Here is a 54,887-nt window from a genome sequence, read left to right on the forward strand (position 1 = left end):
TCTTCCACAATCTCTCGATTATACTATTGAACAATTTGTAAATCAAAATCCAGACCATGCGAACCTTATCATGACTGCTTTTGTACAAAGCTTGGAAAAAGAATACTTTTCTAATTTTTTTAAAAAAGAGCAGCGTACATCTCTTGATCTTTCCCAGGTAAAAAAGATCATTGAACAGCGTTTAGGGCAAAGTAGTTTCGAAGCGAATATGATCGTGAAAAAGATCGTTGAGGCCGAAGAATATTCTACTACTGGTCAGTATGACGGCCTATCTCTTATGACAAAAATTAGTGTTGCCGAATCTGCTACGAGCGTTGATGAGATGATCAAAGTTCTAAACGAGCTAGGAAAACAAGTCGATGAAAGGGTTCTTCCTATGGCCCTTGAAAGTCTCTATAAAGGTAAACTCGATCAACGCTTAATTCATGAAATTGAAAAAAGAAAAGATAGAGCGATCGATGGTCTTTGCCATCTTATTAAGAGTGAATTAGAGATTATTACCGAAGATGAATTTAACGGTCATAAGATGGGTCTCAAAATATCTGAGGAAACAGGGGATTCAACTGTCGTTGAACAATCTAAAATTAGTTATGTTAAAAATTATCAAAATATTGAAAAGCTAATTGATATTACAAGGAGAATTGGTTTAGATGAATCGACTCATTGTAAAAATGATAAAAAGGCCATCTTTGAGTTAGTGAGAGATTTCGGCATCTTTTTTGACGATGATCTTTCGAAATTATTTCAAAATGGTTGGAAGAAAGTCGATACTGCGCCAATGAATTTTGGTGGCTGTGAAGCAGATGATATTAGATATCTTGTGAATAAATATTATAATCGGGCAAAGAAAAATGGCGTTGTTTACAATTTTGGAGAGGGGAACTCTGATTGTCAGGTTCTCATTGAAGTGCGACCAACACCCCTTCGAAAGTTAGTTTATTTGACGATAAAAACAAAATCCAGTGTTTCAACGACACAAGGAAGCCTAAAAGAGGTTCTTTCTTCGATTAAATGAGAGAGAAAAGGCCTTTTTTTTTAGCACTTTTTTAGTATATAGTAGCTAAAAGTTTGGAGAGATCATGTTAGAAGAAATATATAGTAATATTATTGAAAGAGCTGAAGCATTCAAAGGCTCTGATAAATTTGAGACGTTAATCAGAAAATCAATTACCATTGCCGTACTATCTGATCATGATCCTAAGCCACATATCAAAAATGTTTCTTTCAAATTAAAAGAACTTTTAGAAGGTCTTACAACTCTTACGAATTCTAAAGGAAAGGGCGTCGCCCTAAAGATTGGTACAGAAACATTTCTTATTATTGCAGAAGAACTACAATTTGAGTTTGACGAGAGCGAAGCTTTCCTGATGTTCCATCTTAGAAAACTTGGAAAATTTAGAAAAAGAGAAGCTGACTTATTGAGTGAGTTAACGGGTCTTTGGAAAGAATATCCTGAATATGAAATGGCCAAAATAGACTTCTCTCGTTCGCTAAAAGATCTTATGCGCGCTAAATTTATTCATTACAGAAGAGGGAATATCTTATTAAATCCTTCTTTTGTTATTCGTTATCGTGAGAGCTAAGAATAGTATTGTTGTCTTTTCAAAGCGAAGTACACAAGGACTCAAACAATCGGCTCAATACCTTTTTGAGTATCTAAGTTTAGAGTTTGATGTAAATCTAGTTTTTGAAGATCAGTTGCAGTCTGTTGAACTTTATCAAATCGATAGTGATGCCGTTGTCATTGTCCATGATTTTGTTTCATTTCCAATTGAAAAATATAAATCTCATTTTAAAAATTCCTTTTACTATTTTGTCCCAGGTAAACTGCACCTAGATCATTATGCTTTTTATTCCCATTATGATGGAATTCTTTGCCCTTATCGCGATATTATTCTTCCTGAGTGGGAGGTTGATACCAAAGTTATACGTTGGTGCTATGACTTAGAGAGATTACATAAAAAAGTACAGGACACTCATTTAGAAGAATATAAAAAAAGAAGAGATGAGCTTCTCTTTGTAGGGCGCATTTTTTCAGATAAACTGAGCTATCAATTTCTAGAGGAGTTTGTCGAGCGAGGGCACCGAATTGTTATCGTAGGTGATTTCTTAATTGAACAGACTAAAGAAGATATACTTCTCAAAGAGCTTATTCTCGATCATACAAATATTTTCTACCGTGAAAGTGCTCCCCACGAAAATATCTTAAAATTGATGGGAGAATTTAAGGCCACTATCTTACCATCAAATATTGATATTTTCTCTTTGGCATCTCTTGAGAGTATCTACTGCGGTAATATTCCAATATTCTTACAGCGAAAGCACTTAAGTTATATATGGAAAGTTGAGGAGAGTCTTTCTTGTCCTGACGTGATTTCACTTATCGATTGTTATGAAGACTTTTTAGCAAAAGATGATCTAGAGAAATTGGAATTACGAAATCGTCATCTCACTCAAGTTCAAATGAAGATGAGTGAGATAAGTTCATTAGAGATTATTCACTCTTTATTTTAGTTCTTCCATAATTTCACTCAATAATTTTAAAGAATAGATCTTTTTATCAACATCAAAAATAGATGTCACAACCATTAATTCATCTGGATGATAACGAGTTAGAAATGTGGAGAGTTTTTCTTTTACAGTTTTTTTTGATCCAATGAATGAGAAATAGAGCATATGATTGGCCATTTGCTTTTCTGCTTCATTCCAGTATTCATCCATATTCTCAATTGGTGGTTGAAACTTTCTTTTCACACCTCTTCTTAGGTTTACAAAAGATTGTTTCTGACTTGTTGAGAGATATTGTGCCTGTTCATCGGTATCAGCAATAATGATATTCACGCCCAGCATAACATAGGGCCTTACTTGTTGCTTTGAAGGTCTAAAGTCACTTCGGTAAAAGTTGAGAGCATCGGCGATTGCATCTGGAGCAAAGTGGGAGGCAAAGGCGTAAGGCAGACCGAAGTGTGCTGCTAGTTGAGCACCGAAAGTACTTGATCCTAAAATCCATAGAGGAATATCTTGACCCATTCCCGGTGTTGCAACAATGGGATCTTCAAAACTTTCCTTTGAAAAGTAGCGTTGAAGTTCTTGAACATCGCTAGGAAAATTCTGTGAATTCTTTTGATCAGTGCGAAGGGCCTGAACTGTTTTTTGATCCGTTCCTGGAGCTCTACCAAGACCAAGATCAATTCTTCCTGGATAAAGTGCTTCTAGTGTTCCAAATTGCTCTGCGATGACGAGAGGCGAGTGGTTTGGCAGCATTATCCCACCGGCACCAATTCTGATCTTTTCAGTATTGGCCGCCAAATGAGAGATGACTACTGAAGTCGCAGCACTGGCGATGGCCGGCATATTATGGTGTTCTGCCGCCCATATTCTTTTAAACCCAAAATGTTCGACAGCTTTAGCTACTTTTACAGCGCTATCAAAAGCTTCTTTTAAACTTTGATCTTCATTAACAAAGATAAGATCGAGAAGTGATAAATTTGCCATGAACCTTCCTTTTAAAGCGTTGGATAGTCGGTATAACCGATGTGATCAGGGCCATAAAAAGTATCATAAACCGGTTCATTGAGAGCGGCATTCTTTTCAAATCTTGAAACGAGATCAGGGTTGGCTATAAAGGGAACACCAAAGGAAATAGCATCAGCAATTCCTTCTTCAATGGCCTTCTCTCCACTTTCTTTTGTGAACTTTTCATTGGCAATAAAAGTTCCCTTGAAAAGCTTTTTCATTTTAGGAGCAATGCTATCTTCTTGTAGTGACTCTCTGGTAAATATAAATGCGACATTCTTTTTATCAAGCTCTTTAGTAACGTAGCGAAAGAGTTCAAGTGGGTTTGAGTCTCCCATATCGTGGCTATCGCATCTAGGTGCTAAGTGGACTCCAACGCGATTACTCGTCCAAACATCAATAAGTTCGTCAGCAATTTCCATGAGAAACCTTGCTCTATTTTCAATAGAACCACCATAGATATCATCTCTTTTATTTGTTGAGTCTTGTAGAAATTGATCAATAAGATAGCCATTGGCCGCATGAATTTCGACACCATCAAAACCAGCTTCTTTAGCATTAATGGCCGCTTGACGATAGTCTTGAACAATCTGCTTAACTTCTTCGGTCGATAGAGCACGGGGAGTTTGATAATTTGTTAATGGTCGAACGAGTGAGACATGCCCTTTGGGAGCAATCGCACTTGGAGCCACGGGAAGCTCGCCATCTAAGAACATTGAGTGAGAAATTCTCCCTACGTGCCATAATTGAAGATAGATCTTTGATCCTCTCTCTTGCACGGCCTTTGTTATTTTCTTCCAACCAGCGATTTGTTCTTTTGACCAAATTCCTGGTGTGTTGGCATAGCCTACGGCACTTGGAGTAATTGCTGTCGCTTCAGTGATAATAAGTCCTGCCCCAGCTCTTTGTGTATAGTATTCCAGCATAAGGTCATTGGGAGTCCTGTTTTCAAAGGCCCTTGCACGAGTAAGTGGTGCCATGACAATTCTATTTTTAAGTTCACTATTTCCTATTTTTATGGGTGTAAGTAAATTACTCATTTATCAATCCTTTGTTTGATATATTTCAAACAATAAGACCCTGCTTGAAAAAAATCAAGTAATTTGTTAGAATTTTATCTAACAATGAACAAATGCAAAGAAATTCCACTAGATAAGATTTTTAAGTCTCTGGGTGACCCCATACGAATGGGAGTCATTAAACAGCTCATCCAACATGAAGATGGCGAGCTTTCTTGCGGCCAATTTGATTATTGTGTGAATAAGGCTACATTTTCTCATCACATTAAAATACTTCTTGAATCACATATCTTGTGTGAAAGGACAGAAGGGGTTAAGAAATTTCTCTTTCTTAATCCAAATATTAAAAAGCTCTATCCTGGCTTGATTGAAACAATAAAAACAAGTTTATAAAAAAGGCCCAATGATATGGGCCTTAGTTTTTTAAGGGAGATATGCACCGCCACAAACTGGCATATATGTTCCTGTGATGTGTCCTGATTCTTTCTTAGCTAAAAATTGAATCGTATTAGCGATGTCCTCGGGAGTTGCAATTTCTTTTGTTGGAGTCATCTCTTTAATAAAATCTTTGAACTCTTCTGGCGAATTTTTTGTCGCATCAGTAAGAACGAGTCCTGGAGCAACGATATTAGATGTCACACCGTAAGGTCCAAGCTCTTGGGCCAAGTATTTGCTAAATGAATCGAGTGCTCCTTTGGCCGACCCGTGAGCAATAAAAGTTGGTGCTGGACTTTCTGAAAGTGTACTAGAAATAAAGATTAATCTTCCATACTTATTTCTTTTCATACTGGCCGCTGCATATTTTGCTGTCACGTATGAGGCGAACATTTCATTGTTTAACTTCTCTTGAAACTCTTCCCAGCTTTGCTCTAAAAATGGCTTAGGAGTAAAGTTCATATTGGCGTTTGAAACAAGAATATCAACGCTTCCATACTCTTGTTCAATTTTTTGAAACATTGCTGCTATGGCCTTTTCATCGCGAACATCGGCCTGAATAGGGAAAGCTTCTCCACCAGCAGTTCTAATTTCTTTAGCAAGCGCACTCGCAACGTCTTCACTTCTTAAATAATTAATAAAAACACGGTGCCCATCTTTAGCTAGTGCTTTCGCTGTTGCTGCGCCGATACCTCTTGCTCCACCTGTAACTAAAGCATTGAATTTTTTCACATATCCTCCAAATTAAGGCCTGGTAATTGCCTCATAAGCTGTACTGGGTTAGGATTGTAAAACCTAAAGTAAGGTTGAGGTCAAGAGGGTCTATGAAAATTGAAAAAGAATATTTATCGGTTGGAGAAATTGCAAAGAGAAGTGGTTTGGCCATTTCGGCAATCCATTTCTATGAGTCAAAAGGACTTCTTCGCTCATATCGAAATAGTGGGAATCAAAGGCGCTTTCATCGAAGAGAGTTGCGAATTCTAAGCTATATAAAAGTCGCTCAAAAGATTGGTCTTACATTAGGCGAGATAAAAGAGGCCTTTAAAAATATAGAAAACAAAGAGCACCTCAGTGCTAGTGATTGGAAGAAACTTGGCCGCAGTTGGGAGAGAGTCTTAAAAAAGAGAGTTGAGCTAATCGAAAATATGCGCTCTCAACTAAGTCTTTGTATTGGCTGTGGTTGTCTTTCGCTTAAAGATTGCCCTCTTCGAAATCCTGAAGATCGACTGGCAAAAGAGGGTGGTGGAGCTCGTCTACTTCTTCCTGAAGAAGAGTATTAATAATTCATTTTTATTTTTTCAATTTCTCGAAGGTAAGTGTTTTCAATTTTTTGGGCATTAATTGGCCCTTGAATAACTTTATGTATTTTAAGCGTTGAAAGTACAGTCTGGCACTCTAAAAGAAATTCTCCTTCTTTTGGAGTTGCACCCTTGAGAGTTAAGACTTGTATAAAATCATTTGTAAGAGATTGTTCACGTTTAAAGTTTGCATCTCTTAGAAAGTGAATGATCTCACTTGAGTCGGCCTCTATCGCTCTAAAATAGAAGTCTTGCCAAGTATGAACTAGAATTGAAAGCTTCATTGTAGGATTATCCAATTTGTAACGCTGACAGAATTCCATAACAGATTGTGAGGGAATATGGCTCAAGAGAGTGGCCATAAGAACTTTAAAACGGTCTGTTTTTAGGCGCATTCGATCAAGATTTTCCATAGCGATAAGAAATTGATCTTCGTCTAGATTTAATTGAGGAAATGTTTGTAATAAAACATTTATTTTTTTTAGTGAATTAAAAAAGAGTGATGGATGATTTGTCTTAAATGCCTTTTCTATTTCTTTTAGTATCCTTTCTCCTGGAATCTTCGAGAGATCATTCTTGCTGCAAAGCTCTTTGATTTTACTCTTTGTTTCTTTTGCAATTTTAAATGAACAGAGTTTTGCCTGAAATCTAGCAAGCCGAAAGATGCGAATGAGATCTTGCTCAAAAAGATCACTCGAATGACGAAGAATCTTCTTTTTAATATCATTTTGACCGTGACAAGGATCGATAATTTCTCCCTGATAATTCATGGCCATACTATTGATGGTTAGATCTCTTGCTTTTAAGTCCTCTTCAAGGGAGTACTTATTTTGTCCTCTTAAGAGGGCATATTCATTCTTAGTTTTTGGATGTAAAAAGACATCAAATGATTTACCAACTTTTGTGAAACCAGCATCAATGAGTTCCTGACTGTTTATACCAATAAGAACGTAGTCAAAGTCTGAGACTTCTAAACCAAGAAGTTTGTCGCGAACGGCCCCACCAACTAAAAATGCTTTTTTTTCAATATCTTCAAGCTTCATGAAGTTATTTTACACAGAGATAAGCGCCTGAGCGAAGGATTTTATTTCGGCCGTCTAAATAGCTTACACTCCTTGTTAAATTTTCAAATGAAACTGCTAAACTGAAAGAATTGGTAGGATGAGCGTATGAAATTATTTCTACTAAGCACCATATTTTTGAGTTCACTCTTTTCTTTTGAAAAGGCCTACGGCCAAGATGATGATCTTGTTAATCCCTTTACCGGAGAGAAATTTAAACTCTACGAGTTGAGTGAAGGGATGTTAGAGGTTTCTAAGGCGCTAATTTTCAATCAAATAGATCGTCCTGTAAGTGAAATTATTGGTGACTTTATTAAGGCCAATCCTACTTTTAAAGATCAAATTGCATCACGTTTTATTGAAAAGTTCAAAGACGTTTACATTTCAAATACACTCATTGGACGGAATACTTCACACATTGTTATCGCAGATATTGAAAAAGTTCAGCAGGACTTTCTTAGTGAGAAGAAGGCCTATACTAAAAAGGCATTAGAAGACATTCGCAAATTTAGTGCTTTCTCCACAGAAAGAAATCTCTCGAATGTTTCACCAGAAGTTAAAGAAATCATTCTCGATCAACTCTATCACCCTGATTTAATCGCAAAGTATTTTGAATTTTTTAATGAACAAGAAATGGAGACCCTGGCAGCAAGGTCGATAACAAATTATTTAAACCTAGGAACTGATCAGAGAATTATTGAACTCTCTCATCGCTATAGAAATGCTTTTCTTAAAAGCTCATGTGGACAGGTTGAAAGTCGTCTCGCTTTTATTGAAGAAGATGATGAATATGGGAATAAGATTGGTATTGAATACCTCTCTGAAGGACTAGATAGTGCTCACTATGGAGTTGAGCATGGTTTAGTTGCCTACAGAAATAATCTCGATAGATTTAAAAAGCTATATACTTATGTAGAAGAGCTTGGCTTTAATGAATCAACGATGTGCCCACGAGAAGGGAAGACCATTGGTGAAATGATTAGACAGTCGGAAGCGTTTTTTCTCGAAGATATCGAATCAATTCTCTACGGCTTTTCAGGAAAAGAAGTTCAGATAGAAAAGAGTAAAGACCTCAATTTTAAGGACTGTGATTCCTCTTCACTTGAATATCAACTTCAAAAATATGCGAAGAGGGCCAAGAAGATTAATGTTCAATATAATTTTGGTGAATCCAGTGGCAAATGTGATGTCTACTTTGATATTAAAAGCACTCCTATGCGTAAGAAAATTAAAATGACTATCGTCGATGGAAGTACACGCACTGTCCTAAGGGGTGATATTGACGATATTTTAAGGCAACTTTAAGAGTGATGAGAAGAAAGTAGCTAGGTTAAGTGTTTGAAAACTCGTACTTTTTGGCGATGAGCGAAAACAGTTGCGCAAAGTGTAGATTAAACGTATAAGAGATTATTGTTTTTGAATATTTTTAGTTAGATTCTTTAAGTTCCTACCTATTTAATACCTTAAGCAGTTTTATTAATTTAGCAGTTTTTGAGTACAATTTTGATTGAGCGTAAAATGGATTCTCTTTGTGACGCAGCAAGAAATCCTCGTACATACATGAGACAATCTGGTCTCCATCCGAGAATTCATTCTAAGAATTTGGATCGCACTTTTGGTTACAAAATCCCAAAAATTGAGCAGAAACTTACGCAAAAGTACCGTTCGTACTATCAATGTCCTGATGAGAGCAATAAGAAGAAGCACTACTCAGGGACTCAGACTTGGATTGGACTCCATCCACAGGCGCTACAAACAACATATAACGATATTTTCGAGGCCCTCTATATAATACAAGAGCATAATATTGATAAAATCGTCGATATTGGCGCTGGATATGGCAGGGTAGGTCTTGTTATGAGTTCTCTCTTTCCGGAGGCTAGATTCATCGGTTTTGAGATTCTCAAGCAACGTCAGCAAGAGGGAAATAGAGTTTTCGAGAAGTTGAAACTTGTTAATTGCGAGATTCTCTTAGAAAATGTTCTCGAAGAAAAATTTATCTTGCCCCAAGCGCAAGTTTATTTTATTTATGACTTTAGTGAAGCTGAAGATATTTGCAAAATACTAGACGAACTGGTTTCACGCATAGAAGAATATAACTTCTTTTTAATTACTAAGGGTGATCTTGTTGATTACTTATTAGAAAAAAAATATAAACAATTTTGGCAAACTAATGGATATTTAAGTTCTGGAGAAATAAAAATTTATAGTTCGAATACAGACTTAAAGGCAATGAAAAACTAGGAGAAAGTTATGGCCACAGGTACAGTAAAGTTTTTTAATGATGAGAAAGGTTTTGGATTTATCAAGCCTGACGATGGTGGACAGGACATTTTTGTTCACATCACTGGAGTTGAAGGTACAACTCTTAAAGAAGATGAAAAAGTTTCTTACGAAGTTGGTGAAGGTCAAAAAGGACCTTGCGCTGTTCAAGTAAAAACTATTTAATCTAAGTAGAGATGAGCGGAGTTTCTGCTCATGCTCATCTCTAGTTTTCTCTTCGTTCTTTATTTTCAACAAAAAATTTCCACGTGTATAAAAAGCTAACATCTTGAGATTTAATTAAGATAACTTAGCTCCATTTCTTATGGCATAGAATTTGCTTCAATTTCTTTAAAAATCTTTATTAGAAATTGGGAGCATTCATGAAAATACCTTTAGTTTTGGCAACGAGCTTTTTCTTGCAAATGGCAAGTGCTTCGACTTTATATATTGAAAGGCTAAATGAGATTCCTACAAAAGGCGATATTTTTAAAGTCGCTCGCGATGTGAATCGTGAGGTTTCTAAGATCAAGACGAAAGATCAAGCAGAAAAAGCGATAGATCTCATGCTTCAGCTTACTGTTCCCCCTGAATTTGAGCAGGAGTTATCGGCCTCTAGTTTGAGTCCTCAAGATCAAAAGAAAATTGCACAGCGACTGAATCGAAATATTTCCGAACGCTATCATACTGTTAAAAATATTATTGAGCTTTCAATAAAATTTAATATCAAATCTAACTTTGTTTTAAGTGGCCTTGAGAAGATTGCAAAATATGATTATGTCACTCGAACACGTCGTCTGGCCATGATTGGACTTCTTTCTCTCTATGAATATGAGATGCTGAGAGAAGATTTTCTGAGAAAAATTTCTCTTTCTGATGGAGAACTCATTTTCGATGGTGAGGCCCAATCAGATGGACAGGTGAAGTATGCTTCATTTGATCGTGGGCGAACAGAGTCAGAAAAAAGAGATATTTTTAAATACGATGATATCAATATCAAAGAGAGCATTCTTAATATAAAGGCCGATCGCGGAGAATCTACTTTAGATCTTCCTATTCTCGATACGAAAATCCACCAAGGTCTCGTTGTTGTAGAAAACTCTCTTGATAAGCTCTATAAAAAAAGAGAAAGCGATATTGATTCGACTTTAGAACGCCTGAGAAGTGATGCCTCTTTCAATGACCAATTTATCGATTCTGATTTGCATATTCTTACAAACCCTGCTGAAGACTTTAATTTTGGTAATGAAAAAAGATATTACGTTAAAAACAATGTCACTCTTTCTTTAACAAAAGAAGAGAGAGATTCGATTGTTGAAGAAATTCGAGAAGAACAGAAACCACTGTGGACAATTCAAAACTTAGAGAATATTAGAAAGTATATTAAGCGCAGTTACTATGAATCAAAGAAAAGTCTGGCAAACGGTGTGACAGTATCTCTAAGAGATAATACTGTGATTTGGGCCAAGAATCTTTTAGAGAGAAATGAAAAAGGTGAGGCATTCAACTTTCACGAAATCTACTCGAATGCTGTTCGTGGAGAGTGTGAAGACAAGACAAAATTTGAATGTTCAATGGATTTACTAAAATAATAAAGAAAAGGCCTTGAAGAGTTTTTTACTCTTCAAGGTATTTAATATTAAGTGACGCTGGTTTTCTGATTTTTTTGAAAAACTCACTGTGATCATAATCATTAATATAAAATGATCCAACGAGACCTGAATTATTTTTCTTGGCGGGAAAGAGCTTTCCCTTATATTTAATTTTATCACCTTTTTTCCATTTGAAATCTTCTCCCATTTTTTCGCCCCAGACAATTTCTTTGAAAGTTACTAGAACGTATTGGTCTCCATATTTACTTTCTTTTTGATCAGATATCTTAAATGAGTAGCTTTTATATTTTCCATCTTTCGATTCATATACGCGGGGATTATCTTGAATATATCCTTCAATCTCTACTTTCTTGTATTCATTCATCTTCTCGTAAGAGAAGCTGTAAAAGGCATGTAATAGAGAAATTATGAAAAGAAGTAATTTAAATGGATTCATTTTTTCCTCATTTTTTTAATTGATGAAATGATTGTAGAGGAGGTGCTGAAAAACGAAGAGAAATTTCTTAAAGGCTCTAGATTTGAGAGAGTTATGGGCGAAAGCTTATGCATTCATAGGCACAAAAAGTTGTCTTCTACATACTGTCTAACTTTTTTCAGCTCATAAAAAAAATTCAAAAATAAATAAATAATTCAGAGAAGGGTTGAGAATAGAAATAGTGAACAATAAGTCTTTATTTAGGTAGTGAGTGAGTATGAAGCGAAGTGAGAAGCATTCTTTTAGGAGATATAAGAGTTTATACTTATTGCTTGTTCTTATTAGCTTTAACCTTAATGCCGCATCTAAATATCCCCACAACGACTTTAAAAGTTGTAATGAACTCCTTCAGGTCTTTTTTAATCCAGATAAAGGCTATCAGGCCTATGAGATTCCTCAAAGAGAGATCGATAGATCCACAAAGAGATTAGAAGAAATACAGGCGAGTTTTAGAAATCATAAATTGCTAGAAGAAGCTTATATCGACCCAGATGGTAATCTTCACAAATTGGGAAGAAGCTATGAGCTCAGACTTGATTCTGATGTCTATGACCTTTTATATATCTTTGGTCCCCCTGTTAAAAAGAAAAACGAATTCTATGTAAATTTTAAAATTTGGCGAAAGGGTCCTCGTGATTATGTAGGACGCAAGGACCGAGTTCTTCGCAGAATGCCTATTGACCAGTTTTATGAGCTTGCTCAAACATCCTTTTTCAAATGGGATATTAAGCCTTCTGAATATATCATTTTGAGGTCCAGCAAGGCAAAGCATGGAAAAGATGTAAAAGAACCTTTTGAAGTTGTTGAAGTTAGTCATAAGAGCGTAAAAGTGAGATCCCTTGAAGGTAAGCTTCTTTGGGTTTCAAAAAGAGATGTGTTCTTTGAGAATATGGGAGTAACTTTACCAGAAAGAGAGTTACTAAAAGACTTTTTTGGCAACGGAGGTCAAGGAGATGTTGTTTTTCATCAATTTCGAGAGCATCTTTATTATCAAAAAAGTGGTCTTTATATTCAAATGACTAAAGTTCCAAGAGGTGGGGTTTTTGCACATGATACTTCTTTAATCTTGGAAGAATATCTTGATGAAGGCATTAAATTTTTACTTACGACTAATGAACATGGAATTCATGGTGCCTTTGTTCCTAAAGGGAATAACCTTGTTACTAGTATCTCAAAGAATTTGGGTAAAGAGGCGGATAACTATATTGTGTTAACTCCTAAAATTGATGATTCTTTCATCGTTCATGAAGTAAAGCATTATGAAGACTTTATACAAAAGAAAAATGCAGAGATTGTAGAATTCTTTAAATCAAAATTTACAAAAGAGAGTGGATTTGATTTTCAAAATAAAGATCTTCTTCCTATTTTTCAAGTAATCAAAGAACAACGTGCTTATGCTACTCAAGCTATTTATCTTCGTTCAAAAGATAGTGAAACAAAAGTCATTGAGGGCATGTTTGAAAATAAAGAAGTTCCTTATATGGAATGGGCCGATTCATTTATTCAAACGCAAAAAGATATTTATGAATCTCGATATCTAAGACCTTATCAAAGTTTTGTAACTTCTTTGAGAGATGGCGGAGCTTCGAAGCTTGCTGCTGAGGTCGATCTATTTGTTCGCTCTCGCTTTATTGAAAGTGAGGACTTCAAGTGACATTAAGTTTAAATAAGGCCAATATTGATCGGCCTTATTTCATGTATACTTAAGCTTTTTTTACAACAGAGCACTTCAGATAAAGGGAGCCATGTCCGTCAATTTTACATGAAATATCATGACCATTAACTGGATCATCAAGAAGACGAATTTTCTTCACTTTTGTTCCCGATTTAATTGTCCCTTTACCGGCCTTTAAATCTTTGACGACTGTGACAGAGTCTCCATCTTGGAGTTGAACACCATTCACGTCTAGGAACTTTTGCTCGGCTTCAACTTGCTCGTTCTCGTTACTATCAAGACTCCACTCATGAAAACACTCTGGGCAATTCCATAATTGACCATCAAAGTATCCATAAAGGGATTCACATTTTGGGCATGTTTTATTTTCTTCACTCATGGGTTTAGATTAATCCTTGGAACTTGGGATGTAAATAATGATTTATCTTATTTTAAAAAGCTCTCTGCTTGCCAAATTCCTGTGAAACTCATTCCTGACTTGATGTTGACGATCTTTCCATTTTCAAAATATACGGCCGTTGGAGTGGCATAAATTTGTAATTTTTCAGAAAGGTTATCTTCAAGAAGAAAATGAAAGGAAAAAGAGTTCTTTTTTAAATACTTGAGAATAAGTTGTTGAGATTCCCATGGATTGATGGCTACAATCTTTTGGGCAGAGATGTGACCTTGATCGATCGATCGTTGGAGTCTTTTCATTTCCAATTTACAAGGAGCACAGGTTGTCGACCAGAACAAGGCAATGTTATTTTGCTCTTGCGAGGGAAAATCTAATTGAACCCTTTGTCCTTGAAAGTAACTAAAAGTCGGCTTTTGTTCTACTTTAAGATCGATATAGCGTTGATTTTCTCTATAGATCTCATATTGTTTATAGGCAAGTGTGCAAAGAAAGAGCACCATTATAAGATTAGTTAGATGTGAAAAGGCTGATTTCCATTGAGTTTTCATTGCCAAAGTATAGCTCGCTTGAGCTGACTTGGAAAAAAGATAAGCGTTTTCTTGGAAATTTGTTTAGAATACATAAGTAATTAAGGAGTCATTATGGAAGATAGAGTTCATGAATTTTGGGAAGAGTATTTAGAGACTCTTGAAGCGAGACCTGCACGGCCAAATGTCGAGATCGGAATAGCTGGAAATGAGGCGATCGCAGATGAATTGCTAGAACTGTACTTAAGTGGCAAGAAAACGGCAGGAAGTGGACTTGTAAAAGACTATGAGTTAGCGGGTGATGAATTACCAAAAGTTGGTAATTATTGGATCATTTTAAATTCCAAAGGCGAGCCCAAGTGTATTGTGAAAACAATTCGTGTTGAATTCACTCGTTTTGATCAAGTGACTGAAGAGATTGCTCGTGCTGAAGGGGAAGGTGATCTTTCAATTGAGCATTGGCGCAAGGCCCATGTTGAGTTTTTCACTCCGTATTTAAAGGATTGGCAGATCTCAAACTTGGATGAAGAGACACTTGTGACTGAATTCTACGAGGTTGTCTATAAATAGGACCTCTTTAGTCAAAATACTAAACAACTAGGTGATTTTTTCAAAGCATATATCTCTAAATAACTGTTTTCTATAAAATAATAGAAATTCAAATTAGGGATATTGCTTTGAAGATATTTTCGCTCCTTCTTTTCTTTTTCAGTCTTTCAAGTTTTTCAATGGATGTTTATTCAGCTCGTCCAGTTGGAAACTGCGTTGAAAGTATGTCTGCCTTTTCAAAGGCACCAACAAGAAATTCCTATGAAATTGGCTATGGAGAGAATTCACTTTCTAAACAATTTGAAAATTATCAAGAGTTTAGATCTCAAATGCTCGCGTTTAGACCTTCAATAGAAAATTATTTAAAAGAGCAGGAGGCTCTCGGAAGAAGAAAGAAAGTTACTTTCTCTGAGGTTACTGAATTCTACTTTGAGAGACATGAGAAATTTATCAAACATGTTGAAAGTGCTCTTGGAATTTCAGAAGAAATTGATCACTACCTTCTTAAGTTAATAAATGGAATCTCTATGCCAGCGAGAAAGTATCTTGCTTATGAAAAGCTACAAGAGAATCCAAAGCTGATGAAAAGAAGATTCAACTTCAACGACCCAAGACAGGGGAGTTTTATCGATTCTCTTGGAATCAATGTCTATAAAGGTGAAATTGGTGAATTTGATGTTGCGATGAGAATGAATCAAATTGTTGGCCACTCTTTTCAAGTTAAACATGACTATGTTGATAACGAGTATTTAAGTAATTTAAAGAAAATTATTGAAGAAGCTTTTAAGAGTGCAAAGAAAAAGGTTAGCTCATATTCTAATCGTGCTCTTACAACCAAGTATCCTCACGTTTTTAAATTTGATCACAGACAAACGAGAAAAGAATTCTTCGAACAAACTTATGACTTTATTATCAATAAAGAGTTTGATCTCATTCGTTTTGTGGATGGGCAATATCAAATCTTAGAAGTTAAAAACTTAAAATCACCACTTAGAACAAATGATCTTTTTAAAGGATCTAAAAAGAAAACTCCTCTTGATCAATCTCTTGAAGACCTCGAAATTCTCGACTTTCTTGGCATTCAAGACCGTGTTCAATTTTCTTTAGTACTCATGCGTGGAGTTACAAAAGATGCACTGGAAATCCTAAGTGAAAAGAAGATTTCAGTCATCACAGATGTTGTTATTGAACAAGAGGCTAAATAAAAATTTGCTCACTTATTGGGATAAGGACGGGGACTTTGAATTCAAAGCGAAAGGGGACCCCAAGCGCTTCTTTAAAAGCAGTTTGAACTTCATCAATTAATCTCTCTGGATTTTCTTGAAAAACTTTATAACGGTAATGACCTGCTTTTCTAAGGCCGATGACCCATTCTGTGAGAGTCATTTTAACGAGCGTCTCGTAATCATTTGGCGTAAAGTCATACAAATGTAAAAGGTCCTTGTAGTACAGGATCTTCTCTTCATAGGATAAATCTAAAAGAATACTTCTATCGCGAACTGAATTACCGAAGACCATAAGCTCGTCTTGATACATAATAAAGGGAGAAACCCATCCATTTCGATAGAGAGTCTCTTCTTTGATTGTCATTTTATTTTTTCCATATTTCTTCACTTTTAAATGATCATTACTTTTCTGATTTTTCAACTCAGCAAAGAAAAAGATATTCCCATCTGATTGCATGACTTCTCGATTAAAATGAGCAGTGTTAAAGCCGCCACTACCAAGTATTTCTTGAATCATCATTGATGATAGAATAGGGGAGTAAAACTCGCTTTTAACAATGTGGGAATTATGAATGGGTTGAAGTTGAATTTGTGATATAAAGTCGTAAAGACTTTTATCTAGGTTTTCTTCTTGATAACGAAATTTTTTAGAAATTCTCTCTAGGTTCTTCTGACTGATTTCTTTCAACTTTTCAGTTGAACTTTCATTGAAGTCTTCTACTCCGTGGTTTAATAAAGAGCGTTTTAATTCTTTTTCTCGAAGAGAATCGAGATTATTTTTAGTGATGTTTTTTAAGGATTCAATTTCTTCGTTTAAATAAGTAAGCGCAATTGCCCTTTTCTTATAAAGATCGAAGTCATTCCAATTTAATTGATAGTGATTAAGGAACTTTTGAAAAGCCTTTATTTTTGGAAGGGCCTTAAGTTCATCCTCCTCCCTCTTTGGAAAGATATGGAGAAAGAGTTTTTGCTCAATTGGTCCATGTAATCTCTCAAGGAGGACTGGGGAATCTGCTTGATGGATTTCTTTTATGAGCCGATAGCAATTCACTCCAGCTTGGGCGCTTGTTAAAAATAGCAAGGTATGGGTCGCGAAAAGAATGTATTTGAGCATGGCTCTTCTTTATATAAAGAAGATGAAAAAAGCTTAACTGTTGAAAATCTTTCATGTTTTGATGGGCAGTAAGTGCTTGATGATTAGAAAAAAACTAAGTGAAAGGGCAGATAAATCTATTATTCAAAAGTTCATAGTGAAGTTAATTTAGTGCTAAAATTTCATCTTAAAAGGGGATTGATTATGAGTGGTGAAATTTCAAAATTTATCGAACACAACTTCAGACATTTCAATGCAGCTTCACTTGTTGATGCGGCAAAGGCCTATAAAACCCATATTGAAGATGGGAAGAAAATGATGGTGACACTTGCAGGCGCGATGAGTAGTGCTGAGCTTGGGATTTCTTTGGCCCAAATGATTCGAGAAGATAAAATTTCTATCATCTCTTGTACTGGGGCAAACCTAGAAGAAGATATTATGAGTCTTGTCGCCTATAATTCTTATAAAAGAATACCAAACTACCGTGACCTCTCGCCTGAAGATGAAAAAGAGCTCTTAAATCAAGGCTACAACAGAGTGACTGATACATGTATCCCTGAGGAAGAGGCCTTTCGAAAGCTTCAGAGGCACCTAATTGAGCACTGGAAAAAAGCAGAACAAGAAGGGGAGAGACTCTTTCCCCATGAGTTTATGTACAGGCTCCTTCTTAGTGGAGAGTTAGAACAATACTATGAAACAGATCCTGAACATTCGTGGATGCTAGCGGCCGCTAAAAAGAATATACCGATTGTTGTTCCAGGATGGGAAGATTCTACTATTGGAAATATATTTGCTAGTTATTGCCTGCAAGGCGAACTATCGGCTCAGACAATGAAAAGTGGTATTGAATATATGGTTTGGCTTGCGAATTGGTATCTGGATGAGGCTGGAAAAGATGGTGTTGGTTTCTTTCAAATTGGAGGTGGGATCGCTGGTGATTTCCCAATTTGTGTTGTTCCTATGCTTTCTCAGGATCTAGATCAAAGAGAGATTCCTTGCTGGTCGTATTTCTGTCAAATATCAGACTCGACAACAAGTTATGGTTCTTATTCGGGAGCAGTTCCCAATGAGAAAATTACTTGGGGCAAGCTAGAGGTTTCTACACCTAAGTTTATCATTGAATCTGATGCTAGCATTGTCGCCCCACTTATCTTTGCCTATGTATTAGGACACTAAAGCGAGAATATTTCTCAAAACCTTGATACTATAACAAGTCCTTGTTTTAATAGAGTGTACTCATTTAAAACAAGGACTCATCTATGTCTCATTTTAATCATGTCGCCAATACATGGGATTCAAACGAAAAAATACTTTTGATGCAAGATCTTGCTAAGAAGACAATTGCTAAATTAAATATTCAAGAAAAGCTCTCTATTATGGACTTTGGCTGTGGAACGGGACTTTTTGGACTTGAATTTTCTGATTATATTCACAGTCTTGTTGGGGTTGATACATCTGCTGGAATGCTAGAGGTTTTCAATGAAAAGACTAAAGGGCTTGAGAATATAAGTTCGAGAATGCTTAATTTAGAATATGAAACTCTTGATCTAAAGTTTGATCTCATCATTAGTTCTATGGCCTTCCATCATCTTGAAGATCCAAAAAACATGATTGGTAAACTTCGTAATCTTCTAAATTCAGGAGGGCAAATTGCTATTGTTGATTTAGAAAAAGAAGATGGTAGCTTCCATCCTGATCCTATTGCAATGGGCGTAAAACACTTTGGGTTTACGAATGATGAAATTGAATCTTGGGCCCAAGAACATGACATGTCTGTTCGAATTTCAACGATCAATACAAAAGAGAAAAATGAAAAAACCTACGATCAATTTTTAGCGGTTTTCTCTTAGTCATTAAATTCTTTTTGCTAATGATTCCTCTAAGAGCTCTTTAAAATAAAGGGCATCTTCATTTGATTCAAAAGGCCAAAAACCAATTTTTGTTTCATTTGAAATCAATGTGACATTGGCATGTGGAAGGCCAGAGATTGATTTTATTAATTTAACTATTGATGGGATATTTGCAATTTCTACAGAATGGATATCATCAATTTCTCTAATCTCTATACTTTTCTTTCTTGGAATAAGTCCACGATAGAAAACTTGCAGCGTTGTCTTTGTGATTTTCACTTCAAAACCAGTATTGAAAGATAAAAGTAATCTCAGGACTGTGGCGAATATGGGGAGAGCAAAGAAAGCCGTGATGGCCAGTTCAAACTGCCAAGAATTGTTGATTCCTTTATTTAAAAAAATGAGCCATATTGGACAAATAAAAATTAGAAGATAAAGTATTGGCAAAAAGCTTGTTAGAAATTTACTTGCGTAGTGACTTGTAATCCTTGTTTCGTTTTGAATTTCTTTAATTTCAATATTACTCTTTTCCGGCCGACTAAGATTGAAAGTTCTTGATCTAAGTTTTTCAAGAAAAGCTTGATCAATTTGTGAAGGATCAAGGATTTCTCCACCTTCAACTTCATTTTTAAGGCGCACCTGACAACGTCTAGCAATCTTTTCAGCTCGCTCTCTAGATATAATATAATCTCTTGAGTAATTCTCTATTTTTATGGGCTTACCTTGATAAGGAATTAGTGTCAGAGGATAAACGGTGTAAGAAGAGTTTTTATTACTTCTAAGCTCGCTACTAATATTGATATAATCAACTTTTGATAAATCAAAGTGCTTCTTATAAAGAGGAATGAGAAGTCCTAGATAGAAATATCCCTTTTTCCTCCTCGTATCGATAACATAGCCTGAGCGACCTACCATAACAGTGGCACCTATCAGAATAAAGACTAGTGAAAAAGGAATTCCAACATAGAGAGTCGGTCTTTCGCCATTCCATTTTACAGAACTTTCGAGCATAGCATATAAAAAGAAACAGCCTGCAGCAAAGAAGGGAAGCCCAAAAAGTGCGAGGCAGCCTGTTGTTTTTTTTGATTCAATTGTACTCATATTTTATTTATCGGTTCTCTATTAAGCAGACTTAAATTTATGAGAAGTCTTTTTTAAATTGAGTTCTAATAAAACTCCAAAGATCTTTTGAAACAGGTCCAAAAGCATGATTGTGGTATTTTGCGAGATAGAGGGGGAGTATTGTTTTTTTAAGAGAGCTTAATTTTATTTCACTCAAGGACTTACTTTTAAGCTCTTTTGTAATCGAGCTTCTCTCAAGATGACCCCAACCATGTCCATTAAGAATAAGTTCTTTTTTTATCAAATGATCTGAAACAACCCACTGTGGAGAATTAATAATCTGTTCAAATTGTGTTTTACTTTCTTTTTGAGATGTTGCTTTTACAATTATTTGAGGAACTTTCTCTAGTAGCTTTTTTGTTATTTTTTCATTACCCGTAAGACTTTTTGAAATAACGGGAAGAAGGTGAATATTCCCAATTTTTGTATACTCAATATCCTTATGAGTGAGGAAGGGTGTTAAGGCCAATTGTGCTTCATTTGTAAGTAGACGCTCCTCACTGCCTCCTAAAACTTCAAAGTGCATTTGTAGTTGCGTTTCTAGGCAGCTCGACTTGAATTTATTAAGAATAGAAAATATAAATTCCATAGGGCATAGGTAATCGATGGCCAGATTAATTTTTGCCTCTTTTCCCATGGCGTACTCCCTAGCGACTTTTTGAAATTGATCGACTTCTTCTTGAATCGATAGGGCCTTTTGGTAGAGCGTGTTTCCTTGCTCTGTTAAAGTCATTCTATAAGAGTCTCTGTTAAATAGTATTATGCCAATTTCTTCTTCAAGATTTTTGATTGAAACGGAGAGGCTTGGTTGAGTTTTATTTACCTTATTTGCCGCGGCCCTTAAGCCGCCTTCTTGGGCAATTGCAATTAGTATTTCTATTTGATCTAAGGTCATCTCTGCTCCCTATTATAATGATAGTTTAATTTTATCATCTTATTAATGAAATAATAATATTTTACTAATCTATAACTCGTTATAATGAAATAAAAAAGGGGAATATATGACACATACACTACATAAGGCCAATACAAGAGGTCATGCTGAGATTGACTGGTTGAAAAGTGATCACACTTTCAGCTTTTCTAGTTATTACGATCCCGATCGAATGAATTTTGGAACACTGCGAGTTATTAACGACGATATTATTGCACCATCAATGGGTTTTGGAACGCACCCGCATCGCAATATGGAAATTATCTCTGTTCCTATTCGGGGTGCGCTAAAACATAAAGATACAATGAATAATGAATACGTCATTCGCAAAGGCGAAATCCAGACAATGAGTGCTGGTCGAGGAGTTGCCCATAGTGAATTTAATGCTTCAGCAAGTGAAGAGGCTAATTTTCTACAGATATGGGTATTGCCTAAAAAGATGGAAGTTGAACCAAGTTATTCTCAAAAAGAGTTTGACCCAAAGGGCATGAAAAATAATTTTCAGTTGATTGTCTCTCCGGATGGACGCGATAATTCTGCGGCGATCAATCAAGATGCTTACTTTTCACAAGTTACTTTAGATGAGGGAAAAAAATTAACATATCAAAAGTACGAAAAGGATAATGGAGTCTATTTCTTTGTGATCAAGGGTGATGTTGAAGTTGATGGAGTAAGTCTTAAAGATCGAGATGGACTTGGTATTGAAGATATCGATAATATCGAGGTGAAAAGTTCTAAAGAAGCTGAGATCTTAGTGATGGAAGTTCCAATGCTCGATTAATTAAAGAACAAAATTTTTAAGAAAGAAATCCACTGTGATTTTCTTAATTCTCTGAAGGTCTAGGTCACTCTTGTTTTTTAGACCTAAGAGAACTGGCCAATAGATCTGTCCCTTTAAAAGAGAGTGGAATTGGTTCGCGATTTCATCTGCACTAAATTCTTTTGTGATCGTTTTCTTCTTTTGCTGTGCTTCGATCCAGTTGATAAAAAGTAATTCTGATTGAGAAATTCGACTAAGTTCCTTCTCTGAAAAAACTTTGCCTTTTAAAAGTTCTCCAAAAGTGATTTTTGAAATTTTCAGAAAACTATCTGAGAGAGTAAATTCAATTTTGGCTTCAACGATCTGCTCAATAAGGTCTTTGATATCAAGGCCGTTTTCATAGTCGAATTGATAAACAGCTTCTATTCTATCGAGGATATAACCTACAAGCGCTTCATAGAGGTCTTCTTTACTAGGGTAATACTTGTAGAGGGTTCTCTTAGAGACTTCAGCTAGTTTTGCAATATTGTGCATCGATGCAGCCTCTAGGCCTTTCGCCAGGAATTCGTCAGTTGCAGCTAAGAGGATTTGTTCACTTTTTTTAGACATAAGTACCTAAAATCTAGAGGTTAATTTAGGAAAGTATACACCTGTGTTTACTTTTTTGTTGCATGAGACATTAACCCGTTCTAAAGTAAACACATGTGTATACTTTAGTGGGAACCGCGAAAGAATGCAAGGGAAAGCTCTATGGGAGGCCTTTAGATGAATCTTAAAAATATTGCTATATCTCTCTCTTTTATATCAATGATAATCCTAGGATGTAGTGCGATGGACGCGAAAACTAAGAATGATAAAAATACAAAGAAACTTTCAAACTATGACTATGATAAAGAGGTCTTTCTCAATAGAAAGCCTGGCATTATTGATGAAATGTGGAAGAGAAATATGTCAGTTAAAAGTATTTTTAGTTTTTTATCTAAAGCAAAGGATTTAGAGCCTAAGAATCGCTTACCTGAAAATATTCCTGATTTAGCAGAGTTTTCTAAGAGAACTGAAGGTGTTCACTCTATATGGTTTGGCCATTCAACATTTCTTTTAAACTTTGAAGGAAAGTTGATTCTCATTGATCCTGTTTTTTCTGATAACGCTTCACCTGTGAGTTTATTTGTTAAGCGATTTCAAAGCCCTGTTGTCTCCCTAGAGAATTTACCAGAGATTGATTATATCGTTATTTCGCATGATCACTATGATCACCTAGATAAAGAAACAACAACGTTTTTCAAAGATAAGCTGGTAACTTTTATAACTCCCTTAGGAGTTGGGAATCATTTGAAGAATTGGGGGATACCAACTGATCGAATTATTGAAAAGAATTGGTGGGAGAGTCACGAAGTTGATGGCCTTCGCTTTATTGCAACTCCTGCTCAACATTTTTCAGGAAGAGGTTTATTTGATCGAAATGAAACTCTATGGGCCTCTTGGGTTATCCAGTCTGAGAGCTTTAATCTCTACTATAGTGGGGACTCTGGTTATGATGTCCATTTTAAAGAAATTGGAGATAAGTTAGGACCTTTTGATATTGCTTATGTCGAGAGTGGACAATATAACGAAAAGTGGGAAGAGGTACATATGATGCCTAAGGACTCTCTTCATGCCTATAAAGACCTACGAGCTAAGAAGTACTTTCCTGTGCACTGGGGGATGTTTGTCTTATCAAAACATGCGTGGAATGATCCAGTTTTACAATTACTTGATATGGCCGAGGCTGATACCAAATTTGTTATTCCTAAAATTGGTCAAGTCGTAAAACTAAACGATGAATTTAGTCTAAATCCATGGTGGAAATAGCTTCAATCAGCTTGTTGGAGCTCATTGTTCATAGTATAAGATTTTTATCATAAATAGAATCAAGTGAATGAATAGATGAGCTGGCAACAAATTTGGAATGAGATATCTTTGATTGAGGGATGGCTAAATTATCCTGTAGCAAAGCTTCTTCACGAAAAAGCAAAAAGGGTTCCAAACGATTTGCCAATCGTTGAGATAGGTTCATGGAAAGGCCGATCTACAGTTCTTCTTTCTAAGTCTTCAACATCTTCAAAAGTCTATGCGATTGATCCTCACATTGGATCAAGTGAGCATCATGGACTATCGGAAAAACCAATCGATACTTTTGAAGAGTTCAAAAGAAACCTCAAAAGTGCTAATGTAACAGATAAGGTAATCGTTATTAGAAAAGCGTCTCGCGATGCTCTTGATGATATTCCAGATAAAATTGGAATGCTATGGATCGATGGTTCTCACGAATATAAAGATGTCTATGATGACTTTAAACTCTGGTTTCCAAGACTTATAGAAGGGGGCCATGTTCTCTTTCACGATTCAAAGTGGCCGGGTGTAAAACAAGTACTTTGGGAAGAGTTGTATACAAGCTGTGAAGTTAGCTTTATTGGAAGAACAGAAGATACAACTTTTGCAAAGAAGAGAAGCCAAGCGAACCTTGTTGAGCGAGCTTATAATACTCTTGTTTTAAGACGTTATAAGAAGGCTCACCAGTTAAAACGTCTTAAAAGAAAATTGAAAAAACAAATTAAAAAATGGAAATGATATGATTGATTTAAAAAGTGAAGAGGATCTCGTTCTTTATCGTGAGACGGGGAAAATAGCTGGAGAGATTTTAACTCGTCTAATCCCTGAGGTTAAGCCTGGCGTGTCGACTTACGATATTGCGAAATTAGCTGAAAAATGGATTCGTGAGGATTATGATGCGATTCCTTCATCGATTGGACAATACGATTTTCAATTTGCTCTTAACTCATCTATTAACCATGTCGTTTGCCATGGGGTACCTTCTAGAGATGAAATCCTTAAAGAAGGTGATATTGTTAATCTTGATGTCACTGTTAAAAAGCATGGCTTCATTGCTGATACTTCTCGCATGTATCTAGTTGGAGAGTGTAGCGAAGAGGCACAAAAGCTATGTCATGTGACAAGAGAGTGTTTAATTAAAGGAATTGAACAAGTTAAGGCCGGAAATACACTCGGCGATATTGGTTTTCATGTTCATAGGCATGCTACGAGAAATAACTATACAATCGTTAAAGAGTATTGTGGTCACGGTATTGGTCGAAATATGCACGAAGATCCACAAGTTCTTCACTACGGTAAAAAACGTAAAGGGCTAAAGCTTGAAAAGGGTATGGTTTTTACAATTGAGCCGATGGTGAATGAAGGAAGTTCACAGATTGAACATCTAGATGATGACTGGACTGTTGTGACAGTTGATCGCAAATTATCTGCTCAGTGGGAACATACGATCGTCGTGACTGATACTGGTTATGAGATTCTTACTCTGAGAGATGAAGAAAAAGACCTAGTGAAGTAGTTTCAGTAACTTATGTAATATACTTTATTCAGACTCCATTGCCCCATTTTTTGGGAGGCGGTATCGTCGCCGTCAGTGGAGTCGTTGATGATCAATATTATTTCAAAGGCATTTTCAAAAAAAATACTCTTTGTTCTTAGTTTAAGAGCTAGTTTTTATGTGTCTCTTTTCTTCAGTGTCGCGATCTACTTATCATTCATTACCAGTATTATTCCTCAAACCATTGAGGCCCAAAGTTTTCACTTTCTGCCTTATCTCTCTTTGATACTCTGTTTTACAATGTATCATAAAAGTAAAAATATTGAGGATATTGAAGGACTAAGAAAGAATACAATCATCTCATGTCTTTCAATTCTTTTCTTTGTTCTCTTTCCAACAATGATCTATGGATATACGTTCATTCCATTTTCTGAAGGTGTGTATTTTTACTTTTTCAGTTTTCTTTGTTCACTGGCTTTAATCTCTATTGTTGCTCTTTCAGCGATTTTTGTTTAGATGATTTGCCTTTGCAAATTTTTCAATCAAAGAGAAAGTTTTTTCTCTTGAGGCTATGATGGGCCTATGAGGAGAGAGGTTATGAGATCTAAAATCAAGTTATTCGTTGTTGCACTATCTACATTAATTACAGTTCATGCTAAGGCTACATCACACGTAGAATACAGCTGTTTGAATGAGTTTATGCAACTTCAAAGAACTTTTGGAAGCTTATCAGCTGCAAAAGATATTCAATACTCAATTGATCATCTGGTTTATTCTCTAGAAGAAAAGAACAATTCAAATTTTTTATATGATCTTCTTGTTTCAGATTTTGAGATTGAACAAAGAAAGATTGAAAAGACAAGAATTTCTAAAATCGTTTCATACAGAAATACGACTTACGTCATCGCAAAAAAGACTTATCATCAATGTCATAACTTCTATGCTTCTAGTGAAATTTCATACGAAGAAATTGAGGGGATGTTTGATGAAGAACTCGTTAGTTCTATTAAGAAATTTAAGACAACTGAGTTGAAATTACTTTTTGACCTAGATTAGAGTTTTCTACTTTCTTTTAACTCTCAATGGTTCACTATTGATAGGATCTTCTGGCCAAAAGTGCTTCGGGTATCTCGCTTTAAGATCCTTTTTTACTTCTGGCCATGAACTCTTCCAAAACCCCATTAAATCTCCTATGACTTGCGCTACACGATCGGCGGGGGAGAGTAGTTTCACTTTCAAGACGATCATTCCATCGCATATGACTGGATTTGATTTAATACCATAAAGATCTTGAATTCTTGCTCTGATATAAGGAATTTCCTCATCGTAATGAACTTGGAAAGATTTGCTATTTTCCAATTTAATTAAATTTGGGGTTAATTCTTGAATCGTATAAAGATCTTGAGGCGAAAGCTGTTCTTCAATGAGGGTGCGGAGCTTTTTCTTTGCCAACTCTTCATAAGATAACTCTTCATCTATAATTGAATGAATGAAAAGCTCAAACATATCCCCTGTGAGTAGGGGGCACTGATGTGAGACTTCCAAATTATTTAATATCTCAACTTTTTGATTGTATAAATTGAGCTCATCTTCACTTTCAAAAGGCCATGGCCAGCTTTCGATAATAGCATAGATCAGATCTTGACCCTTTGCCACGACAGGGGGAAGCGCCTCCGATTTTATAACTAATCCTCCATATTTAGAGTTTTTTGTCAGGCTTAGGATTCCTTTTTTCGCATTCAAAACAGTTTCTCGCTCTTGCGAGAGAAGCGAGGATTTTTGATTTAAAAGATCATCGACTGAAATGCTAGAGGCAACATCTATTTTTGTTCCAATGGCGGCATTGGCCTTAGGATCTTCTGTTGCACTGAGAGCAATGACATAGTTGTGCTTAGAGTTTAATAGAGCACTTCTTTTGGAGAGAACTCCTCCTCTTCCTAGACAGAGCTTATAGGTATCAAAACGAGCCTTTTTCGTTTTTGCCTCTCTTCGTTGTGCAACTCGATCACAAAAACCAGCGAGCAAGGCCTTTTTGAATTGTTGATGATGACAACTCTTCTTTTCTAAGTTCTTATCGATTGAAAGGCTATGTTTGAGACTTTCGTATAAATCGAGGGCCCTTTTTGCTTTTTTAGTATCTAAATAAGAAAGAGGATAGTCGCTTAATTTCTTGTCATTAAAATGATAACTTTTTAAAAGATTGCACTGAATTGTAAGGTCACAAGGTTCGTGATCATCGTCATGAAATTCACTCGTTCTCTTAAGAATAAAGTCTTCACTTATAATACAAATAGAAAGAAGAATATCATTGATATTGTCATCGTCTTTAGCCTCATAAAGCATAGAAGATAGTCGTGGATGAAGAGGAAGCTTTGCTAAAAAACGGCCCTTTTGTGTTATTTTTCCATTCTCTGTGGCATCTAAGAGATCTAATAGATCTAGAGCACGTTTTAGATTCCTCTCCTCTGGTTGTTCAAACCAGTTGAACTCAACGGGATCTATTCCAAAGTTCAAAAGATTCAATATATGATTTGATAAATCAACTCTCTTAATCTCTGGAGGTGTGAAATTCTCTCTTCTTGCATAGTCTGCTTGATCATACAGTCTGTAAGTCAGTCCACTTTCAATTCTTCCTGCTCGACCTGAGCGTTGAATCGCACTGGCCTTTGATATTTTACTTAATAAAAGTAGTGGCATTCCACTCCAAGGAGCAAAGCTTGCTCTTCTTTCTAATCCAATATCAATAACACCTGTTATGTTAGGAATAGTGAGTGATGTTTCAGCTATATTTGTTGAAAGAATGATCTTTCTATTGCTTCCTTTGAAGGCCCGATCTTGATCTTTTTTTGAAAGAGAGGAGTGAAGAGGAAGAATTTCAATATTTGGTGAAATATTATCTTTAAGCTCTCTTTCAATTTTTTTGATTTCTTTCATACCAGGAAGAAAAACGAGAATATTTTTTGAACAACGATGGTCTTCTAGCATTTGAACGATGGCCTCATTTGGCGAAATCGTCATGTATTCAATATCTATTGGAAATGTTCTTCCCTTAATGTGAAAGACTTTGGGTCGACTGATAAATCTTTCTAAATTATCGGTCTCTAGAGTCGCTGACATGACGATTAGCTTGAGATCGGGTCTCGATGTTTTTTGTAAGTGAATTATTAAACTAAGTGCTAGGTCGGTGTGAATACTTCTTTCATGGAACTCATCTAAGATGATTGTTCCATAATCTTTTAAACTTGGATCATTTCTTAGATAGGAAAGGAACAGTCCTTCTGTAATAAAGAGCAGTTCAGTGTTTTTATTGGTCTTTTTATCAAAGCGAATATGATGACCAACACGATCTCCAATCTTAGATTCGAGTATTTGAGCGCATCGACTAGCAGATAATTTTGCTGCCAACCTTCTCGGTTCAAGAACGAGCACCTTTTTATCTGTGTGTTCACAAATATAGGGAGGAAGACGTGTTGTCTTTCCAGCACCGGTTTCAGCCTTCACTAATAAGCACTGATTCTTGTTCAATTCTTCGAGAATTTCAGCAAGAGAATCATCAATGGGAAATCTATCTGGTAAGAGTTTCACAGGCCTATTATAGCGCGTTGTTGGCTAAATAATCTAGGGTAGCCTTTAAATTACAGTTGCTTTACGTGGTCTCTATCATGTTTTTCTTTGTAATAGTTTTTATCTATGGTGGTATCAATATTGGTGAATTCTATTTTTCAGTTCTCTCTATCAAAATGGCTAAACAGATAAGGCCTTTCTATAGGAGGAAAGATATGAAGGTTAAAAATATAGCTGCTTTGGCTTTGTCGGGATTATTAATCTCAACAGTAAATGCAAAAACGTTAACAAGAGAGACAGGGGCTCCGGTAGGTGATAACCAAAACTCAAAAACAGCAGGCGAGCATGGTGGAGTTTTACTAGAAGATGCTCATTTAATTGAAAAACTAGCACGCTTCGACAGAATGCGAATTCCTGAAAGGGTTGTGCACCCAAGAGGTGTTGGAGCTCATGGTGTCTTTAGATCTTATGGGAATTTTGAAGATCTAACTAAGGCCTCACTCTTTAGTAGGAAAAATAAAAAAACAGACGTATTTGTACGATTTTCTTCTGTTATTCATTCAAAGGGCTCTCCTGAGACATTGCGTGACCCAAGAGGGTTTGCAACGAAGTTTTATACAGATGAAGGAAATTGGGACCTCGTAGGAAATAACTTACCAGTATTCTTTATTCGTGATGCTATGAAGTTTCCAGATATGGTTAATTCACTAAAGCCAGATCCTGTGACAAATAGACAAGATGCAAATCGAATTTTTGATTTCATGGCCCACCATCCTGAAAGTATCCATATGTGGACACATTTATTTTCAAACAAAGGTACTCCTAGAACATTGAGGGGAATGGATGGAAATGGTGTCCATGCTTATAAATTTGTTAATGACAAAGGCGTTGTGAAGTATGTGAAGTTTAGATGGAAGTCAAAACAAGCTGACAAAGGTTATACTGCTAAAGAAGCAAGTGAAATGCAGGGAAAAGACTTTTCACATCTTACAAATGATCTTTATAGTTCAATTAAAAAAGGACAATTTCCATCTTGGGAGTTGGTAGGACTTGTTTTTGATCAAAAAGATTTTAGTAAGGTTGACTTCAATCCACTTGATGCAACAAAAGATTGGAAATGTGAAATGGCGGTAATCAAGTGTACGAATCTTGGTATTATGACATTGAATAGAGTTCCAAAGAACTTTTTTCAATACTCTGAACAAGCGGCATTTTCTCCAGCAGTCTTTGTTCCTGGAATAGAACCTTCTGAAGATAGACTTTTACAGGGACGACTATTTTCTTACTCAGATACACAAAGATATCGCTTAGGAGTGAATTATCAGTACCTACCAGTAAACCGTGCAAAAGTTGAAATTAACACATTCGCTCAAGATGGGTCTTTAGCAACTTATGAAGCTGATAAAGAGCACATTAACTATCAGCCAAATAGTTTTGATGGAAGCTTGAATCGTGATAGAGGCTCAATGCATGAAGATACTCGTCAGAGATACAGTAATCATAAGCTCTCTGGAGAGACTCAGCAGAAGATGATTTCTAAAACATTGAACTTCAGACAAGCTGGTGAAACTTACCGCGCTTATAGTGACTTTGATAAAGAGCATCTAGTTAAAAACTTTTCTGGAAATCTAAATCAAGTAAAGAATAAAAAGGTTGTTCAGCAAATGGTTGCTTATGCCTATGCTGCAGACGTTGACTATGGAACGCGATTAGCGAAAGCAACAAATACAGAGTTAAGTGTTGTTAAGAAAATTGCAAAGAAAGTAAATGACGATCCAAAAAAATAAAGAGGAGGGGAGTTTCTCTCCCCTTTCTTTTTAAAGACAAAAGGAGAAATAAAGTGAAAAAAATAGTAATGGTCACGACACTTTTTATATCGCTTATTTCTATAACAAATGCCAATGAGACACTTGCAGAAAAAGTGAATCGAGCAGCTAAAGAGAATAATGTTGCCTTAATGAAAGAGTATATTCGTTTAGGTGGAAATTTAGATATTCAAGATAAGAAGGGTTACACACCTTTAATTTTTGCATCCTATTATGGGCATGAAGAATTAGTTTCTTTACTTTTAAAAAATAATGCAAATCCATGCAAGAAAGATAGTCGCGGAAATACGGCACTTATGGGAGCAATCTTTAAGGGCAATGTTAAAGTTGCCTATAAATTAATGAAATCATCTTGCACAATTTCACAAAAAAATAATGCTAAACAAACCGCCCTCATGTATGCCTCGCTCTTTGGGAGAAAAGAAATAGCTAAAGAGCTCATGGCAAAGGGCTCGTCGGCCAATGAAATAGATGCAAACGGAGATTCGGCCATTAGCGTTGCAAAAAAACAAATGAATGGTGAAATGGTTCAAGTTTTAGAAAGTAAATAGAAGAGAGATAATGATCTCTCTCTTAGTAAGGAGAACAAAATGAAGAGTGTCATTGTTTTAACATTTTTAGCGCTTAGTTTTTCTTCAACTGCCCTAGCTGAAGGAATTAGAAAGTCTGAAAGAGATATTTTAACTGAAGAAATAAGTCGTGCGATCCAAGGGAATAATTTCGACTTTATTCGTAATCAAGTCCAAAGTGGAAGTGATTTAAGCCTCAAGGTGATTTTCCAACTCATGAGATCTAGTTGTAATCTACCTGGAGATAAAGATGACTCACAAAGTGAAGACCCTGGATTTGGTAATAGATAAGTTTGCTGATATCATAATCTTAGACTTAAGGAGTGACTCATGACATCGGCATCGATTACTATCTTTGGAATTCTTTTTGCGGGGATTGCAACAGGGCTTGGAGCTTTACCTCTCTACTTTAAAAAAGAATTTTCAAAGAAAACACTCGATGTTGGTCTCGGCTTTAGTGCTGGTGTCATGCTCGTCGCTTCTTTTATTTCTTTGATCATCCCTGGTATTGAGAACGCTCGTTCTCTCTATCAGTCCCAGCATGCTCCTTTATTTGTTTTGGTTGGAATTATTCTTGGTTATCTCATGATTATTATGATTCATGAGTTTCTACCTCATGAACATCTTTTCAAAAAAACAGATATGAAGCACGATCGAAAAATAAGTCGTGTTACTTTAATCGTCCTCGCCATCTCTCTTCATAATTTTCCAGAGGGGCTTGCCGTTGGAGTGGGCTTTGGTAGTGGCGATGTTTCTCAGGGATTAGGTTTAGCACTTGCGATTGCCCTTCAAAATATGCCAGAAGGACTTGTTGTCGGTATAGGCTTATTAAGTGAGGGATCCACTAAGAACAGGGCCTTTATGATGGCCTTGTTATCAGGTCTTGTCGAACCTATTGCTGCGGCCATTGGCTACAGTGCAACTTACTTTTCGCAAATGGCGCTTCCTTTCACTCTTGGTTTTGCAGGTGGAACAATGCTCTTTGTAATATGCCAAGAAATGCTTCCAGAAATTTTCAGACAAGGACATGAAAGAGACGCTACTTTTGGTGTAATCTTGGGTGTTGTTACAATGTTTATTATTGATTTTTATCTATAGTATTTCTTACTGCCTTTTTGCTTCTTGACTGCACTTACAAAGCTTATGTAAGTTAACTCTATGCTAGATTATTCACTACTATTAGAAGTCATTCTTGTTGGACTTGTTTTAAGTGCCGATTCTTTTTCTGCAGCTCTTGCAATGGGCCTTAGAAAGCATGATAAACAAGACGTTTTAAAATTTTCTTTTACCTCCGGATTTGCTGAGGGCCTTGTCGCCTTTGTTGGTGCAATTTCTGGAGTAACAATTGTTTCAAAATTCGATTTCATCGATCATTGGATTTCTTTTGTCCTCTTAGGTGCAGTTGCCCTTCACATGTTCTATGAAGGATACGAAGGATTAAAAGCTCATGAGGAACAGAAAGGGGATAGTAAACAATTTCATGGAATGATTAAAATTCTTTTGGTTTCCTTTGCTACGAGTTTAGATGCATTTGCTGTTGGTGTAGGACTTGGAACGACGGGGAAGCCTTTAGCTCCCTTTGTTCTTTCAATTTCTTTTTGGGCCTTTTTCTCAACAATTGCTGGAATGAGCCTTGCTCGTAAGGCCTCTGATAAATTAGGCTCCATTTTTAATTTTCTCAGTGGTTTCATTTTATTAGGTCTTGCAATCAAATTCCTTTACGAAGGACTCTAGTCTGATTGTGATTTTTGATAGTTAGACCAGTATTTTCGAGTATTCATTGACGATACGATTTGGCCTGTTACAATTAATATATGAAAAAGACGCTGGCCTTGATTCTTACATTTCTTTGTTTCACCATTCAAGCTTCGAATACGAAAAGTGAGGCGAGAGAATTTGAGCAGTGGAAGAAGTCCTATGCAAAATGGGCCGCTAAACATGGTATTCCAACATCTTTTTCTTTGAAAATCCTAAAAAACGTTACGATTGATCCCGAAGTCATAAAAAGAGATCGTAATCAAATAACTTCAAGTTCTAAAGTTGATTATCACTCATTCATCGAAAGATGGTTAAGAGAAGATAATAAGAGAATCGTCGAAGGTAAGAAGTTATTAAAAGAAAACCTCGCGCTCTTAAAAAAAATAGAAAAAGACTATGGCGTTGATAAGGAGGCCATTATCTCTCTTTGGGGCGTTGAGAGTTTTTATGGGAAAATTGTTGGTGATTACAATGTCGTAAGATCACTTTCTACACTTGCCTTTGAAGGAAGAAGAAGACGCTTCTACCAAATCCAATTAAATGCGGCCATGAGACTACTTCGTAAAGGACATGTGACTTTTGATGATTTCAAAGGGAGCTGGGCCGGAGCAACTGGACAGTGTCAGTTTATGCCTTCAAATATTCCTGTCTTTGGGCAGGATTATAATAAGGATGGAAAAATTGATCTTTGGCACAGTAAGGAAGATATTTTTGCTTCTATTGCCTTTCTCTTGAAAAAGGCTGGATGGCAAAAAGGAAAGAGCATTGGCTCACTTGCAATAAAAACGAAGGATGTCACTTTCAAACTTGATCGTTACCGCACTAAGAGCGAATATAATCAATTGGGTCTAAGAACTTTAGATAAGAAGAAACTTTATAATGAATCATGGTCAAAACGTAGGGCCGCAAGTATATCATTGCAAAATGCTCCTGTCGTTTTAAGAGGATCGAATTATGAACCTCTTTTAAAATGGAATAATTCAAGTTTATTCGCGGCCTTCAATATTCTAATTATGGATTCATTGAAAAAAGAAACTCTCTCAAAGTAGAGAGAGCTTCATTGTATTTGGAATTACTTGAGTGAAACTTTAAGGTTTTCTTTCTCTGATTCGATTTTTAGATGGACACGAAATTTACCAAGATTAGAGTAATCTGCTTGATCATTTCTTGTGATCTCTTTTCGAATGAACATATCAATGGATGCATCAACAGTTTTTCCTTCTGATAGTTCTGTATCTGCTTGGTCAGAAATTAGTTTTTCAAGTGGGATTGATAGCTGAGCAACTTGATAGGCCTTATCAATTAAGGCAAGGTCATTGATAACTTCGTATTTACCGTCAACATAAGTTTTAAGTTTTGCTTGAAGTGTTTCAATTGTTAGGTCTTTTCCTGCTGGATCACCGATGAATACTTTTGTATTCACTGTTTTAAGAGGAGAGTAAGGAATAACCTTTGCTTGTTCATCTACCATTTCACATCTTTTGAAGAGTAGGGCAACACTCAATCTAACGACATTGTCTTTTGTCATCGAAACATGGACTGCCTTGGCACTGTACATTCCATTTCTATTGGCCATTGAAACTGTATCGTAAAACTTTGAACAAGATGCAGTTGTCCCGTCACTAACTTTAACTGTTTTAAGGTCAGCAAAGGCTGAAATACTTGTTACAAGAATTAATGGAAAAATTAGCTTTTTCATAAATACCTTCTTCTTTATAGATTCTAAGAATTTACTCATACTATACATAAATTATTTGGTGCAAGGCTCTTGGCCATTATTACAGAGTAAAAATAACCATATTTGTCGCTTTCAGCTCAAGTTAAGTGGTACAATACTGCTCAAGCTATGAAGATGAAAAATGAAATAATATTAGGTATTAAGGCCATGTCACAGATTGTTCCTGGGGTGATTCCCTTTGGATTAATTATGGGAACTGTTGCCAGTAATGCTTCTTTAAATGTTGTCGAACTTGCAGGGCTCAATGTCTTTGTTTTTGCTGGAGCCTCCCAGCTCATTGCTGTAGATCTTATGACTAAAAATGTTGAGAGCTTTATTATCATCTTAACAGGACTTGTTATCAATCTGCGCATGATGCTTTATAGCGCTTCGTTTTCTTCTCTTTTTAAAGAAAGTTCTCTCATTACTAAAACAATCGGATCATATTTTCTTACCGATCAAGCCTACGCCGTTTATGTTTCCACTGATATTAGAGAAAAGACTAGAAACGAGAAAATTGTCTACTACTTATCGAGTGGTATTTTCATGTGGCTTTCTTGGAATTTCTTTGTGGCCCTAGGGTTTATCTTTGGAAATTTTGCACCAACCAGTCTCGCTCTCGATTTTGCTGTTCCACTGAGCTTTGTTGCTCTGATGATCCCCACTCTAAAAAACCATAAGTACTATTATGTAAGTGCTTGCTCAGGACTTCTTTCAATTGTCTTTCATTCAATGCCATATAATTTAGGGCTTCTCGCTGCAGCTGGAATCTCTCTTTGTCTTGGTGCTTTTTTATCAAGAAAAAAGAAAGAGGAGAACAAGTGATGGATTCGACTTACTATTGGAGTATTGTTCTTATTCTTGGACTTGGAACATTTCTAATAAGAGCTAGTTTCATTTATCTTTCAAAGTACTTGAATCTATCTGAAAGAGCTTTAGAGCTCTTTACTTTTATCCCTGCAGCCGTCTTTCCAGCTCTCTTTATTCCCATGGCCTTCTTCCACCAAGGGCAAGTGGAGTTATTTCATCAAAAAGAGCGCTTTATCGCACTTCTTATTGCTGTGGTTGTTTCATTTAAAGTGAGACACATTATTGGTACGATCCTTTGTGGACTCTTCTCACTTTATCTTCTGCAGGGTCTTTTTTAAGAGTTTAAAAAACTATTTCTATTTCCATAATTTCTATGCCATCATTTTAAAGTAATATTAGAGACTTACGGAGAGAGTCCCCTATGAATGTTGCTTTTGTTCTCTTTGCTAGAACTCCTGGGTTAAAACCAATCAGAAACCGCTTATCGCGAACGACTTCGAAAGATTTCGCAGAAGAATTCTATCTGCATTCTCTTGAGGCGACACGTGAGCTTATCCTTGAGATGTCTCATAACAATCCAGACATCAAACTGGTTTGGGCGGTAGAGGAAAAAGAGGGTCTTAAATCCGAGTTTTGGGGAGATTATCCCGTTCTTTTTCAGGGCGATGGTGGGCTTGGAGATAAGCTCGATCGCGTTTATAAAAAGCTTTCAGCAGAGTTTGATGCCGTCTTTATGATGATGCCAAACACGGCTCAAATTGGTCCTGAAGTCTTAGAATTTGATATTTTAAACTTTCTCACAAGTGATTATGATTATCTTCTAGGAAAGACTGATCAAGGAGGATTTTATCTCTTTGGTGGAGCTAAGGCGGTTCCTTTTAGTACATGGATCAATGTTCCTTATAATTGTAGTATTACTTTTGATGAGCTCGACCAAGGCCTTTCTAAAAATGGTAAGGTTCTTCATATCTCGGAGAGCTTTGGTATTCTAGAGAGAGATGATCTAGAAAACTTCAAGTCTGTGGATACTGATGGTTTCTTAGAGTCACAGGAAAAGCTTCATGAGTTAGTTGTCTCAACTGAGTTTAAAAAGCGGACTCTTGACGATATTGTCTATCTAAACTAACGAAATTATTAAGTTTTAAGAGTGTCAAAAAAACAGTCACTCTTGAAACTGTTACAACCATCGTGTCACAAATTCTCATCTTCTCTTATTAAATAGACTCATACTTATATTTTTGAGAGGAGTTTCAATTGAGAACTATCGCACTTTTAGCAATAATGCTTTCTTCAAGCGCAACCTTTTCTATGGATTGCGAGATCGCAACAACGAGTCTAAAGACATATACTAACGATGCTATTGATCTTAAAAAGAATGAGCGTGAGCTTGAGGAATTAGAGAGTTTGACAACTGCTCAAGTCGATGAGCTAGTCTTTTTAAAAGGTCTTATTCAACGTAATGAAGAAAGGCTAAGAGCGGCTCAAGGTTATGTCGACCTTCTTGATTGTGAGTACGAAGATTAGAACAATTCTAGCTTTTCTCTTATTTCTTTTATTGAGTATCCCGCAAGTTGCTTTAGGACTTAGTTATCAATTTGAAAAAGAAGGTCTTATTCTTCTCGGCTCAAGTTGTAGCGAGCTCTTAAAAGCAAAGGACTCCCTTTGTTCATGGAGAGATAAAGTTGAAGGAAGAAAATCCTCTTCTGAAGGTCTCTTTCAGTGTGAGAAAAAGCGCGGCAAACTTCAGTTAAATGTTAACTCTTGTCTTCCAATATTTGTAAAACAATATCAAAATAAAAAAATCTATAAACATGGTCCCAATTGTTGGGGCACGGCCCTTTATCTTCAAAATATAATTAAAATTCCACGTTTTATTTTTTCAAAAGAAGTTCGCTATTGGTTAGAAGAAACTCCTCTTTGTCGAAGGCTTGAAGTTGGGGAGAAGAAAAAGGCCGGTGACATTATTAATGTCTTTGGAAAAGAATATATTTTTCAAAAAGAAGATAATGTCGATAAAGACTTTTGGCAGGTCCTTTTTCCTGGGCGCTACCAAAGTGCAACTGTTAAAAAAGGCTATACAGGATTTCAACATCTACTACACTCAGAGATCTATTTGAATGAACACTTTTCCTTTGGAAAGATGTCTCCCAACAAAGAGGATCGCTTCACCTTTTCTCCGTTAAATGAAGTCTATGGCCGATCAAGGGACAAAGATTGCCAAGAAAGTCAATCGATTATACCGAATTATAGGGAATATGATGAAATTCCACGAACTGAGTATGGATCAAAATGCTCTTATTTTACTGAGGTCTATCGCTGTGATCAGGGCCAGTTAAAATTTCATGCAATAGCAAAAGAAAATGAAGAGTTTTTATCTTTGAATAAATCTCTCGATACAATTCATAAAAAATTATTTCAACTTATTTTTAGTCGCAAGCAAATATCTAGTAGTGATCTTCGCCACTATGTCTCTTTTTCGAATAAGGTTTCAATGAAAGCTCTTAAAAAGCTTCAAAATGGAAATCTGTCGAAGGAAGATGAAATGCTTATTGTCCTCGTTTATTTCAGCGCTAATTCAATTCTTAAAACTTTAAACTTTCAAGAACTCATTGATTAAATTAAAATAGAATCTCAATGAGGAGATCACAATGAATTTTGAATCAATGATTGGATTTGGTGTTGCCGGTAACTTTGCAGGTCACTTAGAACAAGCTCGAGAGGCAAAAGACTTTGAAAAGGTTGAAGTTGCCGAAGAAAATCAGCCAAAGGCCGTTTTTCCTTTCTATTTACCAAACAATATTACTGATAATAACTTGAAGATCATGCCAATCTCTTGTGATCAATTAAAATTTCCAGAGACTTCACATGATGTTCAAATCGAGCCTGAAGTTGCTCTTATTTGTGACATTGAGTACGAAGGCGATCAAGTCGTTTCTTTAAATCCGATCTTATTTGGTGCCTATAATGATTGTTCTATTCGAAGACCTGGAGCAAAGAAAATAAGTGAAAAGAAAAACTGGGGAGAGTGTTCAAAAGGGCTTTCTGATCAACTTATTCCGATTGATACATTCAATGAAGGTGGGATCTTAGACCATTATCAAATTACTTGTTTTCATCGCGTTGATTCAGAACTTATACAATATGGAGAAGTGAGTGATGTTCTAAGTTATAGCTATTTTCATCAGAAACTACTCGATTGGGTGGTGGATCGTTTAAATTATCAAAAGAACGAGGGCCCTGCTGAGAATATCCACGATTATCTTATGCGTGCAGGAAGGCCTTCTCAGTGTCTTTTGAGTATCGGTGCTACTCGATATACAGAATATGGAAAGACAAACTTCTTATCGGTTGGGGATGAGAGTATTGTTGTTGTCTATGATAAGAGAAAATACTCTAATTTAGATATTTTAGAAAACTTAAAAAATGGAAACCACCAATTGGATGGAGCTTCATTTCTTGTTCAAAAGGTTGTTTCATGAAGTTATTTTTTAAATATCAGCTTAGTTACTTTGTGCTGCTTTTTCTAGTCTTTGTTTTACCTTTGGCACTCTTTTTTCAATTCTCAACTTACCCGTTACCAATGATACAATACGTCTTCATTGGTGTCCTTTTTTGTACTCAATATGCTTTTTTTAAAGAGGCCAAGTTTAGAAAAAAAGTTGAAAGTAAAGTGAAAGAAGATCTACAGATAGAAACACAGAAGGTTCCTTCTTATCAACTTATTCAAAGAAGAATTGATGAGATTCTTAAAGGAAGGGCCCTCTCTATAGGCCTTAATACATTTTTTATTCTTCTAATTATGCTTTGGTTTAATAAGTTTCAATAAAGCGATCCATTTCTTCTTTCCAAAGAAGACTACGCTTAAGCGGGTTACACCTTGTGGGTGTGGCCCAAAACCATACGTCGCTTTTTGCGTTTAATGACACTTCATTATTTTCAAAGAAGCTTTCAAGAAGATTGGTGATTCCTTTCTTACTTCGACACGTGAAAAAGAGGGGTGCTGTTTTTAAATATGCTCTAAATTTCCTAGGAAGTTTCTTTGTTATTAGCCTTCCTTTTTTGTGTGCATAAAATAAAACAGTATCAGAAGGGTCTAATTTATCTTTATTAGGAACATCGACGCTTTCTACAATATTTGTCATCGCAATAGAGTGCTTCTCAAGGAACTGCTTCTTTTCTTTTAAGTCTAGTTTCTTGGGGTCTCTGTCGGGCTCAAAGAGATACTGAAGTACTTTCCAAAAATGATTGCGATTATTATTATAATAAAAGCAAGGTCCCGGATCTACTCCATCAATGGCTCTCGCATTTATTGATCCCATTGTTCCTAGAATAATGAGCTTTGGTTCTTTCTTTGGAAGAAAGAAGGGAATTTTATCTTCGTGTTTAACCATGATATAAGCATAGAGATGAGTTAATAGTTTTTCAAGTTCAGGTCTTTCATATGGTATTTGCAATTATTTTTATTTTACTTGGTCTTATAATTTTGTATTTCGTTTATAGAAATTATAAAGTGAAGATCTCCCGCAAAGGGCATGTGAAATTCTACGAAAATAATCGAGAAGAATGGAATAAGATCTTAGAATCTGAATCTGAGATCTTTATGAAATTGCCGAGTGAACTAAAAGATAAACTTTTAAAGCATATGGCAACATTTTATCTAGAAAAAAAGTGGAAGAGTGACACCATAGAGAATGATAAAATTAAGATTTGCATGAGTGCTTGTCTCCCTCTTATCAATCGTAAAACGAATTACTATCCTAGTGTTAGTGAGAACTTCGAACATTTTGAGCTGTCTGATTGGTTCTCTTTCAATGCTAAGCAGTTTGAATTTGAATACGGGAAGATGGCCCTAAAAAATATGAATTATGATTTCTCTGGTTATTCAAAGAGGTTTTTCTTCGAAGCTGATGAGTTATTTATAGATTGTCCAAGAAGCTATGAGTTTTTAAGGGCCTATTATGGACTAGACCCTAGAGAGTGGACTAGCGAAGATTAGAAAGAATAATCGAGATAAACTCACTCTTGCCATTTTGATAGGCCTCAGGACTCTCAGAGAACTGTCTCTGTAGAGCAACTTTTACTTCTTCGTATTGCTTAGCAACTTTTTCCTCGCGATTGAGGTATTCAACGAAATCTAAATGATCGAGAACCCTTGGGTCTTCTTTTTTCATAATATGAACATGGCACATATGATTGATTCCATCGGGAGCGTAGCGAACAAGATAAAGTCTATCTTTTAACCCATGCTCTCCTTTCCAAGAGAAGCCAGCGCGTTCAAATTCATCTTTAAACAGTTCAATTCCATCAAGAGTGTGCACGACACAGAGAACATCAAGAGTAGGCTTAGAAACAATCGACTCGATGGCCGTTGATCCAATGTGGAAATTTGAAACGAGGTTTGAACGTAGGATTTTTGATAGGGCCACAGACTCTTTTTCAAAAAACTTTTTCCAAACAGGACTATAGGGGACTAATTCGACTTTTCTCTTCATTAATATCATTTATCAGACACTTAGAGATAATGAAAGGATAAGTGAAAATAAGATAGATATTGCAAAACGAAGAGCTTTCATTTGACCAAAACTCTATTGAAGATAAGATGAGCTATGTATAAAAAACTTCATTTTATTAGCTACTTAGCTCTACTGTTTTTTTCAATTAACGCTTTTTCTTTCGAGGAAAAATCCATTCGTGATGTCTATCAATACGAACTCACAAAAGGGGAGAGTTATCAGTGCTTTTGGTTAAGCGAAGTGGAGAAAACTCTTGTATGCTCATTTGCGGATATGTATCTAATGAATGATATCTTCTTAGGAGCAAGCCTATTTGTAGAAAACAAAGACCAACAGCTTCTAGATTTTGGAAAACAAGAAGACTTTGAGCAATTTCTTCATTACCGAGACATCATTGGTGGCCATGACTTAAGAGGAGAGGACCTTCTTCTTTATAGAAAAACGCTCATAAAGAGTTGTCGTAAAAATATAGATGTCTGTGTAAATGACTCTGAAAACGCCTTTTTTAAAAAATATCTCGACAAGATTATTTTAGATCCTGATACCGTTGTGATTAGCTATGTCGCAAAATCGCGAGATACCCTCGAACATGAATTTCATCACGCTCTTTATTTTCAAAATGATCACTATCGTTTAGTTGTTCAAGAGTTTTGGGAAAATGAACTTGATGAGAACACTCGTGAAGCTATTCGCCAACGTTTACAGGGAATCTATGACCGCAATAATGAAGATCTAATGATGAATGAGTTTCAAGCTTACATACTTTATAATTCTGATAAGGTGAATTACTTTTTCAATATTAATTTTATTGAAATACGTGAAATGTTTTTAGAAAGATTGCGTGTCGAAGGTTTAGAGAAGCTTCTGTTTCGAAATTAGTTCAAGCTTTGTAAAAATGTGATTATACTTAAGACTCTTTTAGATGATACTAAGGAGTTCTTAATATGTTGGTCTTTTTTAGTTGGGTAATCGCTACCGTTGCAACGCTTGGAAGTCTATTCTTCAGTGAAGTGATGGAGTTTCCACCCTGTGCTCTTTGTTGGTATCAGCGAATTGCAATGTATCCACTGGTTATTATTTTGATTATCGGCTTTTTAAAGAATGATCGAAATGTAACTTATTACGCCCTTCCAATGTCCTTTGTCGGTTGGTTCATCGCCCTCTATCATATTCTTTTGGCCAATGGAATTATTCCTGAAACGGCAGCTCCTTGTAGAGAAGGTGTTTCATGTTCAACAATTTATCTCGATTGGTTTGGTTTTATCACAATTCCACTTCTTTCTTTTGTGGCCTTTAGTGCAATCCTCGCTCTTTTAACTCTTTATTACAGGAGAACTCATGTTAAATAAGAAAATCCTCGCTCTTTTTACTTTCTCTGTCCTATGTGCACTCTTTCTTGTCGGTGTGAAAGTCTATGATTCAATGGAGCAAGAAAAATTTGAAACAATGTCTAAAGAAAAAACACAACTCTTTGTCCGTGATTACTCGCCAGTCTTTGGAGATAAAGAAGCGAAAGTTACGCTCATTGAATTTCTCGATCCCGAATGTGAGAGCTGTCGTGCTTTCTATCCAGCAGTTAAACAATTGATGAAGTTTTACGAAGGAAAGTTAAAGCTTGTGGTTCGCTATGCTCCTTTTCATAGAAATTCCGTTCATGCAATCAAGGTTCTTGAAGCAACGAGAAAGCAAGACAAGTATTGGGAGTCGCTAGAAATTCTTTTTAAGTATCAACCTATGTGGGCCTCTCACCATGATCCAAAACCAGAAAAAGTTTTTGATATTCTTCCTGATGTAGGGGTTGATATTGCTAAACTAAAGGAAGACATGAAAGATCCAAAGCTCGAAGAAATTCTTAAGCAGGAAGTTAGTGATTTAAAAATGCTTGGAGTTCGTGCAACACCAACATTCTTTGTTAATGGTAGACCACTTGAAAAATTTAGCTTCGATCACCTAAGAGAACTCGTCGATTCTGAAGTTAAGAAATTTTACAAAGAATAAAATTTTAAAGAGAGAGCTGATTTTTTAACTCGAGGTAATCCTTAAAGTAAATATCGGCCCTCTCTTTAAAACTCTCATTGTCTTTTGTTAGAATAAGTCCCGCTTTCATACCCGCATTTCTTGCTGCCTCGATATCAAAAGCAAAGTCTCCAATATAGATACATTCACAAGGTTCAAGGTTGTTGATCTTTGCTAAGTGAAGAAGTGCATCAGGTTTAGGTTTTGGAGGAAAGTCTTCTCTTGTAATCACATGATCGACAACTAGAGAATGTTTTTTGATCATGAGTTCACTGCACTCCCTAGAGTTTCTTGTTAGAATGGCCGTCGGGTAGTTTTTTTCTTTAATAGAATTTAAAAATTCAATCACACCAAAAATGAGCTCTGACTCAATGGCTCCTTTTAGCTCGTGCTGATGAACGATTTCATGAGAGCGCTTAATATGATTTGGATCTGTGAGCGTATCAATATGTTCGAGAATGGGAACACCCTCTGGAAACGCTAAATCTTCTCTCATTAAGTCAAAATCTAGCTTTGAATCGACCAATGTGCCGTCTAAATCGAAAAAGAACCCTTTAATCTGCATGACTGTCTCCTTGAAATCATTCTAACTTAGGTTTTCTATTTGTCATAGGATTAACCGAACGCAAAGGGGTTCCGCCTTCGAATTGGCCACCAGAGCTGTTAAGCTAAGTTCATGATAGAATTTAAAAACAAAAAGACAGAAGAAAAAGAAGTTAAATCAGGTTTAGAAAAAGAAATGGAGCTTTTAAAACGCCGTCGTAAGGAATTCGAAAAGCCTGAGCCTAAAAATCCACTTTCCTTTTTAAGAAAAAGTCTCTTAGAAGACTCATGCCTTTCGAAATTATAATCGCATTATTATAGGTAACATGTTGGAATCGCTACTTCTTCTACGTAGGCATTCCAACTTGCACGCCAGTGGTTGATATCGGCATTAATTCCAAAAACTTGGAAAATCCATTCAACTTCTCTTAGTGTGTTGCCTTGTCTTACTGGAATTGAACGATCTCCACGTGATTGGTAGAGTTCGACGACGATCTTAGGAGTGTGTTTAAACGCTTCCTTGTCAGCAAAAATATCGCGACAAGCGTCTTTTCCATTTAATTTGATATCAGCAATGATCTCTGCACGATCATCATCAGATTGTTTGATATTTGATAATTCAAAGTTCAGCTTTCCCTCGGTTTTATCATGAATCTTTTTAAAGATCGTGTTTAGTGATTTCTCATTGAGAATAAATGCCGTTTCAGTGGCAAAGCTTTGATTCATTAGTACACAGAGTACGAGTCCCATTAGTAGTCTCATGTTTCTTCCTTTTTTAGGTTTTTTAGGTAGGTCTATTGTCTCTGCTATAAAATAATGTTCATTTGATTTGTAAGAACTACTGAGGGTGTTCATTTCTTATACATATCTTAAGTTATTGAAATCTATTGCCAAGAGAGTCAAAGCTTCATTAAAATTTAAGCATGAAAACAATGATCTTATCTATGACACTCTTTATTTCACTACTAACTCATGCTGATTCGGCATTTACGGCGAGCTCAAAATATCAATTGACCACCATTTTGGATGTGAAGGGAGTCATTTGGGGCCTCGATTTTTTAAATGAAAATGAGTTTCTTTATACGATTCGTGATGAAGGAAAACTCTATCACTACAATATGAGAACTAAGAAGTCTCAACTGATCTATTCTCCAAAAGTTTATTCAAGTGGACAGGGCGGACTTCTCGATGTTGTCGTTTTAAAAAATGGTGAAATGACCTGGGTCTATTTAACAATGAGTATAGAGGAAAAAGGTCTCGCGACAACGGCACTTGTTCGTGGACAGTGGAAGAAGGACTCACTTGAAAATACAAAGAAAATCTTTGTGGCAAAAGTTTCAAGTGATACGACTCGCCACTTTGGCTCTCGAGTAGTTGTTGATGGAGATCAATTATTCATGACAATCGGAGATAGGGGAGAGAGAGACTTTGCTCAAAAACTCACTCATCACAATGGTAAAATTCTTCGCTTAACTTTAGATGGAAAGGCCTTTAGTGGAAATCCATTTTCAAAAACTAAGGGTGCCCTCCCTGAGATTTGGAGCTATGGACATCGCAATCCACAGGGGATTGCCATGGACAGAGAATCGAAAACTCTCTATAGCTGTGAGTTTGGACCAAGAGGAGGGGATGAGCTAAACCTCATCTCTAAGGGAAAAAATTATGGCTGGCCACTTATAACTTATGGCCGAGAGTACTGGGGTCCTTCAATTGGAACTTTTGAAAAAGAGGGGCTTGAGCAACCTCTGGCCTATTGGACGCCAAGTATTTCTCCCTCTGGGCTTGAACTTTACAGTGGAGATAAAATCCCTGAGTGGAAAGGCGATCTCTTTTTGGCCAATCTAAGTTCGAGGCATATAAGAAGAGTATCAATTAAGAAGGGGAAAGTGATCGAGCAGGAAAGCCTTTTTAACGATCTTAAAGAGAGAATTCGACAGGTTCGAACAGGGCCTGATGGTGCTCTTTACTTTTCAACTGACAGTGGAAAGATTATTCAGGTTTTAAAGAAATAAAAAAGGCTCCCATAAGGAGCCTTTATTTTTTTAGAGTTGCTTTTCCCATTCAAGGCAGCTTCGAACAGCTTCACGAAAGATATCATTCTTAAAGAGAATCGTTCCCATATTTCCAGAAGTCCCACTTTGACGACAACCTCCATGAGTGTGAATCCCAATAATCTTTTGTGATTGTTCATGAATAATACTTGAGCCCGAATTACCACCCATCGTATCCACCCGATATTCAAAATAAGACTTATTAAACCATTTTCCCATTTTGATAATTTCACCAGTGTGAGTCTGTTGAATAAAGGCCTTGTCGCGATTTTCAGTGTCGTGACCATGACCAGTAATACGAATGATATCTCCTACTTCACCGTAGGGCTCAAGATGAACACCATAGTGACCTTGAACTTCTCCTGGATATTTACCCGTGATTTCATTCTTTTCAATTTTAATCACGGCCCAGTCATTTCCCGCGCCCTGATCTTTGTAGCGAAGATAATCTTTTGAACGCAAGTATGTATCTTCTGGAGCTGAGGCAACTGGCAGGCCTTCATTATTTTCTGGCACATTAAAAGAGAGCTTCTCGAGTGCTCCAACACAGTGTCCTGCACTGACAGCACAAGATTTTCCAATCATTGTAACGGTACAACCAACAAGTTGACCTTTACTTGAGGCCCTCGCGATTTTCGGGTTGTAAGAAGGAATGCGATCATCATTCATCCCGCAGATCGTTTTATCATTGGCAAAAGTGTTTGCACCAGCAAGAGCACTACTTGCTAGTAAAAGAGTATAAAAGAAATGTTTCATCCTAAATCCTTGGATAGTTTTGTTTCTTTTAATTATTGAATGTCGGAGAGCACTCCGTCAATTTTTGATCGAAGATGATAGAATATGTTAATTAAGAAATCTTTTTACTTTCATTCGCAATTATCAGGTATCATGTATTTTTATGAATCGCTCTTAACTAAGTGGAGCTTTTTTGAATATCCAAATAAAATTTACAATTAAACTAAAAGAAAATAATGATAAGGTGTACTCGCAATTTCTTGTTGAGTTTGAACAATTTCTTTTTCCCACTAATTCGGCGCGTATTTTTACAGTACATACACCTTCTACTGAAGTTAACTTTCTAGAAGATTCAAATGAAGTTGAATGTCGACTTTTCCTAGAGGAACTAGAATGCCTCCATATTTATTTTCTTCAATATCTTGTAAAAATCTGGGACAGTGAAATTTTCTATAAAGGCTCTAAAGTCGATGATTCAAAGCTCTTTACTTTCTTCATAGAGTCTCTAGGACATAATGATCATCCTGTTATTCTTGATCTCAAAGAAATCTATAAATTTAGTACAAGTGCTGTTGTTCATGATCCAAATTATCTAAGTGAAGATATCTTTGAAGCCTTTCCAATTATTAAAATAGGTGATCACAAATTTGAGACTTTTTACCATCCACTTCCTTGCTATAAAGGGGAAGCTTTTGAAAGATATCCTTTAGTTGCTGATGTTCATAATAAGAAGCTTCTTTCGCCAAATAGTCTAAAACTTTACGCTGAACTGGATTACATTGGTCGTGAAGGAAAAGGAATAGGTCGAATTCTAGGAAGTTTTAAAAATTATTTCATTTTAGATTTTGGTGGAGTTAAAATTTTTTTTGATGGATTAGCGCATGAATTAAAAAGAGAAGATCTAAAAATTGGTGCATTAGTCCAATGCGAATTTGATTTTCTCGGTTTAAAAAGTATTTTTTAGATAACACTCTCATTAATTGCTTCAACAATCGGATAATAGTAAAGATTGACCATCTCATAGCTTCTTTGCGCAAGTTCAGAGATCTCTTCATCTTTACTTGTAAAGATTTGAGCAGAAAGACTGAGGTGGGCCGTGATTTCATCTTGCTTTAATAGGTTCCAAAAATGAGGCAGAAAGCTCATGTCTCCATACCAGAATATTGTATCTCGATTAGAAACAGTGACGCTTTTTTGATTTAGCGAAGTGTAGTTAATTGTAATAGGAGTGATAGTAGACCCGCTATCAATAGCAGCCTTAAATAGAGGGCGCTTGAATCGCTTGATTTCCTCTCCATTAGTGCTCGTTGCTTCAGGGAAAATAATGACATTGAGACCTCCTTTAAGGGCATTTGTAATATCGACAATCTCATTGGAAAGATTTTTCTTCGACCTTCTTTCAACGTAGAGGCAGCCTCCAAGTTCACAAAGTTGACCGAGAAAAGGCATATTTCTCATTTCAATTGATGTTACAAAACAGCTAGGCCTAAATGCAGCAAGGATTAAGATATCAACGTAAGAGAGGTGATTGGCCACGATCAGCTCTCCAGGGGTATCATCAATTTGATTAAAATAGTGTGGGGTATTGGATTTTATATTGATCATCCAAAGAAGAGCTTTTGCATGTAAAGAGAGAATCCTTGTTAAGGGAATTCTTGCTTTGTAGCGAGAGATCTTGGTTAGAAAAAGAAAAGGTAGCGTACTTATCCCATAGGAGAGTACTAAAAGAATAAAGCCTATAAAACGAACGCTCGCTTTTATCATTTTGTAAAATACCTTCTTTTAAATCCTGAACTGACTTCCTTGAGATTTAAAACCGTTAGAAAATCAATGCAGGCAAAATCATTATCAAGAGCTGGTAATCCCTCAATGCTTGCTCCCGCTACGATATAGCTTTTTAAAAGAGGCGGAAGAAGGTTTTTAACTTGCTCTGGGTTTTCTACTTCTAGTCCCTTGAAGTTCATTTTAAACTTTCCTATTGGGCGTATATTGAAATTATCTTCTAAAAGACTTTTCTCTTTTAAATAAAAACATAGATCAAAGGCCTTTTGTTTCTCTGTGATTTTTACGCTTGAGCAACCAAAGAGATAATCGGCCTGGACTTTCATTGAGTATTGACCAATTCCTCGCCAAAGAAGATCAATGACGTTGCCATTTCTATGGCCCGCAGTGATACAGGCCCTTCCTAGTTCAACTTTGACACCTTCTTTTTCAAGAAAATTATCGAGGTTAAATTCACTTTGCGAATAGAAGTTGTGATGGAATTTTGAACAGATGACTCGGTAGGTTCCTACAATCGTCTCACTTTCTTTATCGATAATAATTAAGTGGTCACATCGATGATCGTATTCATCAACATCATAGATTTCATTTGTTTCACAGATATCTTGAAGAAAGTTCTCGTGGCGAAGTTTAAAGGCACCAATGAGTTCATCTAAAGATGTGGCCGTTTTAAGTCGATAATTTTTTGTTTCTAAGTCTAAAATGAGATGTGGTCGATAGGTGGCAAATCGCGGAGAAAGTCGAATTGAGTACTCTTCTATTGTATGTCCAAGACCTTCAAAAGCTTGAATTGAGTTAATTGTTAAAGTCGTCATGGGATCTCCTTTCCTGTTTGGACTTTTCGTTGAGAGATACTAAGAAGTCCGATAGAGCTTGAGTCCTGCTCCATAGGGATTTTCTATCAATGTATTCCTCAGTTGTGTGTAGCTTTCCTCCAATGGGACCGAGCCCATCGAGAAGAAATTTATTTGGATGAGCAAAGTAATTGATATCAGCAGCACCACCTGCATGATTTAATGAAGGGCGGTGATATTCATATTTTTCAATTGCATTCAATAAAATCTGAGTCTCTTCAATGGATTGAGACTCGCTCATTGGTGGGCAATCATCTTCAATTGTGTAGATGAGCTGTCCCAACTTTTGAGAGTAAGGGCAGCTCACAGTTGTCTTTTGAATAATATCTTCAAAGGCCTTATGTAAAATTTCTCGGCATTCAAAACTTGAAAACCGGGCATCAATTTTTGCAAAGGCCCTATCACAAATAGTATTAAAGCCCCCGTTTCCACCATGGAAACTTCCAACATTCATTCGCCTTTGATTTTCTTCATCATTAAGAGAATGAATTTTTGAAATAATAAGACTTAAGTGGTGGGCCGCATTGATATAGTCATTTCCAAAGCGCCCAGAGTGGGCGGCAATTCCCGTTGCACAGAGATGGTACCAACGATTACCGCTTCTTTTATTGATGATGGAACCGTCCTGAAGAGCGGGCTCAAGGCCAAGGATATAGTCGGACTCTTTTCCCATCCTAGAAAAGATCGTATGAAAACCAGTTGAACCCGTCTCTTCATTAGGTGAAATAACCACATTGAAATTGAGATGATATTTTTGATTGGATTGAAAAAAAAGATCTAGCGCTTTTAAGCAAAGAGTAACGCCTCCCTTATCATCCGCGACACCTGCTCCATGAATGAAGTGCTCACACTTTTTAAAAGGTGTCTTTTTTAGTGAGGCCACCACATCACTGTGAGCAATGAATGTAACAGTCTTATTGAGAGGGTGAGTGACTCTCTTTGCAATTAAGAGTGGCGCACTTTCAATTAAAGGATTTGAAATCATCTCAGTTTTAAAACTAAGTCTCTCAAACTCTTCTTTGAGTCGTAATTGTACCTTTTCAATCCCTTTAAGGTTCTTTACTTGTGAATCAATAGAGATGATCTCTTCCAAGAAATCTTCTCCAATGAAATCATTAAGGAAAAGGTCATTAGAAATCGGTGTGTGTGCTCTTTCTAAAATCAAATACATTCCTTATTAAATGTCTCTGATAATAATTAGAGCACAAAAATTGAGCTTTTTTTGTTATGAGTTGATGATCACTTTATTTAGATCTTGTTAGGCTTTTTTTATTCCCATAATTGTTACTTCATTTTTATTAGCATTTAATTGCTTTAAAATAACATGGTAGGGAAGAGTTGGAATCTTCTCTTTAAATTCAGTTAAAACATCGTATCCATCGCTTCCTTGAAACTTAATCGTAAAAACAAATTGAGAGCAATGCTCACTAACAACCCAAGTATCAATTAATTCCAAAATTCTTTGAGGCGTACAAATAATATCGGAAATCGCCCAATCAAGTGGCCTCTCTGTCTTATATTTGAAAGCATCGGCCTGAACAAATTCAACCATGGAATCGTTCATTAGGTCTTCTCGAAGTTCACTTCGATCGAGTGCAATAACTTTTGCGCCAGCTTGTCTTGCTATATAAGTCCATCCTCCCGGACAGGCTCCAAGATCGATGAGCGTTTCATCTTTTAAGATGGGTCTTTCAAGGATGAGTTGAGCTTCAACAATTTTTTTGAAAGCACGCGATGGAGCTTTTTTATTGTCTTCAACATTATTAAAGCCTCCCACAAATGGAGAGAGAAGGCTTTTGTATTGAGGAAGATCTTTTTCTATGGTGATTGAAAGAACGACTTCACGACTTGGAAGAATCATAATTTGTACTACAGAGCGATTGGCCTTCTTCTTTCTAGGGACGAAGATATTTTTCTTTCGAAGTTCTTTGATAATTTTTTCTTTAATGATTTCAGCGCGGCCAGTTTCTAGGACTCCGTACTTATTTGTTAAGCTAAAGACATCTAAGTTTATGGCCTCATTTTCTAGCGGTGCTTTGGCGATGAGTTCACTTGCTTCTTTTGCCTGTTTAGAGATTGATTCCTCTGTGAGCTTAGAAGTATTGATGAGGGCCGCTGTGGAAAAGGCAATATGAGTATCTTTTAAACTAATTTTGTCGTCGAGCTGGATGACGGGGACACCACTGATTCTAGTGAGCTTCTCTTTAGAGCACTTGAGGGTTTCAAGAATTTCTTGTTCTAATGGTCCAACCCAATCCTTATTCTTAGCAATAAAATAGTGCAAAACTTCTCCCAGCTTTTATCTTGATCGATAGAGAAAACTTAACTGATTCGCCGCTTTTTTGCACGTACTAGGTAATGTCTATATGTGTCATCTTGTGCAGCGTAAGTGTATGAAATTACGATTGAAATCCAAGCGAAAAAGAGCCGATTTGGTGATAAATTTTCTCTATGGGGCGATAACTTTTAAATATTTCAAAGAGTCCGTGATTTCGGCGAATATAATTAACAAGATAATAACGCAAAGGAGTTATGAATGAAAACTTTGATTAACACAACTGTGGAAGACTTTAGTGTACAAGCTTACCACAACGAAGACTTTAAAACAGTTACTCAGGAAGATCTAAAAGGTAAATGGTCTATCTTTTTCTTCTACCCAGCTGACTTTACTTTTGTTTGTCCAACTGAACTAGGTGACATGGCAGACAAGTATGAAGAGTTCCAAAAAATGGGTGTTGAAGTTTATTCAATTTCAACTGATACACACTTCACACACAAAGCATGGCATGACACATCAGATACAATCAAGAAGATCAAGTACCCAATGCTTGCTGACCCAACTGGTGCTCTAACTCGTGCATTTGGTGTTCATATTGAAGAAGAAGGTCTTGCTTACAGAGGGACTTTCCTAATGAACCCAGAAGGTCAAATTAAACTTGCTGAAATCCATGACAATGGAATCGGAAGAAATGCTGACGAACTTATGAGAAAAGTTCAAGCTGCTCAATTTATCGCTGAGCACCCTGATGAAGTATGTCCAGCTAAGTGGAAGCCAGGTGCGGAAACTCTTAAGCCAGGTCTTGATCTTGTAGGTAAGATTTAAGAAGTACTTTTGAATAAAATGCAAATGACTCAAGGCCTTCGGGCCTTGGGTTTTAAAAAGAGGTTTCTATGCTAGATAGCGCAATTATTGAACAATTAAAGAGTGTCTTCGGTGCCATCGATAAAAAGATCGAACTTGTGGCCTATAAGTCTGAGGACCAAAAGCAAGGTGAGTTGGAGCAGATGCTCGAACAAATTGCTTCGACAAGTGATCTTATCGATTATGTTCAGCTTGAAGACGCTTCTGCTATTCCTCGTTTTTACTTAACACACGATGGAAAAGAAAACGGAATCCGATTTGCTGGTATTCCTGGTGGGCATGAGTTTACATCACTCATTTTGGCCATTTTAAATTCAAACGGTAAAGGTAAATTGCCTGATGAACAAATTTTAACGCGAATTAAGAATTTAAAGGGTCCAATCGACCTTAAAACATATATTTCACTTTCATGTGAGAATTGCCCTGAAGTTGTTCAGGCCCTCAATATAATGAGTGTCTACAATGATAGCTTCACACACGAGATGATTGATGGAGCTTTTGCTGAGGATGAAATTCAACGATTAAAAATCCAAGGTGTTCCAAGTGTTATCGCTGAAGACAAGCTCTTTAGTTCTGGAAAAACGACGCTTATCGAACTTCTAAAGAAATTGGAAGATCAATACGGCAAGGAAGAATCTGCTCCAGTTAATAAAGACCTTGGAGAGTTTGATGTCGTTGTCGTTGGTGGTGGTCCTGCTGGAGCCTCTTCGGCGATCTACAGTGCGAGAAAGGGATTAAAGACAGTTATTATTGCTGAAAAAATGGGTGGTCAGGTTCAGGATACAAAGGGAATTGAAAACTTAATTTCTGTTCCTTATACAGAGGGACCACAACTAGCAAACCAACTTGCAACTCACATTGCTGAATATGATATTAAAGTTCTTGAGCACAGAAGAGTTCAAGAGATTAGAAATGATAATTTGAAAATTTTAGAACTCGATAGTGGAGAGTTCTTGAAAACTAAGGCCCTCATTGTTGCCACTGGTGCAAAGTGGAGAGAGCTTGGGATTCCAGGTGAAAAAGAGTACATCGGTCGTGGTGTCGCTTTTTGTCCACACTGTGATGGGCCTTACTACAAAGGTAAAGATATTGCTGTCATCGGTGGAGGAAACTCTGGGGTAGAGGCTGCCATCGATCTTGCGGGGATTGTGAAGTCGGTGACGCTCTTTGAATTTATGCCTGATCTAAAAGCGGATGAAGTCCTCGTAAATAAATTGAAATCACTTTCTAATGTGACAATTATTTCAAACGCGAGAACAAGTGAAGTTTTAGGAGATGGTGATAAAGTTGTCGCTCTTGAATACGAAGAACGCGAATCAGGTGAAATGAAAAAAGTTGAACTTGATGGAGTATTCGTTCAAATTGGTCTCAAGCCAAATAGTGAATTCATTAAAGATGTTGTTGAAGTCAATCGCTTTGGTGAAATCGTTGTCGATCAAAAGTGTCGTACAAATGTGAAAGGTATTTATGCGGCAGGAGATGTAACAACAGTTCCTTATAAGCAGATTATTATCGCCATGGGTGAAGGTGCAAAAGCATCACTTACGGCCTTTGAAGATCAAATGGTCTCCTCGTAGCGTTATTTGAGGATTGTGCATAGATGGTGAAGCTTAGTAATTAGTTCTCTCTCGAGATTGCTAAGCTTCACCTTCGTTTTTGAAATTACTTTCAAATCAAATTGAAACTCATCATTAATTAAGTACTTCAGCTTTCCTTCCCTAACTTCTTTTTCAACAATAAATTGGGGCAAAAGAGCTATCCCAAGTCCTTTAAGAACCATTTCCTTGTGCGAGAGAAGGTTATTTGAAGAGTAGCGAATTTGGGTATCTGGATTTAACTCTTTTAATTTCTCTACAACGGGAAAGTTTGCTGAGCGCTTATTTTCAACTTCTTTCGAACCAATAAAAGAAGAGCGCACTTTGTGAGAGTGAAAGTATTCACTTGAAATAACGACTTTAAAGCGAAAGGCAAAGCGCTCGATGATTTTAATACCACTTACTTTTTTAGGAGAGTGGAAACTAAGAGCAAGCTTTAAAGAATCCTCTTTCATTTTCTGAATTAAATCTTCAATAGTAGCACTTTGAATAATTGGGCGAACATGAGGAAAGTCTTTTTCAACTTCTCGAATAAGCTCTGGCATGATCTCTGATGCGATAAGATCACTGCAGCCAAGTGAGTAATTCTCTTTTATCGGAAGCCCCTCATTTCTTGAAAACTCTGCGATTTGATCGATTCCTGCAAAAATCTCCTCACACTTTGAGAATATATATTCTCCCTCTCTCGTTAACTTAACTCCACGCCCGACTTTTTGAAATAGCTGAACCTGAAGTGATTGCTCAAGACTTTTAACATTCTTACTAATGGCCGGTTGTTGAATTAAAAGGTGCTTTGCAGCAATAGAGAAGCTCTCGTATTTAGCGACGAAGAAAAAATGGCGTAAGTTGTTGAGATTTATATATTCCATAATGGAATAGGTTAAGGTCTAATTATATATTATTCAATAACTTTTCTTATCGGTATCAATTCTCTATAATTTTTACTAGGAGAAGAACTTGAAACATTTATTGACCCTTTTATTATTTTTCCCAATACTCTCAAGCGCCCTTACTGTAACGAGTTTGAACGTTGAGTGGTATGGAAGAGGCGGACGAATTAACGGTGATTCTTCACAAGAATTTCGAGATCGTGAGATTGTTCAATTCTTAACTTCTGAGATTCCTGTGAGTGATGTTTATGTCTTTCAAGAAATTACTGATCCTGTGCGATTGGCCTCTCTTTTTCCTGCACTAAATTGTTCAACATATGAAGTAGAGAGCCAATCACACCAA

66 protein-coding genes (2 of these 66 only partly in view) are annotated in these 54,887 nt (G+C 36.4%); 43 read left to right on the forward strand and 23 right to left on the reverse strand.

Annotation, left to right across the window (positions count from 1 at the left end; all coding sequences use genetic code 11):
• From HBN50_RS01115 to HBN50_RS01125, 3 genes are all read left to right on the forward strand, one after another.
• Positions 1-1,015 carry the 3' portion of a hypothetical protein gene (locus tag HBN50_RS01115; protein WP_273867228.1) on the forward strand. The gene continues 155 nt to the left of window position 1, outside the view, so 1,015 of the gene's 1,170 nt are visible here — the last part of the coding sequence; the start codon falls outside the window, past its left edge; it ends in the stop codon at positions 1,013-1,015.
• A gap of 64 nt (positions 1,016-1,079) precedes the next feature.
• On the forward strand, positions 1,080-1,583 hold the full coding sequence (locus HBN50_RS01120) for a hypothetical protein (RefSeq protein WP_273867229.1): 504 nt from the start codon (positions 1,080-1,082) through the stop codon (positions 1,581-1,583).
• Positions 1,573-2,514: a hypothetical protein gene (locus HBN50_RS01125; protein ID WP_273867230.1), complete on the forward strand. Its 942-nt coding sequence runs from the start codon at positions 1,573-1,575 to the stop codon at positions 2,512-2,514. Before HBN50_RS01120 ends, HBN50_RS01125 begins: the two co-directional genes overlap by 11 nt.
• Here HBN50_RS01125 and HBN50_RS01130 read toward each other — a convergent pair.
• The gene (locus tag HBN50_RS01130) at positions 2,506-3,495 is read right to left on the reverse strand and encodes an LLM class flavin-dependent oxidoreductase (RefSeq protein ID WP_273867231.1); all 990 of its coding nucleotides are present in this window, start codon (positions 3,493-3,495) and stop codon (positions 2,506-2,508) included. The two genes, HBN50_RS01125 and HBN50_RS01130, sit on opposite strands and share 9 nt — an antisense overlap.
• Positions 3,496-3,506: 11 nt before the next feature.
• A complete protein-coding gene (locus HBN50_RS01135; protein ID WP_273867232.1) occupies positions 3,507-4,556 on the reverse strand; it encodes an alkene reductase in 1,050 nt (349 codons plus the stop codon).
• Positions 4,557-4,640: 84 nt separating this feature from the next.
• Between HBN50_RS01135 and HBN50_RS01140 the strand changes: the two genes are divergently transcribed.
• Positions 4,641-4,928 carry an ArsR/SmtB family transcription factor gene (locus HBN50_RS01140; RefSeq protein ID WP_273867234.1) on the forward strand — a complete coding sequence of 96 codons (288 nt, stop codon included), beginning with the start codon at positions 4,641-4,643 and terminating at the stop codon, positions 4,926-4,928.
• Positions 4,929-4,958: 30 nt separating this feature from the next.
• Here the strand turns inward: HBN50_RS01140 and HBN50_RS01145 are convergent, their stop codons facing one another.
• Positions 4,959-5,702: an SDR family NAD(P)-dependent oxidoreductase gene (locus HBN50_RS01145; protein ID WP_273867236.1), complete on the reverse strand. Its 744-nt coding sequence runs from the start codon at positions 5,700-5,702 to the stop codon at positions 4,959-4,961.
• Positions 5,703-5,794: 92 nt separating this feature from the next.
• Here HBN50_RS01145 and soxR point away from each other — a divergent pair, with 92 nt between their 5' ends.
• Positions 5,795-6,250 (forward strand): redox-sensitive transcriptional activator SoxR, encoded by a 456-nt coding sequence (soxR, locus tag HBN50_RS01150; protein ID WP_273867237.1) that lies wholly within the window; start codon positions 5,795-5,797, stop codon positions 6,248-6,250.
• On the opposite strand, the gene HBN50_RS01155 is transcribed toward soxR, so the two are convergent.
• Positions 6,247-7,311 (reverse strand): hypothetical protein, encoded by a 1,065-nt coding sequence (locus tag HBN50_RS01155; RefSeq protein ID WP_273867238.1) that lies wholly within the window; start codon positions 7,309-7,311, stop codon positions 6,247-6,249. The two genes, soxR and HBN50_RS01155, sit on opposite strands and share 4 nt — an antisense overlap.
• Positions 7,312-7,437: 126 nt before the next feature.
• Here HBN50_RS01155 and HBN50_RS01160 point away from each other — a divergent pair, with 126 nt between their 5' ends.
• The 4 genes from HBN50_RS01160 (at position 7,438) to HBN50_RS01175 (ending at position 11,183) form a co-directional block, all read left to right on the forward strand.
• Positions 7,438-8,634, forward strand: a complete 1,197-nt coding sequence (locus HBN50_RS01160) for a hypothetical protein (RefSeq protein WP_273867239.1) — start codon at positions 7,438-7,440, stop codon at positions 8,632-8,634.
• A gap of 198 nt (positions 8,635-8,832) precedes the next feature.
• Positions 8,833-9,573 (forward strand): class I SAM-dependent methyltransferase, encoded by a 741-nt coding sequence (locus HBN50_RS01165; RefSeq protein ID WP_273867240.1) that lies wholly within the window; start codon positions 8,833-8,835, stop codon positions 9,571-9,573.
• A 9-nt stretch (positions 9,574-9,582) separates the two neighbouring features.
• Positions 9,583-9,777: a cold-shock protein gene (locus HBN50_RS01170; RefSeq protein ID WP_273867241.1), complete on the forward strand. Its 195-nt coding sequence runs from the start codon at positions 9,583-9,585 to the stop codon at positions 9,775-9,777.
• 197 nt (positions 9,778-9,974) lie between these two features.
• Positions 9,975-11,183, forward strand: a complete 1,209-nt coding sequence (locus tag HBN50_RS01175; protein WP_273867243.1) for a hypothetical protein — start codon at positions 9,975-9,977, stop codon at positions 11,181-11,183.
• A 25-nt stretch (positions 11,184-11,208) separates the two neighbouring features.
• On the opposite strand, the gene HBN50_RS01180 is transcribed toward HBN50_RS01175, so the two are convergent.
• Positions 11,209-11,640: a hypothetical protein gene (locus HBN50_RS01180; protein ID WP_273867245.1), complete on the reverse strand. Its 432-nt coding sequence runs from the start codon at positions 11,638-11,640 to the stop codon at positions 11,209-11,211.
• Between the two features lie 307 nt (positions 11,641-11,947).
• On the opposite strand from HBN50_RS01180, the gene HBN50_RS01185 reads away from it, so the two are divergent.
• Complete coding sequence (locus HBN50_RS01185; RefSeq protein ID WP_273867246.1) at positions 11,948-13,333, forward strand: hypothetical protein; 1,386 nt, start codon at positions 11,948-11,950, stop codon at positions 13,331-13,333.
• Positions 13,334-13,382: 49 nt separating this feature from the next.
• Here the strand turns inward: HBN50_RS01185 and HBN50_RS01190 are convergent, their stop codons facing one another.
• Positions 13,383-13,733: a zinc ribbon domain-containing protein YjdM gene (locus HBN50_RS01190; protein WP_273867249.1), complete on the reverse strand. Its 351-nt coding sequence runs from the start codon at positions 13,731-13,733 to the stop codon at positions 13,383-13,385.
• Positions 13,734-13,780: 47 nt separating this feature from the next.
• The gene (locus tag HBN50_RS01195) at positions 13,781-14,299 is read right to left on the reverse strand and encodes a TlpA family protein disulfide reductase (RefSeq protein ID WP_273867250.1); all 519 of its coding nucleotides are present in this window, start codon (positions 14,297-14,299) and stop codon (positions 13,781-13,783) included.
• A 93-nt stretch (positions 14,300-14,392) separates the two neighbouring features.
• On the opposite strand from HBN50_RS01195, the gene HBN50_RS01200 reads away from it, so the two are divergent.
• The gene (locus HBN50_RS01200) at positions 14,393-14,848 is read left to right on the forward strand and encodes an ASCH domain-containing protein (RefSeq protein WP_273867251.1); all 456 of its coding nucleotides are present in this window, start codon (positions 14,393-14,395) and stop codon (positions 14,846-14,848) included.
• 107 nt (positions 14,849-14,955) lie between these two features.
• On the forward strand, positions 14,956-16,032 hold the full coding sequence (locus HBN50_RS01205) for a hypothetical protein (RefSeq protein ID WP_273867252.1): 1,077 nt from the start codon (positions 14,956-14,958) through the stop codon (positions 16,030-16,032).
• On the opposite strand, the gene HBN50_RS01210 is transcribed toward HBN50_RS01205, so the two are convergent.
• The gene (locus tag HBN50_RS01210) at positions 16,025-17,167 is read right to left on the reverse strand and encodes a hypothetical protein (RefSeq protein WP_273867254.1); all 1,143 of its coding nucleotides are present in this window, start codon (positions 17,165-17,167) and stop codon (positions 16,025-16,027) included. The two genes, HBN50_RS01205 and HBN50_RS01210, sit on opposite strands and share 8 nt — an antisense overlap.
• 183 nt (positions 17,168-17,350) lie before the next feature.
• Here HBN50_RS01210 and HBN50_RS01215 point away from each other — a divergent pair, with 183 nt between their 5' ends.
• Positions 17,351-18,322: a deoxyhypusine synthase family protein gene (locus HBN50_RS01215; protein WP_273867255.1), complete on the forward strand. Its 972-nt coding sequence runs from the start codon at positions 17,351-17,353 to the stop codon at positions 18,320-18,322.
• Between the two features lie 83 nt (positions 18,323-18,405).
• Positions 18,406-18,996, forward strand: a complete 591-nt coding sequence (locus tag HBN50_RS01220; protein ID WP_273867257.1) for a class I SAM-dependent DNA methyltransferase — start codon at positions 18,406-18,408, stop codon at positions 18,994-18,996.
• A 3-nt stretch (positions 18,997-18,999) separates the two neighbouring features.
• Here HBN50_RS01220 and HBN50_RS01225 read toward each other — a convergent pair whose 3' ends face one another.
• Positions 19,000-20,097, reverse strand: coding sequence for a hypothetical protein (locus HBN50_RS01225; protein WP_273867258.1), 1,098 nt, complete (start codon positions 20,095-20,097; stop codon positions 19,000-19,002).
• Positions 20,098-20,134: 37 nt separating this feature from the next.
• Positions 20,135-21,013 carry a LysR family transcriptional regulator gene (locus tag HBN50_RS01230; RefSeq protein WP_273867260.1) on the reverse strand — a complete coding sequence of 293 codons (879 nt, stop codon included), beginning with the start codon at positions 21,011-21,013 and terminating at the stop codon, positions 20,135-20,137.
• Positions 21,014-21,119: 106 nt separating this feature from the next.
• Here HBN50_RS01230 and HBN50_RS01235 point away from each other — a divergent pair, with 106 nt between their 5' ends.
• On the forward strand, positions 21,120-21,833 hold the full coding sequence (locus HBN50_RS01235) for a pirin family protein (RefSeq protein WP_273867262.1): 714 nt from the start codon (positions 21,120-21,122) through the stop codon (positions 21,831-21,833).
• On the opposite strand, the gene HBN50_RS01240 is transcribed toward HBN50_RS01235, so the two are convergent.
• Positions 21,834-22,421: a TetR/AcrR family transcriptional regulator gene (locus HBN50_RS01240; RefSeq protein ID WP_273867264.1), complete on the reverse strand. Its 588-nt coding sequence runs from the start codon at positions 22,419-22,421 to the stop codon at positions 21,834-21,836.
• 156 nt (positions 22,422-22,577) lie between these two features.
• On the opposite strand from HBN50_RS01240, the gene HBN50_RS01245 reads away from it, so the two are divergent.
• The 5 genes from HBN50_RS01245 (at position 22,578) to HBN50_RS01265 (ending at position 26,235) form a co-directional block, all read left to right on the forward strand.
• Positions 22,578-23,663, forward strand: a complete 1,086-nt coding sequence (locus HBN50_RS01245; protein WP_273867265.1) for an MBL fold metallo-hydrolase — start codon at positions 22,578-22,580, stop codon at positions 23,661-23,663.
• A 75-nt stretch (positions 23,664-23,738) separates the two neighbouring features.
• Positions 23,739-24,422, forward strand: a complete 684-nt coding sequence (locus tag HBN50_RS01250; protein ID WP_273867266.1) for a class I SAM-dependent methyltransferase — start codon at positions 23,739-23,741, stop codon at positions 24,420-24,422.
• 1 nt (position 24,423) lies between these two features.
• Positions 24,424-25,200, forward strand: coding sequence for a type I methionyl aminopeptidase (gene map / locus HBN50_RS01255; RefSeq protein ID WP_273867268.1), 777 nt, complete (start codon positions 24,424-24,426; stop codon positions 25,198-25,200).
• Positions 25,201-25,287: 87 nt separating this feature from the next.
• Entirely contained in the window at positions 25,288-25,695 is a 408-nt protein-coding gene (locus HBN50_RS01260) for a hypothetical protein (protein WP_273867270.1), read from the forward strand.
• 81 nt (positions 25,696-25,776) lie between these two features.
• Entirely contained in the window at positions 25,777-26,235 is a 459-nt protein-coding gene (locus HBN50_RS01265) for a hypothetical protein (RefSeq protein ID WP_273867271.1), read from the forward strand.
• Between the two features lie 6 nt (positions 26,236-26,241).
• On the opposite strand, the gene hrpB is transcribed toward HBN50_RS01265, so the two are convergent.
• The gene (gene hrpB / locus HBN50_RS01270; protein WP_273867273.1) at positions 26,242-28,764 is read right to left on the reverse strand and encodes an ATP-dependent helicase HrpB; all 2,523 of its coding nucleotides are present in this window, start codon (positions 28,762-28,764) and stop codon (positions 26,242-26,244) included.
• A gap of 194 nt (positions 28,765-28,958) precedes the next feature.
• Between hrpB and HBN50_RS01275 the strand changes: the two genes are divergently transcribed.
• The 6 genes from HBN50_RS01275 (at position 28,959) to HBN50_RS01300 (ending at position 33,945) form a co-directional block, all read left to right on the forward strand.
• Positions 28,959-30,530: a catalase gene (locus HBN50_RS01275; protein WP_273867274.1), complete on the forward strand. Its 1,572-nt coding sequence runs from the start codon at positions 28,959-28,961 to the stop codon at positions 30,528-30,530.
• Between the two features lie 53 nt (positions 30,531-30,583).
• Complete coding sequence (locus HBN50_RS01280) at positions 30,584-31,120, forward strand: ankyrin repeat domain-containing protein (RefSeq protein ID WP_273867275.1); 537 nt, start codon at positions 30,584-30,586, stop codon at positions 31,118-31,120.
• 39 nt (positions 31,121-31,159) lie between these two features.
• On the forward strand, positions 31,160-31,429 hold the full coding sequence (locus tag HBN50_RS01285; protein ID WP_273867276.1) for a hypothetical protein: 270 nt from the start codon (positions 31,160-31,162) through the stop codon (positions 31,427-31,429).
• A gap of 39 nt (positions 31,430-31,468) precedes the next feature.
• Complete coding sequence (locus HBN50_RS01290; RefSeq protein ID WP_273867277.1) at positions 31,469-32,236, forward strand: ZIP family metal transporter; 768 nt, start codon at positions 31,469-31,471, stop codon at positions 32,234-32,236.
• Between the two features lie 60 nt (positions 32,237-32,296).
• A complete protein-coding gene (locus HBN50_RS01295; RefSeq protein WP_273867279.1) occupies positions 32,297-32,872 on the forward strand; it encodes a manganese efflux pump MntP in 576 nt (191 codons plus the stop codon).
• 80 nt (positions 32,873-32,952) lie between these two features.
• Positions 32,953-33,945 (forward strand): lytic murein transglycosylase, encoded by a 993-nt coding sequence (locus HBN50_RS01300; protein WP_273867281.1) that lies wholly within the window; start codon positions 32,953-32,955, stop codon positions 33,943-33,945.
• Between the two features lie 23 nt (positions 33,946-33,968).
• Here HBN50_RS01300 and HBN50_RS01305 read toward each other — a convergent pair whose 3' ends face one another.
• The gene (locus HBN50_RS01305) at positions 33,969-34,595 is read right to left on the reverse strand and encodes a hypothetical protein (RefSeq protein WP_273867282.1); all 627 of its coding nucleotides are present in this window, start codon (positions 34,593-34,595) and stop codon (positions 33,969-33,971) included.
• A gap of 153 nt (positions 34,596-34,748) precedes the next feature.
• Here HBN50_RS01305 and HBN50_RS01310 point away from each other — a divergent pair, with 153 nt between their 5' ends.
• The 7 genes from HBN50_RS01310 to HBN50_RS01340 all read left to right on the forward strand — a co-directional run bounded on the left by HBN50_RS01310 (position 34,749) and on the right by HBN50_RS01340 (position 39,249).
• Positions 34,749-35,438: an AzlC family ABC transporter permease gene (locus HBN50_RS01310; RefSeq protein WP_273867283.1), complete on the forward strand. Its 690-nt coding sequence runs from the start codon at positions 34,749-34,751 to the stop codon at positions 35,436-35,438.
• Positions 35,438-35,761: an AzlD domain-containing protein gene (locus tag HBN50_RS01315; RefSeq protein ID WP_273868338.1), complete on the forward strand. Its 324-nt coding sequence runs from the start codon at positions 35,438-35,440 to the stop codon at positions 35,759-35,761. Before HBN50_RS01310 ends, HBN50_RS01315 begins: the two co-directional genes overlap by 1 nt.
• 83 nt (positions 35,762-35,844) lie before the next feature.
• On the forward strand, positions 35,845-36,549 hold the full coding sequence (locus HBN50_RS01320) for a hypothetical protein (protein WP_273867285.1): 705 nt from the start codon (positions 35,845-35,847) through the stop codon (positions 36,547-36,549).
• A gap of 128 nt (positions 36,550-36,677) precedes the next feature.
• Positions 36,678-36,947: a hypothetical protein gene (locus HBN50_RS01325; protein ID WP_273867286.1), complete on the forward strand. Its 270-nt coding sequence runs from the start codon at positions 36,678-36,680 to the stop codon at positions 36,945-36,947.
• A complete protein-coding gene (locus tag HBN50_RS01330) occupies positions 36,931-38,040 on the forward strand; it encodes a hypothetical protein (protein ID WP_273867288.1) in 1,110 nt (369 codons plus the stop codon). Before HBN50_RS01325 ends, HBN50_RS01330 begins: the two co-directional genes overlap by 17 nt.
• Before the next feature lie 31 nt (positions 38,041-38,071).
• Positions 38,072-38,902 (forward strand): DUF5718 family protein, encoded by an 831-nt coding sequence (locus HBN50_RS01335; protein ID WP_273867292.1) that lies wholly within the window; start codon positions 38,072-38,074, stop codon positions 38,900-38,902.
• On the forward strand, positions 38,899-39,249 hold the full coding sequence (locus tag HBN50_RS01340) for a hypothetical protein (protein ID WP_273867294.1): 351 nt from the start codon (positions 38,899-38,901) through the stop codon (positions 39,247-39,249). Before HBN50_RS01335 ends, HBN50_RS01340 begins: the two co-directional genes overlap by 4 nt.
• Here HBN50_RS01340 and HBN50_RS01345 read toward each other — a convergent pair.
• Entirely contained in the window at positions 39,233-39,877 is a 645-nt protein-coding gene (locus tag HBN50_RS01345) for a hypothetical protein (RefSeq protein WP_273867296.1), read from the reverse strand. The genes HBN50_RS01340 and HBN50_RS01345 overlap by 17 nt on opposite strands.
• A gap of 56 nt (positions 39,878-39,933) precedes the next feature.
• Between HBN50_RS01345 and HBN50_RS01350 the strand changes: the two genes are divergently transcribed.
• Complete coding sequence (locus HBN50_RS01350; protein ID WP_273867297.1) at positions 39,934-40,419, forward strand: zinc-dependent peptidase; 486 nt, start codon at positions 39,934-39,936, stop codon at positions 40,417-40,419.
• On the opposite strand, the gene HBN50_RS01355 is transcribed toward HBN50_RS01350, so the two are convergent.
• Entirely contained in the window at positions 40,406-40,915 is a 510-nt protein-coding gene (locus HBN50_RS01355) for a GrpB family protein (protein ID WP_273867300.1), read from the reverse strand. The two genes, HBN50_RS01350 and HBN50_RS01355, sit on opposite strands and share 14 nt — an antisense overlap.
• 114 nt (positions 40,916-41,029) lie before the next feature.
• Here HBN50_RS01355 and HBN50_RS01360 point away from each other — a divergent pair, with 114 nt between their 5' ends.
• The 3 genes from HBN50_RS01360 (at position 41,030) to HBN50_RS01370 (ending at position 42,934) form a co-directional block, all read left to right on the forward strand.
• Positions 41,030-41,815, forward strand: coding sequence for a hypothetical protein (locus tag HBN50_RS01360; protein WP_273867303.1), 786 nt, complete (start codon positions 41,030-41,032; stop codon positions 41,813-41,815).
• Between the two features lie 65 nt (positions 41,816-41,880).
• Positions 41,881-42,285, forward strand: coding sequence for a disulfide oxidoreductase (locus tag HBN50_RS01365; RefSeq protein WP_273867305.1), 405 nt, complete (start codon positions 41,881-41,883; stop codon positions 42,283-42,285).
• Positions 42,275-42,934: a DsbA family protein gene (locus tag HBN50_RS01370; protein ID WP_273867307.1), complete on the forward strand. Its 660-nt coding sequence runs from the start codon at positions 42,275-42,277 to the stop codon at positions 42,932-42,934. The genes HBN50_RS01365 and HBN50_RS01370 overlap by 11 nt, the downstream gene beginning before the upstream one ends.
• A gap of 4 nt (positions 42,935-42,938) precedes the next feature.
• On the opposite strand, the gene HBN50_RS01375 is transcribed toward HBN50_RS01370, so the two are convergent.
• Entirely contained in the window at positions 42,939-43,517 is a 579-nt protein-coding gene (locus HBN50_RS01375; protein ID WP_273867309.1) for an HAD family hydrolase, read from the reverse strand.
• A gap of 111 nt (positions 43,518-43,628) precedes the next feature.
• Here HBN50_RS01375 and HBN50_RS01380 point away from each other — a divergent pair, with 111 nt between their 5' ends.
• Complete coding sequence (locus HBN50_RS01380) at positions 43,629-43,802, forward strand: hypothetical protein (RefSeq protein WP_273867310.1); 174 nt, start codon at positions 43,629-43,631, stop codon at positions 43,800-43,802.
• A gap of 8 nt (positions 43,803-43,810) precedes the next feature.
• Here HBN50_RS01380 and HBN50_RS01385 read toward each other — a convergent pair whose 3' ends face one another.
• Complete coding sequence (locus HBN50_RS01385) at positions 43,811-44,257, reverse strand: hypothetical protein (protein ID WP_273867311.1); 447 nt, start codon at positions 44,255-44,257, stop codon at positions 43,811-43,813.
• A 161-nt stretch (positions 44,258-44,418) separates the two neighbouring features.
• Here HBN50_RS01385 and HBN50_RS01390 point away from each other — a divergent pair, with 161 nt between their 5' ends.
• On the forward strand, positions 44,419-45,507 hold the full coding sequence (locus HBN50_RS01390) for a PQQ-dependent sugar dehydrogenase (protein ID WP_273867312.1): 1,089 nt from the start codon (positions 44,419-44,421) through the stop codon (positions 45,505-45,507).
• Between the two features lie 30 nt (positions 45,508-45,537).
• On the opposite strand, the gene HBN50_RS01395 is transcribed toward HBN50_RS01390, so the two are convergent.
• Positions 45,538-46,302 (reverse strand): trypsin-like serine peptidase, encoded by a 765-nt coding sequence (locus HBN50_RS01395; protein WP_273867313.1) that lies wholly within the window; start codon positions 46,300-46,302, stop codon positions 45,538-45,540.
• Positions 46,303-46,474: 172 nt separating this feature from the next.
• On the opposite strand from HBN50_RS01395, the gene HBN50_RS01400 reads away from it, so the two are divergent.
• Positions 46,475-47,245: a hypothetical protein gene (locus tag HBN50_RS01400; protein ID WP_273867314.1), complete on the forward strand. Its 771-nt coding sequence runs from the start codon at positions 46,475-46,477 to the stop codon at positions 47,243-47,245.
• On the opposite strand, the gene HBN50_RS01405 is transcribed toward HBN50_RS01400, so the two are convergent.
• The 4 genes from HBN50_RS01405 to HBN50_RS01420 form a co-directional block, all read right to left on the reverse strand.
• On the reverse strand, positions 47,242-48,045 hold the full coding sequence (locus tag HBN50_RS01405; RefSeq protein WP_273867315.1) for a lysophospholipid acyltransferase family protein: 804 nt from the start codon (positions 48,043-48,045) through the stop codon (positions 47,242-47,244). The two genes, HBN50_RS01400 and HBN50_RS01405, sit on opposite strands and share 4 nt — an antisense overlap.
• On the reverse strand, positions 48,042-48,878 hold the full coding sequence (locus HBN50_RS01410; protein WP_273867317.1) for a GNAT family N-acetyltransferase: 837 nt from the start codon (positions 48,876-48,878) through the stop codon (positions 48,042-48,044). The genes HBN50_RS01405 and HBN50_RS01410 overlap by 4 nt, the downstream gene beginning before the upstream one ends.
• The gene (locus tag HBN50_RS01415; protein WP_273867318.1) at positions 48,859-50,082 is read right to left on the reverse strand and encodes a M20/M25/M40 family metallo-hydrolase; all 1,224 of its coding nucleotides are present in this window, start codon (positions 50,080-50,082) and stop codon (positions 48,859-48,861) included. The genes HBN50_RS01410 and HBN50_RS01415 overlap by 20 nt, the downstream gene beginning before the upstream one ends.
• A 93-nt stretch (positions 50,083-50,175) precedes the next feature.
• A complete protein-coding gene (locus tag HBN50_RS01420; protein WP_273867319.1) occupies positions 50,176-51,201 on the reverse strand; it encodes an SAM-dependent methyltransferase in 1,026 nt (341 codons plus the stop codon).
• Between the two features lie 252 nt (positions 51,202-51,453).
• On the opposite strand from HBN50_RS01420, the gene ahpC reads away from it, so the two are divergent.
• Positions 51,454-52,020, forward strand: coding sequence for an alkyl hydroperoxide reductase subunit C (gene ahpC, locus HBN50_RS01425; protein ID WP_273867321.1), 567 nt, complete (start codon positions 51,454-51,456; stop codon positions 52,018-52,020).
• A 68-nt stretch (positions 52,021-52,088) separates the two neighbouring features.
• Complete coding sequence (ahpF, locus tag HBN50_RS01430) at positions 52,089-53,636, forward strand: alkyl hydroperoxide reductase subunit F (RefSeq protein WP_273867323.1); 1,548 nt, start codon at positions 52,089-52,091, stop codon at positions 53,634-53,636.
• Positions 53,637-53,638: 2 nt separating this feature from the next.
• Here the strand turns inward: ahpF and HBN50_RS01435 are convergent, their stop codons facing one another.
• Positions 53,639-54,523: a LysR family transcriptional regulator gene (locus HBN50_RS01435; RefSeq protein WP_273867324.1), complete on the reverse strand. Its 885-nt coding sequence runs from the start codon at positions 54,521-54,523 to the stop codon at positions 53,639-53,641.
• 88 nt (positions 54,524-54,611) lie between these two features.
• Between HBN50_RS01435 and HBN50_RS01440 the strand changes: the two genes are divergently transcribed.
• Positions 54,612-54,887, forward strand: partial view of an endonuclease/exonuclease/phosphatase family protein gene (locus tag HBN50_RS01440; RefSeq protein WP_273867326.1) — the 5' portion only. The gene runs 534 nt beyond the window's last position; 276 of the gene's 810 nt are visible here — the first part of the coding sequence; the start codon lies at positions 54,612-54,614; the stop codon falls past the right edge of the window.

Origin of the sequence: Halobacteriovorax sp. GB3, from assembly GCF_028649655.1 — a bacterium.
Taxonomy (GTDB): domain Bacteria; phylum Bdellovibrionota; class Bacteriovoracia; order Bacteriovoracales; family Bacteriovoracaceae; genus BSW11-IV.

Excerpts from the sequence above, each read along its gene's own strand:
- HBN50_RS01310 (WP_273867283.1), top strand. The coding sequence starts at position 34,749 with ATGAAAAATGAAATAATATTAGGTATTAAGGCCATGTCACAGATTGTT.
- HBN50_RS01335 (WP_273867292.1), top strand. The coding sequence starts at position 38,072 with ATGAATTTTGAATCAATGATTGGATTTGGTGTTGCCGGTAACTTTGCA.
- HBN50_RS01155 (WP_273867238.1), bottom strand. The coding sequence starts at position 7,311 with ATGAAGCTTGAAGATATTGAAAAAAAAGCATTTTTAGTTGGTGGGGCC.
- HBN50_RS01195 (WP_273867250.1), bottom strand. The coding sequence starts at position 14,299 with ATGAAAACTCAATGGAAATCAGCCTTTTCACATCTAACTAATCTTATA.
- HBN50_RS01210 (WP_273867254.1), bottom strand. The coding sequence starts at position 17,167 with ATGCTCAAATACATTCTTTTCGCGACCCATACCTTGCTATTTTTAACA.
- HBN50_RS01130 (WP_273867231.1), bottom strand. The coding sequence starts at position 3,495 with ATGGCAAATTTATCACTTCTCGATCTTATCTTTGTTAATGAAGATCAA.
- ahpC (WP_273867321.1), top strand. The coding sequence starts at position 51,454 with ATGAAAACTTTGATTAACACAACTGTGGAAGACTTTAGTGTACAAGCT.
- HBN50_RS01290 (WP_273867277.1), top strand. The coding sequence starts at position 31,469 with ATGACATCGGCATCGATTACTATCTTTGGAATTCTTTTTGCGGGGATT.
- HBN50_RS01385 (WP_273867311.1), bottom strand. The coding sequence starts at position 44,257 with ATGAGACTACTAATGGGACTCGTACTCTGTGTACTAATGAATCAAAGC.
- HBN50_RS01170 (WP_273867241.1), top strand. The coding sequence starts at position 9,583 with ATGGCCACAGGTACAGTAAAGTTTTTTAATGATGAGAAAGGTTTTGGA.
- HBN50_RS01405 (WP_273867315.1), bottom strand. The coding sequence starts at position 48,045 with ATGATAAAAGCGAGCGTTCGTTTTATAGGCTTTATTCTTTTAGTACTC.
- HBN50_RS01390 (WP_273867312.1), top strand. The coding sequence starts at position 44,419 with ATGAAAACAATGATCTTATCTATGACACTCTTTATTTCACTACTAACT.
- HBN50_RS01380 (WP_273867310.1), top strand. The coding sequence starts at position 43,629 with ATGATAGAATTTAAAAACAAAAAGACAGAAGAAAAAGAAGTTAAATCA.
- HBN50_RS01245 (WP_273867265.1), top strand. The coding sequence starts at position 22,578 with ATGAATCTTAAAAATATTGCTATATCTCTCTCTTTTATATCAATGATA.
- soxR (WP_273867237.1), top strand. The coding sequence starts at position 5,795 with ATGAAAATTGAAAAAGAATATTTATCGGTTGGAGAAATTGCAAAGAGA.
- HBN50_RS01295 (WP_273867279.1), top strand. The coding sequence starts at position 32,297 with ATGCTAGATTATTCACTACTATTAGAAGTCATTCTTGTTGGACTTGTT.
- HBN50_RS01410 (WP_273867317.1), bottom strand. The coding sequence starts at position 48,878 with ATGACGACTTTAACAATTAACTCAATTCAAGCTTTTGAAGGTCTTGGA.
- HBN50_RS01435 (WP_273867324.1), bottom strand. The coding sequence starts at position 54,523 with ATGGAATATATAAATCTCAACAACTTACGCCATTTTTTCTTCGTCGCT.
- HBN50_RS01305 (WP_273867282.1), bottom strand. The coding sequence starts at position 34,595 with ATGAAAAAGCTAATTTTTCCATTAATTCTTGTAACAAGTATTTCAGCC.
- HBN50_RS01285 (WP_273867276.1), top strand. The coding sequence starts at position 31,160 with ATGAAGAGTGTCATTGTTTTAACATTTTTAGCGCTTAGTTTTTCTTCA.
- HBN50_RS01300 (WP_273867281.1), top strand. The coding sequence starts at position 32,953 with ATGAAAAAGACGCTGGCCTTGATTCTTACATTTCTTTGTTTCACCATT.
- HBN50_RS01120 (WP_273867229.1), top strand. The coding sequence starts at position 1,080 with ATGTTAGAAGAAATATATAGTAATATTATTGAAAGAGCTGAAGCATTC.
- HBN50_RS01220 (WP_273867257.1), top strand. The coding sequence starts at position 18,406 with ATGTCTCATTTTAATCATGTCGCCAATACATGGGATTCAAACGAAAAA.
- HBN50_RS01355 (WP_273867300.1), bottom strand. The coding sequence starts at position 40,915 with ATGAAGAGAAAAGTCGAATTAGTCCCCTATAGTCCTGTTTGGAAAAAG.
- HBN50_RS01190 (WP_273867249.1), bottom strand. The coding sequence starts at position 13,733 with ATGAGTGAAGAAAATAAAACATGCCCAAAATGTGAATCCCTTTATGGA.
- HBN50_RS01160 (WP_273867239.1), top strand. The coding sequence starts at position 7,438 with ATGAAATTATTTCTACTAAGCACCATATTTTTGAGTTCACTCTTTTCT.
- HBN50_RS01175 (WP_273867243.1), top strand. The coding sequence starts at position 9,975 with ATGAAAATACCTTTAGTTTTGGCAACGAGCTTTTTCTTGCAAATGGCA.
- HBN50_RS01250 (WP_273867266.1), top strand. The coding sequence starts at position 23,739 with ATGAGCTGGCAACAAATTTGGAATGAGATATCTTTGATTGAGGGATGG.
- HBN50_RS01140 (WP_273867234.1), top strand. The coding sequence starts at position 4,641 with ATGAACAAATGCAAAGAAATTCCACTAGATAAGATTTTTAAGTCTCTG.
- HBN50_RS01375 (WP_273867309.1), bottom strand. The coding sequence starts at position 43,517 with ATGCAGATTAAAGGGTTCTTTTTCGATTTAGACGGCACATTGGTCGAT.
- HBN50_RS01365 (WP_273867305.1), top strand. The coding sequence starts at position 41,881 with ATGTTGGTCTTTTTTAGTTGGGTAATCGCTACCGTTGCAACGCTTGGA.
- ahpF (WP_273867323.1), top strand. The coding sequence starts at position 52,089 with ATGCTAGATAGCGCAATTATTGAACAATTAAAGAGTGTCTTCGGTGCC.
- HBN50_RS01240 (WP_273867264.1), bottom strand. The coding sequence starts at position 22,421 with ATGTCTAAAAAAAGTGAACAAATCCTCTTAGCTGCAACTGACGAATTC.
- HBN50_RS01395 (WP_273867313.1), bottom strand. The coding sequence starts at position 46,302 with ATGAAACATTTCTTTTATACTCTTTTACTAGCAAGTAGTGCTCTTGCT.
- HBN50_RS01340 (WP_273867294.1), top strand. The coding sequence starts at position 38,899 with ATGAAGTTATTTTTTAAATATCAGCTTAGTTACTTTGTGCTGCTTTTT.
- HBN50_RS01320 (WP_273867285.1), top strand. The coding sequence starts at position 35,845 with ATGAATGTTGCTTTTGTTCTCTTTGCTAGAACTCCTGGGTTAAAACCA.
- HBN50_RS01260 (WP_273867270.1), top strand. The coding sequence starts at position 25,288 with ATGATCAATATTATTTCAAAGGCATTTTCAAAAAAAATACTCTTTGTT.
- HBN50_RS01265 (WP_273867271.1), top strand. The coding sequence starts at position 25,777 with ATGAGATCTAAAATCAAGTTATTCGTTGTTGCACTATCTACATTAATT.
- HBN50_RS01315 (WP_273868338.1), top strand. The coding sequence starts at position 35,438 with ATGGATTCGACTTACTATTGGAGTATTGTTCTTATTCTTGGACTTGGA.
- HBN50_RS01180 (WP_273867245.1), bottom strand. The coding sequence starts at position 11,640 with ATGAATCCATTTAAATTACTTCTTTTCATAATTTCTCTATTACATGCC.
- HBN50_RS01215 (WP_273867255.1), top strand. The coding sequence starts at position 17,351 with ATGAGTGGTGAAATTTCAAAATTTATCGAACACAACTTCAGACATTTC.
- HBN50_RS01235 (WP_273867262.1), top strand. The coding sequence starts at position 21,120 with ATGACACATACACTACATAAGGCCAATACAAGAGGTCATGCTGAGATT.
- map (WP_273867268.1), top strand. The coding sequence starts at position 24,424 with ATGATTGATTTAAAAAGTGAAGAGGATCTCGTTCTTTATCGTGAGACG.
- HBN50_RS01200 (WP_273867251.1), top strand. The coding sequence starts at position 14,393 with ATGGAAGATAGAGTTCATGAATTTTGGGAAGAGTATTTAGAGACTCTT.
- HBN50_RS01360 (WP_273867303.1), top strand. The coding sequence starts at position 41,030 with ATGTATAAAAAACTTCATTTTATTAGCTACTTAGCTCTACTGTTTTTT.
- HBN50_RS01225 (WP_273867258.1), bottom strand. The coding sequence starts at position 20,097 with ATGAGTACAATTGAATCAAAAAAAACAACAGGCTGCCTCGCACTTTTT.
- HBN50_RS01370 (WP_273867307.1), top strand. The coding sequence starts at position 42,275 with ATGTTAAATAAGAAAATCCTCGCTCTTTTTACTTTCTCTGTCCTATGT.
- HBN50_RS01230 (WP_273867260.1), bottom strand. The coding sequence starts at position 21,013 with ATGACCTTAGATCAAATAGAAATACTAATTGCAATTGCCCAAGAAGGC.
- HBN50_RS01275 (WP_273867274.1), top strand. The coding sequence starts at position 28,959 with ATGAAGGTTAAAAATATAGCTGCTTTGGCTTTGTCGGGATTATTAATC.
- HBN50_RS01135 (WP_273867232.1), bottom strand. The coding sequence starts at position 4,556 with ATGAGTAATTTACTTACACCCATAAAAATAGGAAATAGTGAACTTAAA.